Here is a 44763-nt window from a genome sequence, read left to right as displayed (position 1 = left end):
CACTCATATCGCCCCCTCTTGTTCGAGGGCCGTGAATCATGCGGGCCGCACAGCCGCAACCTGATTAATGGGTCCTGAGTCTAGATGATCTGGCCAGGTGCGGCAGGAAAATCTCTCCGAGCGTGATTCGACGACAGCGGCTCAGAAACTGCGCGCCACGCCCCTCGACACTAGTTGGGACCATGTTCCATTTCACGCGCCACACGCCGAATGCCACCGGAAAGAGGCACGGTTCCGAGCGGCCGCAGTGGACGGCCCGAGGAACGGAAGAATGGGTTGGGGGGCGCATTCATTTCTGCAATGAAAACTGACGCTTATGTGTCATGAAGCATCCCACGGGTTGCTTTGGTCGACGGTGGAGGCGTCGCTTGTGTGAATCACTACCCGTCCTGTCCGCGGGTCAATCTCAGACCGCGCAATCGGGATGCCGGCGTCGCGATACGCTTTCAGGTATCGAACCGATTTTGCTTGAGTAATGGCTGCGCGGCGGCTGGACGTTGATGCTTCTTTCTCGGTCCCGACGAGATTGCCCGTGCCGGGTTTCGCTCAGGTTTTGATCACGGGGCTTTTGACAGGCCGCTGTCGCCGGTTGGCGCAGAGTGGGGGGGCGTCCCACCATAGCGGCACAAACTGCACGGATCACCTCGCTGTTCTGCGAACTTCTCGGCCTTGCCGGAGAGCAGCCCGCCCATACCGCCAAGCGCCTGGCGCTTTCAGGTGCCGACAACCGTTTGATCCACGCCGTGCCTTGCCACCAGGTTGGCCAATGTCATCTCGCCTCGAAGGGGCCCTGAACCCGGCGCTGTGCTTCTGCCGTTTGCCACCCACGCTGTCCTCCTCGTCATCGTTGGCGCAAGCTTGGCAAGAGGACCGATCTCGGGGATAGCCTCACCTCTCCCAGCCCGAAAAATGCTCAGCGAGAAATCCCGGCCCCCGAGCGGTTCAGCACCTACGGGCAGAACATCGCGATCAAGCTACCGCCGCATCGTCCAGCCACGCGCGGGTCAGCCTTCTGGCCGTGGTAATGAAGCGGGTGTTGCGGGCGGCGGCCCCCGGCTCTTCGAGACGCGGAACGATCCAGCCTACGTAGCTTGCCGCGCGTAGAGCCATGAACATGTCCAGATGTTCCAGGTCCAGCGACCGCCGGGAATGATAACCGTCCAGTAGCGCGGCATGCAGGGCGTCGTAATGCGGTTCGCCCAGGTTCTTCAGCAAAGTCGTCACCAGTTCATAGAGGCGGAACCCGAACCCGGCATCGTCGAAGTCGATCAGTTGCAGGCGATCTCCGGAGATCATGAGGTTTTCGCGGACCAGGTCGGCATGGATCAGGCCGTAATCCAGATCATCCCCCTGCCCGGCCAGCACCGCCTCGGCGCGGTTGCGCAATCGGATGAACAAGTCACGGTCGTCTGGCGTCAGGGTGGGATTGTCCCAGAAGCGGCCCCAGAGCGGAGCGTCCCCCAGCAGCCCCGCACGGTCCCAGTGGCACCGGGTGAAACCGGCGGGCGGGGTCCACGCGTCAAGCGCCACGTGAAGGCGGGCGGTTTCGACCCCGATGCGCTGGAACAGGTCGCTGCCGTGCGCGGGGGCAAGAGGTTCGGTGGTGGTCCCGATCACCTCGCCTTCCAGCCACTCCAAAAGGTCGATCTGCGTTCCATCCACCACATGGAACAGCTCTTTCGCCGCCGAAGGAACCGGGTTTGGCACGTTCAGCCCCGCGCGCCCGGCGGCAGCCATCATCTGAAGTTCCGAAATCAGCTCGGCATCGCTGCGATAGCCCGGCCGGTGGAGACGGAGCGCATAACGCTGCCCGGCGTGGTGGATCTGGAACACGCGGTTTTCACGTTCCGCCACCAGTCGATAGGAGGCCCGGTCGAGCCCCCACAGGGCCAGCGCCGCCTCCACCACAGCCGCACTCACGGCTGTGGCACCTCGCGCAGAACGTCGTCCAGCGTGTCGATGAGGCTGTCCGCGTTCTCGATCGAGAAGACCAGCGGCGGCCGGATCTTGAGCGTGTTCTTGTGCCGCCCAAGCTTCGACAGGATGAAGCCGCGGTCCCGCATGGCGTTGACGACGCGTTCGGTGAAGGCGCTGGCAGGTTCCTTCGTGTCGCGGTCCACAACCATCTCGGCCCCGAAGATCAGCCCAGCCCCCCGGACGTCGCCGATACAGGCGTGTCGCATGGCCAGATCCTCCAGCCGCTTGCGCGCGTGCGCCCCCACGATGCGCGCGTTTTCGACCAGATCGCGGTCGTGGATCTCGTGCAGAACGGCGTGGGCGGCGGCGCAGCTGACCGGATTGCCGCCGAAGGTGTTGAAATAGCGATAGCCGTCGCGGAAGGTCCGCATCGTCTCGGCGCTCGTGACCAGGCCCCCGACCGGGTGGCCGTTGCCCATGGGTTTGCCAAGGGTCATCACGTCGGGCGTCACGCCCATCTTCTGGTGGGCCCACAGGTGGGTGCCCGTGCGGCCAAAGCCCGACTGGACCTCGTCGCAGATCAGGAATCCCCCGGCCTTCCGCACAACCTCGGCCGCGGGGCGCAGCCAGCCGTCGGCATGTTGAGGGAAGCCCTCGTTCAGGAAGTAGGGACAGACGACCAGCGCGGCAAAGCCGATGCCGGCAGCCTCGTGCGCGGCGATGTGCTTGGTCAGCGCGGCCGCGAAGGCGGTGCCGTCCGGGTCAGGGTTGCGGTAGCTGTCGGGCGCCTCGACGAAGCGAAAGAACTGCTCCAGTCCGAAACCGACCTTGGGCTCGTTGCTGCGGCTGAGCTGGCTGACCAGCGCGGTGTTGCCGTGATAGGTCGCGTCCGTGGCAATGATACCGCGCTTGCCCGTCACCGCTTCGGCCATCCTGAGCGCCACGTCATTCGCCTCGGACCCGGTGCAGGTCAGCAGCACCGTGTCGAGCCCATCGTCCACCGTTGCCGTCAGCGCCTCGGCGTAGTCGAGAATCCCGTCGTGCAGATACCGGGTGTGGGTGTTCAGCGTGCTGGCCTGGTCGTGGATCGCCTGAACCACGCGCGGGTTGCAGTGCCCCACCGTCGCCACGTTGTTGTAGCAGTCGAGATAGCGGCGCCCGTCAGCATCCCACAGCCAGACGCCCTCGCCCCGCACGATGTGGAGCGGTTCTTGGTAGAAGGTCGAGACGTTCGGCCCGAGGAGCCGTTTGCGGTCCGCGATCAGCTCTGCCGTGCTGCGTGTCATGGGCTGCCTCTTTCTGCGTCCATCCCAGGGTCGGGCATGGGGTAATCGGGCGGAACCGTGCCGCTCAGCGCCGCGGTTATCTCGGCGCATCCCGCGCGAAGATGCTGGATGATCGCGTCGCGCAGCGGGGCGGTCATGCGCGATTGCGGGACCGGTACGGCGACCGTCCCGGTTGCGACTTCATCCATCCCGAAAAACGGCATTCCGTAGGACAGGACCTCGTTGGTGAAGAACTGGTCGGCGAAGCTGAAGCCCCGCGCCCGTGTCACCCGCACGATCTCGCGCAGGTCGGAGGCTGCGATGACCGTATTTGCCGCGAAGGAGTCGCGCTGGGCGGACAAGGCATAGTCCATCGCCGCCTCTGGACCGAAGGCAAGCATTGCCAACCCCGAGGCGGTGGCGTGCAGCGGCAGCATCTCGGCCTCGTCGAAGATCACCTGGGTGCCGTGCCGCCGCGGATCGGCGTGATAGATCGGCGACATCCCGCCCCCTTGAAGGACCGAGGCGTGCACCAGCTCGCCCAGCGCTTCTGCCATCCGGTCGACGACGGGGGCGACCACGCTGCGAACGGGGAAGTTGCTTTCCCGCACGGCCGCCAGGCGCAGCACTGCGGGACCAAGCCGGTAGCTCCGCCGCTCCTCGTTCTGTTCAAGAAAACCGTTCGCCTGAAGTTCGACCAGGTATCGGCGCACAGTCGCCTTGTCGCCGCCGCTGAGGCGCACGAAGCTCGCAAGTCCGATCTCGGCCCGTGCGGACGAGAAATGGTTCAGCAGGGTCAGGGCGTTCGTGATCGTCCCCATCGGGTGTGGTCCTTCGCGATTGGGCGTGCGCCCTGCCTTAGCTCTCGCCGCTTTCCACACGTCGGTCAACGATTGATGACACGGCAGTGTCGAATAATGAAACCTCTTTACGAGGATCGACCTGTGGCGGATAGATCGAGATCGACGGCGAGCGCGACGATGCCGATCCTGGGACGGGGGGATCGAAATTCGGCTCCGGTCAGCCGGCGAAGCCGTCCCCGGTCCAAAACCGGCAGGCGGTTCCCCGGCTCGGGATCATGGCGAAGAGGGTCGATGCGGCATGCAGGCAAAGGCCCCCCCCAATCGACCGCGGGTGGGCCATCTCCATCGGCAAGCTCGCGTCAAGACGCTGCACATCGGTCGACCTAGAGCGGGCGACGCGCAGCCCCGTCTGGCGTGACGGCATCGGCGGTCCCTTTCGGGGATCGCACCAGCCCCGCCTCGCACCACCTGTCGAAGACTGCCAGCGCCGCCCGAGCAAAGCCTGCATCGTTGATGTGGCAGTCCAACCTGTGCAGGTCGGCATTCTGCGGGCACTGCACGGCGAACGTCCGGCAGAAGGCGGCGAGCCCTGCGGCGTCGTGCAGCGGTCCTCCGGGACGATCCCATTCGCCGCATCCGCCCTCGGGAAGAAGGACGACCGTTTCGCCCTTGGCTTGGGCAAGTCGATCGGCATGGGCCTTCGCCACGGCTTCACGCCCCTTCGTATCAAGGACGTAGGATGTGATCAGGCGATTATGCGCATGGCTGTCGAGCCCCTCGAACCGAGGGTCGGGAGGCTGCCAGCCCACCACATCCACCAAGTCATAGCAGCCGGGCGCGACGATCTGCGGCGTTCCCGACCGGCCCGCCCCTGTCAGGCGACTTGGCCCGGCGCTTACGGTCGAGCCGAAGAGATGGTTTCCCAGCTCTTGCGTGCAAAAATCGAAGACGCAAGCGAAGGCGCCTTCGCTCGCCATGCTCTCGAACGCGCGGCCACCCATGCCGGTGGCGTGGAAGACGGCGACTTCGAAGCCGCGCGCTTCGAGTTCCGGTTTCAAGCTGACCATGTACCTGAGCGCCGACTTGCCCAGGCTCGTCATCCCGATCAGCGGGCGGTCCTTCGACGGCGGCACCGCCGCGCGGGCCGCCCCCAGAACCGCCCCTGCCGCCTGCGCGAGGGATGCGCGGCAGACCGAGTTCAATCCGTACAGCCCGCCGGCCCACAGGATCATCTGGACATCCGCAGCCAGACGCTCGGGCGGCAAAAGCGGCGAGAATGCCACGGTCGAGACGATGTATTTCGGCACCCCAAGCGGCAGCGCGGCCGTCAGGTCCAGGGCCAGATCGGTGCCCATCGATCCGCCCAGAACGATGGCCCCGTCGATCCGGCCCTCGCGGCAGAGGTCGGCCGCCTTCGCCGCGGCACCGGCTGCCATGATCTGCATGGCGACATTCTCGTCGCCGCTGTTGATCGCGGTTTCGATGGTGCTGCCGCCGGCTTCGGCCACCTCGTGCTTGGTCACGTCCACCGGCACAGGCGGATCGCCCAGCACGCTGACATCCATCGTCAGCACCTGCCCCCCCTGCGCCGCGATGCAGGAGGCGATGAAGGTCAGCTCGTCCGACTTGGTGTCGAAGGTGCCCGCTACCAGGATGGTCTTGTCGCTCATGTCCGCCCCCCGCTCATAGCTTGATCCATGCCGTCTTCAGGTCGAGGAACTTGTCGAAGGCATGCAGGGATTTGTCATGCCCGTTCCCCGACTGCTTGATGCCTCCCAGCGGCACGGTGATATCGGCGCCGCCATAGGTATTCACATGAACCACGCCGGCCCTGACGGCGCGGATCATCCGGTGCGCCCGCCCCAGATTGGCGGTCCATACCCCGGCGGCGAGGCCGTACTCGGTCGCGTTGGCAAGCAGGACCGCCTCGGCCTCGTCCTCGAACGGAGTGACCGTCACCACGGGACCGAACACTTCGTCGTTGAAGATGCGCAGATCGGGGGTGACATCGCTGACCACGGTCGGAGCCATGTAGGTGCCGCCGGTCTCTTGCATGATGCGCGTGCCTCCGGTGGAGACGGTCGCCCCCTGCTCCTGCGCATGCCGCACATGTTCGAGGTTCTGGGCCAGCTGTCCTTCCGAGCTTACCGCCCCCGCCTGGGTACCCAGGTCGAGCGGGTCCCCCACGCGCATTTCGCTGGCGATCCTGGCCATCGCGTCGGTGAAGTCGCGCGCGATGCCCTTCTGGACCAGAAGCCGCGACCCGGCCACGCAGACCTGGCCCGAGTTGCGGAAGATGCCCGCCGCCGACACCTTGGCGGCCTCGGCCAGATCCTCGACATCGTCGAACACGATATTCGGAGACTTCCCGCCCAGCTCCAGGTAGACCCGCTTGAGGTTCGATTTGGCCGATGCCTCGAGCAACCGCCGCCCCGTCGGGCCCGAGCCGGTAAAGACGAGCGCGTCCACATCCATCGACATCGCCAGCGCCTGCCCACAGCGCGCGCCCCGCCCCGTGACCACGTTCAGAACGCCCTTTGGCAGGCCGGCTTCGAGCGCCAGCTCGGCGATCCGGATCAGGGTCAGCGATGCCGTCTCGGACGGCTTCAGCACGACCGAGTTACCCGCCGCCAAGGCGGGGGCCAGCTTCCACGTCCCGATCATCAGGGGGAAATTCCAGGGCACGATGGCTCCGATGACGCCCACGGGCTCTCGGTGGATCAGCCCGAGGGCGGCATCGGCCGTGGGTGCAATCTCGCCGTAGATCTTGTCGATCGCCTCGGCATACCAGCGGATCGCCCCCACGGCCGATCCGACCTCGGCCTTGCCGGCCATCGCGATCTCGGTGCCGTTGTCGCGCACGCCCAGCACCGCCAGATCGAGCCACTCACGCTCGATCAGGTCAGCCCATTCCAGGAGGACCTTCTTGCGCGCCGCGGGGGGCTGCCCCGCCCAGCGGCGATCCTCGAAGGCAGCGCGCGCGGCGTGCACGGCATCCTCGACGTCCTCGGAGGTCGCGTCCGCGATGGTGGTCAGACGCGCGCCGTTCAAGGGCGAGATCACGACCAGCGTCGCACCGTCACCCGCCTCGCGCCGGTCGCCGCCGATCAGAAGGCGGCCCGGCGTGACGGGCGCATCGCGCAGCGCATCGATGGCGGATTGGTCGAACATGGGTTACCTCGTTTGCGAGTCGTGAAGCTCGTGATCGGGATCTTCGCGCCGGTCCGCGATCTCGCGACCGACCGAGCGCACGTGCGAGACGATCACCAGCACGATGATCACGGCCAGCCCGGCCGCGATCGGGCGGCTGACGAAATCCAGCGGTCCGTCGATCCGTGCCATGGCCGACCGCAGGCGCGTCTCCATGATGGCGCCAAGGACCATTCCAAGGATGATCGGCACCACCGGCAGGTTCAGCCGCTTCAGGATCATTCCCAGCACCCCGAACCCCGCCGCCATGGCGCAATCGTTGACCGAGTTGCGCAAGGAGAAGACACCGACGAAGCTCAGGATCAGGACAAGGATACCCAGAAGCCGCGTGGGCACCTGGATGATCTTCACCAGAAGATTGGTCGAGATCAGCAGGAACGCCAGCACGATGACGTTGAGCAGCAACAGCGCCAGATACAGCGCCATGACGAAATCCATGTCGTTCTGGAACAGCCCCGGCCCCGGCACGACGTTGTGGACGTAGAACACCGACAGCATCATGGCCGTCAGCGCCTCGCCGGGGATGCCAAGCGCCAGAAGCGGGATCATCGCGGCCGCGGGGACCGCGTTGTTGGAGGCCTCGGACGCGATCAGCCCCTCGGGCGAGCCGTGCCCGAACGCCTCGGGCGTCTTCGAGGTGCGGCGGGCATAGGTATAGGACATGAACTGCGCGGTGAACTCTCCGACCCCCGGAATCATCCCCATCATCACGCCGAACCCCGAGGCCGCCGACGCCACCCTGGTATGCGCGAACAGCTCGCGCAGGCCCTGGAACATCGACCCCGTGACGGGCTGCGGCGCCGGGCGGCGGTCTTCCTCGACCAGCAGGACGAACGCCTGGCTCAGCGCGAAAAGACCCAGCACCACGACGATCAGGTCGATTCCGCTGGTCAGCCACCCCTGCCCGAAGGTGAAGCGCATCGTGTAGTTCGACGGCTCCATCCCCACCGTGGACAGCAGGATGCCGAAGGCCGCCAGCATCCCCGCCGCCATCGTCTGCCCGCGATGCGCCAGCACCACCAGGATGATGCCCAGAAGGGCCGCGAGGAAGATCTCGCGGCTGCCGAATTGCGGCGCGATCCAGGCCAGAAGCGGCGACAGGCAGATCAGGGCGAGTATCGACACCACCCCCCCGAAGAACGAGGCCGAGTAGGCCAGCGTCAGCGCCCGCTTGGCCTCGCCCCTTTCGGTCATCGGAAAGCCGTCATAGGTGGTCAGCGCGTTGACCGCCGTTCCGGGCGTGTTGATCAGGATCGCCGGCAGCGCACCCCCGAACATCGACGAGCCGTAGATGCCCAGAAGCATCGTCAGCCCCACCAGCGGTGGCAGGGCGAAGGTCGCCGGCAGCAGGATCGCGATGGCGACCGCGGGTCCGACCCCCGGAATCGCGCCGATGATGACGCCCCCGATCGACCCGACGACCAGCGCCAGCACGACGGACCAGTCCAGAAGAAGCAACGCGCCAGCGATGAGCGTGTCCATGAGCCCGCCTCTCAGAGGTATGACAGAAGGAAGGTGCGCACCGGCCCGGGCGGCAGAAGCCGATAGAGGTCGCCGCCGGGCACGTGCACGCCCAGCAGGCCCTTGAAGATCACGACGACTGCGACACCACCCAGCATCGCCGCCAAGACCGCGCTGCGGCGGTATCCGGCCCGCAGGGACAGGACGAACGCGAAGATCACCGTCGCGACGAGATATCCAGCCCGCGGCACGACCAGCACGTAAAGCATGAACCAGGCGGCATATTCAAAGCTGCGCACCCAGATCCAGACCTCGGCCCAGCGCCCGCTGATCCGGGGCGACGCCAGGGACCCGGCAAGGTGAAAGCCTGCGCAGACGACCATGGCCCCGACGGCCACCGTGGGCCAGAACGCGGGCTGGGCTGCCAGCTCGTTCCCCGCCACCCAGGCCACCTGGGTGCCGAGGCTCAGCAGCGCCACCAGCGAGAAGAGAAAGAAGACCGTTGCAAAGACAAGATCGCCGGGACGACGATACCGCTTGAACAGGTCCTTCAGCGTCTGGACATAGGCCATCTGTCCGTCTCCTCGATCGGTCGGCAGGTCCGATGAAATGCGGCCGGCGGATCAGTCCGGCCGCGCAGGAGTCACTCGCCCAACAGCGCGTTGATGCGGGCGGTGGTCTCCTTGTCCGCCTCGATCTGGTTTGCCGTGGCCTCGGCGTCTTCCCAGTAGACCAGCGCACCGGTGTCGTCGGCCAGCTGTTGCGCCCGGTCGGACTGGACCGTCTTCTTGGCGACCGCGACGATGGCGTCGCGCGCCTCCTGCGGGGTATCTTTATGGACATACAGGCCGTTCCAGAGCGAGATCGCCAGCTCTGGCACGATCTCGGCGACGGTCGGGGTGTCGGGCGTCATCCCGGTCCGCTTTTCCCCGATCGAGGCAAGGATCGTCAGATCGTCGAGGCAGGGCCGAACCTGCTGCAACGTCGTGTTGATGACATCGACATCGCCCGAGGCCAGCGAGTTGCAGTCCAGTGCGTCGAACGCCGCGTCCGAGCCGTAGGAAAAGCCCATCTCTTCGGCCAGCGCGAAGGTCACGCGAGTCGGCGCGAGCTCCGAGCCGAAATGACCCAGCACCACGTCGTGATCGGCCGCGTATGACGCCAGCTCTTCCATGGTCGCGAAGGGCGCGTCGCCGGCCGTGGCAATGACGAAGGGATAGGTCAAAAACCGGCCAAGCGGCTCGAACGGAAACGGGTTCAGGGGCGGGATGCCGATCTCGGGACCGATCACGGGCACGTCCGAGACGAAGGAGCCGACCGTATAGCCGTCGGTTCCGGCCATCGACGCCTCGACCGCGCCGGGAAAGGGACCGCCGCCGCCGCCGGGCTTGTTCACCACCGCGGCGGGCACGCCGTATTCGGCCTGGAAGTCCTCGGCGATCATGCGGGTCAGCACGTCTTCCAGATCGCCCGGCGGGAACGGCACGATGAATTCCACCGGGCCTTCGGGATAGTCCGCCGCGGCCATCCCTGGCAGCAGCGCGGCGCCGGCAAGCAATCCGGCGGCAAGGATCCTTACGTTTTTCATTCATCTCTCCTGTCGGTGTGTGGTTCATTATTCGAACCGTTGTTTCGAATAGTATTGATTTGGGGGTTTGCTTCTGTCAACTTTCCTTTGTCGCAGCGTCAGCATTTTGCGGCTGGGCTCCAGATCACCACCGGGCGGAACGCATGGGAACGACCACCAAGGCCTTGAAGCTTCTCGACGAATTTTCGATCGACCGGCCCGAGATCGGTTTGACCGACCTTCATCGCCGCGTCGGCCGGGACAAGGCCACGGTCCATCGCCACCTGAGCGAGCTCGAATCGCTCGGCTATGTAGAACAGAACCCCGCCACACGCGCCTACCGGCTGGGTCCGGCAGTTCTGCGGCTGGCCACGATCCGCGAGACCTGCTTTCCCCTGCGCACCGCCGTCGCTCCGATCATCGATGCCGCTGCGGCAGACCTGGGCGAGCTGGTCCATTTCTCGCTGTTGCAAGACGACGCGCTGGCGCCGATCCATCACGCCGACCCCCATGTCCACGGCACGGCTGTCTATTTCGACGCCGGCGGTCTGCTGCCGCTGCATGGCACGGCATCCGGCATCGCCGTTCTTGCCTTCGGCCCCGCGGCCCTGCGCGACAGGGTCCTGAACGGGCCACTCGACGCCTATACCGAAACGACCCCCACCGATGCCGAGACGCTGCGCGAAAGGATCGAGGCGGCGCGTGACAGGGGATATTCCATCTCCGAGCGGTTCTTTGACCCCGACGTCGTTTCGGTTGCCCTGCCGGTCTACGGCCTGCTCGACGATGCCTGCGGGGCCATTGCCGTCGCCGCCCCTGCAGCCCGGGCGGACGAGGCGCGCGCAGTTGCACGGCTGCGGGACCTGGCCCCCCTCGTCAGCAAGGCGCTCGGCGGGCGGGCACCCGAGGCGCAAGATGCCTGAGGCGCTGATCCTCGATTTCGGCGGCGTGATCTCGCGGACCCTGTTCGAGACCCATGACCTGAGCGAGCGCGCCCTTGGCCTGCCGCCCGGCACGCTGCAATGGCGCGGCCCCTTCGCGCCCGAGACCGACGCCCTCTGGCGCGCCATGCAGGCCGACGAGATCACCGAACGCGACTACTGGCACCGGCGCACGGAAGAGGTCGGCGCGCTGGTCGGGGCCAACTGGACCGAGATGTCCGACTTCGTGCGTGCCGCGCGCGGTGCGGCCCCGGCCCAGGTGATCCGCCCCGAGGCCCTGCAGACCTTTGACATCTGCTCTGCGAACGGCATTCGGCTGGCAATCCTGTCGAACGAGCTCGATCTCTTCTACGGGGCCGACTTCCGCGAGAAGCTGCCGTTTCTTGCGCAGTTCGATGTCGTCGTCGACGCCACCCATACCGGCATCCTCAAGCCCGATCCGCGCGCTTATGCCGAGGTGCTCGACCGGCTCGCCCTTCCCGCCGCGGAGTGCGTCTTCATCGACGACCAGCTGCGCAACATCCGCGGGGCCGATGCCCTGGGCCTCGGCACAATCCATTTCGACGTCCGCGCCCCGCGTGACAGCTACATCCGGGCCCTCGATGCGCTCGGCCTGACAGGGAGACTCTCATGAAGGACGACAATTTCCTCCGGGAAAACAACGCGCGCCATTTCTGGCAACCGATGGCTCATCCCGCCGACAGCATCGCCAAGCCGCCGGTGATCGTCACCGGAGGAAATGGCGTGCGCATCCGCGACGTCGACGGCCACGAGACCGTCGACGCCGTCGGCGGCTTGTGGAACGTCAATCTCGGGTTTTCGTGCCAGCCGGTGAAGGACGCCATCGCCGAACAGCTCGACCGGCTGCCGTATTATTCGACCTTCCGCGGCACGACCAACGATGTGGCCGTCGAACTGTCGTGGATGCTGCGCGAGTTCTTTGCCCCCGACGGCATGGCGCGCTGCTTCTACACCTCGGGCGGATCGGACTCGGTCGAAGTCGCGCTGCGCCTCGCCCGGCAGTACCACAAGATCCGTGGCGAGGCCGGTCGTACGAAGTACCTGAGCCTGAAGAAGGGCTACCACGGGACCCACACGCTGGGCGCGTCGGTCAACGGCAACGCCAATTTCCGCACCCAGTACGAGCCGCTGATGCCGGGCTGCTTTCACATCCCAGCGCCCTACACCTATCGCAACCCGTTCGATGAAACCGACCCCGAACGGCTGGCGCAGCTTTGCCTCGCCGCGCTCGAGGACGAGATCAAGTTCCAGGGCGCCGACACCATCGCCGCGTTCATCATGGAGCCGATCCTGGGCGCCGGCGGCGTCATCCCCCCGCACAAGAGCTTCATGCCCGGCGTCCGCGCGATTTGCGACAAGTACGGCATCCTTCTGATCGCGGACGAGGTCATCACCGCCTTTGGCCGCTCCGGCTCGTGGTCGGGGTCCCGCCACTGGGGCGTGCAGCCCGACATGATGTGCATCGCGAAGGCCATCACCAACGGCTATTTCCCCTTCGGCGCGGTGATGATCGGCGACGGCGTGGCCGGGACCTTCGAAGGCGACACCTCTGGCCGTGGCGCCATCGGATCGGGCTACACCTATTCGGGCCACCCGGTCGGCGCCGCCGCCGCCATCGCCTGCCTGAAGGAAACCGAGCGCCTGCAAGTCAAGGACAACGCCCGCGACCGTGGTGCCCAGCTTTTCGCCGGCCTCCTGGCGCTTCAGGAAAAGAACGCGATCATCGGCGATGTGCGCGGCGGTCACGGCCTGATGTGCGCGATCGAGCTGGTCTCGGATCGTGACACGAAGGCCCCGATCGACAAGGGCACGATCGGCAAGGTCTATCAGGCGACCTATGAGGCCGGCGTGATGGTCCGGGTCTCGGGCAACAACATGATCCTGTCCCCGCCGCTCATCATCGATGCGGGCGAAATCGACACGGTGCTCTGGGCGCTGTCGGAAGGCCTGGCCGCCGTGGCGTAAGACGCGAAACGCAGCAGAAGGAGAGAGATCCATGACAAGACCCGTCACGCTCATCTTGGGGGCATCGGCCTTCGCCCTTTCGACGCCGCAGCTTGCGGAGGCGGCCGACATGGTCTTTCGCGGCGGCACGGTCTACACCCCGCAAGGGTTCGAAACGGCGATGGCCGTCGAGAATGGCGTCATCGTCGCCTTCGGGGATGCCGCCGAAGCGATGTCCGAGGGTGCAGAGGTCGTCGAACTGGACGGCGCAACCGTTCTGCCGGGTCTGCATGACAGCCACGTCCACGCCGTTTCCGCCGGTCTCAAACAGACGCAGTGCCTGATCCCTCAGGGCTCGGACATGGAGACGCTGCTGGATATCGTCGCCGAGTGCGCGGCCGACGCCGCGCCGGGCGCATGGATTCAAGGCGGATCTTACGAGACCTCGACCCTTGGCGCACGCCCGACCGCCGCCGCGCTCGACGAGGTTGCCCCCGACAATCCGGTGGTGCTGACCGACGTCAGCCTGCACAGCCGTTGGGCGAACACGGCCGCTCTGGACGCCGCCGGCATCGACGCAGACACGCAGGCCCCCGAAAACGGGATCATCGAACGCGGCGACGACGGCGCGCCCACCGGCGTCCTGCACGAAAGCGCGACGGGTCTCGTGGAAAGCGCGATCCCCGCTCCATCCGCCGAGGAACTGGAAACCGCGCTGGCTCTTGCCCAGGACCAGATGCTGTCCCACGGCATCACCGCGATCATGGAGGCCTTGGCCGACGGCCCGACGATGCAAGCCTACGCCACCTTGGCCGAGGCCGGGGAGTTCAAGCAACGCGCGATCACCTGCATCACCGTCCGCGACCCCGAGGCCATCGAACAGCGGGGCAGCTTTGCCATCGATCCGGTCGAGCCGCGCTGCGTGAAGCTGTTCCTCGACGGCGTGCCCACCGACTCCAACACGGCGGCCATGCTGGCGCCCTACGAGCACGGCGCGTATGACGGCGAACCCGGCACCGGCATGCTGATGGTGCCGCAGGACGAGCTGAACGCCCAGGTCGCCAAGTTCGACGCGATGGGCATGATGACCAAGATCCACGCCGCCGGTGACGGCGCCGTCCGTGCCGCCATCAGGGCCATCGAGTATGCGCGCGAAGAGAACGGCCCCGTCGGCCCGACCCACAACATCGCCCACCTGAGCTTTGTCGCGCCCGAGGATTTCGAGCGGGCCCGCGCTGCCGGCGCTGTCATGGAGTTCTCGCCCTACATCTTCTTCGACCACCCCATCGTCCAGGGCATCCGCCATGCCGTCGGCGACGCGCGGATGGAGCGGTGGATCCCGGTGGCGGACGCGATTGATGCGGGCGTCCTCTCCGTGGCCGGCTCGGACTGGCCGGTCGTGCCGTTCGTCAATCCCTGGCCCGCCATCGAGACGCTGGTCACCCGCCAGGCCCCCGGCGGCAGCGAGACCGAGACGGGCGCCAGCCAGAAGATCACCGTCGTACAGGCGCTCGACCTCTTTACGCGCAACGCCGCGCAGCTTCACGGGCGGGCCCATCTGACCGGTACGCTCGAGCTTGGCAAGCTGGCCGATCTGGCGATCATCGACCGCAACATCTTCGAGATCGACCCGACCGAGATCCACGACACCACGGTCATCGCAACCTATATCGGCGGGGAAGAGGTCTACGCGGCCGACTGACCCCTGCGGCGCGGCGGTTCGCTGCCGCCGCGCCTGTTCATAGCAGCGCCAGGGACAGCCACGGCACGAAGATCAGCAGTGCGAGCCGCACCAGGTCTGCGATCCAGAACGGGAACACCCCGCGGAACACGGTCATCAATTCGATGTCGGGGATGACCGAGCGCATGACGAACACGTTCATCCCGACGGGCGGCGTGATCAGGCTGATCTCGGTCACGACGACCACCACGATTGCAAACCAGATCAGCACGTCGTCGGGATTGCCCAGCATCCCGCCGCCGAAATCGAGTTGCTGCACCACCGGGTAAAAGACCGGCACCGTCAGCAGGATCATCGACAGGCTCTCGAACACGCAGCCCATCACGAGGTAGATCAGCACCATGACGCCGATGACCAGCCAGGGCGACAGGTCCATCTCGTAGATCAGGTCCACCATCTCGGCCGGCAGCCCCGCAAAATTGATGAAGGTCGAGAAGATCTCGGCCCCGATGATGATCGCAAAGATCATCGCCGTCGCCAGCACCGTCTCGCGCACGGCCGTCCTGAACCCGGCCCAGTCGAGCCCCCGGATCGCCAGCGCCAGCACCAGCGCGAACAGCGCACCCATGCCGCCGGCCTCGATCGGGGTAAAGACGCCGCCATAGATGCCGCCCATGATGAAGACGAACAGCGCCAGCGTGCCCAGAACGCCGGTCGTGTCGCGACGGCTCATCGGAACGACCTCGCCGACCTCGGGCGCCTTCGACGGGTCCAGCCGGACGGTCACGATCACAGCCAGAAGGTACAGCAGGATGCCGAGCGCGCCCGGCAGCAGCCCCGCGATGAACAGGTCGCCGATATCGGTCTCGGTCAGAAGCCCATAGATGATCAGGATCACCGAGGGCGGGATCAGGATGCCCAGCGTGCCTCCCGCCGCGATCGATCCCGCCGCAAGCCGGTCGTCGTAGCCGAACTTGCGCATCGGCGGCAGGGCGACGCGGCTCATCGTGGCCGCCGTCGCCAACGACGAGCCGGAGACGGCCGAAAAGCCGCCGCAGCTCAGCACCGTGGCCAGGGCCAGTCCCCCGCGCATCCGTCCGAACAGCCGGTCCGCTCCGGCGAACAAGCCGTGGGCGATGCCCGATTGCGCCAGCACGTTGCCCATGAAAATGAACAGCGGCACGACCGACAGCGTGTAGCTCAGCCCGGTGTCGAAGACCGTGCTGCCGATCATCGCGCCCGCCGCGTCCATGCTGCGCATCAACGCGAAGCCGATGCCGCCGACCAGCGCCATGGCAAAGCCGATGGGCACGCGCAGGAAGACCAGCACCAGCAGGATTGCGATGCCGACAAGGGATTCCGTCATCGCCGAGCCACCCGAGCGAACCCGAAGACCGCCGCGACAAGGCAGGTTATCGCCCCGAAGATCGCGAACGGAGCAAAGGGGATATGCAGAGAGATCGACCGGGTCCCGGCCTCCGCCTGTTGCAGCCCCAGTTCGAGCAATCGCCACGCAAAGACCAGAAGAACGCCCGCCGCGACGACCGATGCCAGCCACAGAAGATACGTTCCGATCCGCTCGGGCAGGACCGTCGCCAGAAGATCGACCTCAACATGGCTGCCCGCGCGGCTGACCAGCGGCAGGGCGGCAAAGACCAGAGCGCCCAAAAGCAGCTCGGTCGTCTCGAAGGCGCCCGGAAGCGGCGCGTCGAACAGGTAGCGCCCGACCACGTCGATCCCCGTGACCAGCATCAGCGCGACGAGAAGCAGGCCCGAGAAGATCTCGAGCCCGCCCGTGATGATGCGCATCATCAGTTCGTCTGTGCGTTTGTGCCGGTCATCGACCGCAGCCGCTCCAGCGCGGCGGCGCCATCGCGTCCCTCGCCCAGACCCTCGGCCCAGTCCTGCTCGGCCTGTTCGGCGACCGCGCGGATCGCGGCGACGACCTCTTCATTCGCGGTGCTGGTTTCGATCCCGGCATCGGCGATCTCTTCCTCGGCGGCGGCATCGGCGTCGTTCCACGCCTTGCCCACCCGCTCGGCGAAGGCGAGGCCCGAGATCTCGCTGATCGCCTGCTGGTCCTCGGGGCTGATCTGCTGCCACTTGTCCTCGTCCATCACGAGGAACCACGTCGTGTTGTAGATCCCGCCCGGAACGGTCAGCGAGTATTCGATGTCGTCGGTCAGGTTGAACGCCGTCAGCGCCTCCTTGGTGAAGGTCGCGCCGTCGATCACCCCGCGCGAGAGCTGCTCGTAGACTTCGGTGGACGAGGTGAAGACGGGCGTGGCGCCAAGGCCCTCCATCAGCGTCGCGGTATAGCCGCCGGGAACGCGGATTTTCAGGCCGCTGAAGTCGGCGGGCGCCTCGATGGGGCGTTCCGCGTTGTGAAATGCGCCCGGGCCGTGGGTAAAGAGACCAAGGATATGCGTGCCTTCGTGATCTTCGGCCGCTCCCAGATCTTCGGTATAGACGGTGTAGAATGCCTTGGACACGTCGACCGCATCATCGCCCAGGAACGAGAACTGCCCGACCTGGCTGGCGTCGAACCGATCATCCTGGCTGAACGAGTGCAGGCCGTAGGTGATGTCCGCCACCCCGTCGCGGGCCATGTCGAAATGCGCGGGCGGCGCGCCCAGGGGCGAGGCCAGAACCCGGACGCTGACGCGCCCTTCGGTCACCTCCTCGACCTCCTCTGCCCACGGCTTCATCGCGTTGACCACGATGGGGTGCCGCGGGGGCAGCCAGCTCGACATCACCAGTTCCATGTCCTGCGCGACCGCGGGCCCCGCGACCGACAAGACTCCCACGGAAATCATACAAAGTTCACATAGTTTTCTCATGTGCTCCTCCCCGAGCGTTGGATCTGCTTGCGGCCTAGCTAAAGATTGCGAATGTAACCATCAATCGCTGTCGACGGAACTTGTCAATCCGGCAGCTCCTCGAACGCGGCAAGGCGTTGGAGACAGTCGATCAGAACGGCCCGTTCCCCCGTCGAGAAGTGCCGCATCAGCTCGGCATTGTGCTGTTCGGCGACCCGGACAAGGTCGTCATACGCGCGCCGCCCCTGCGGCAGGAGGGTCAGGATCTCGGCCCTGCGATCCTCGGCGCTTTCGCGCCCGGCCACGAACCTCTTGCCTTCAAGCGCCTGAACAGCGCGGCTTATCTTGGTCTTGTGCATCTTCGATAGCAGACCGATCCTGCTGGCCGTCATGTCGCCGTAGCGGCCCAGGTGGAACAGCACACGCCATTCGGTGCGAAGCATCCCGTAGCGGTCCTTGTAGACCTGCGAAAAACCAAGGCTGGTCTCTTCGGCCGCCTGGTTCAAAAGGTAGGGAAGGAAGTTCCGCAGGTCGAATTCGGCCATGTTACGCTCCTCATGATCCGCTCTTGTTGGTTACAAAAGTAACTTTTATCACATTCTGCGAAAGCTTGGAGGAGCGATCATGAACGACCAGACAAAGATCTCGGGACTGATGCAGGCAGCCATCCCCCAAGGCACCACGGCAGGCTACATGCCCGGATTCGGAAACGACTTCGAGACCGAGGCCCTGCCCGGCGCCCTTCCTCAAGGCATGAACTCGCCGCAGAAGGTGAACTACGGCCTGTACGGAGAGCAGCTTTCGGGCACCGCCTTCACCGCCCCCAGCCATCAGAACGAGCGAACGTGGTGTTATCGTATCCGTCCTTCGGTCAAGCACCAGGGCCGTTACGAGCGCATCGACCTGCCCTATTGGAAGACGGCGCCGCATGTGCCTGACAACGTGACCTCGTTGGGGCAGTATCGCTGGGATGCGGTTCCCCATAGCGAAGAGCGTCTGACCTGGCTCACCGGGATGCGCTCGATGACGACCGCGGGCGACGTGAACACCCAGACCGGCATGGCCGCCCACATCTACCTCGTCACCGCGTCGATGGAGGATGAGTATTTCTACTCCGCAGATGGCGAGCTGCTCGTCGTTCCGCAGGAGGGCAAGCTGCGCTTCGCCACCGAGCTCGGGATCATCGACGTCGAACCGCAGGAGATCGCCATCATCCCGCGCGGCCTCGTCTATCGGGTCGAGGTGCTTGAAGGCCCCGCCCGCGGCTTCGTCTGCGAGAATTACGGCCAGAAGTTCGACCTGCCGGGCCGCGGCCCCATCGGCGCGAACTGCATGGCAAACCGACGCGACTTCAAGACACCGGTCGCTGCCTTCGAAGACCGCGAGACGCCATCGGCCATGACGGTCAAGTGGTGCGGCCAGTTCCACCGGTCCGACATCCCGAATTCTCCTCTGGACGTGGTGGCGTGGCATGGCAACTACGCGCCGTGCAAGTACGACCTGAAGACCTACTGCCCCGTCGGTGCGATCCTGTTCGACCACCCCGACCCGTCCATCTTCACCGTTCTGACCGCCCCGTCGGGCGTGGAGGGCACCGCCAATATCGACTTCGTCCTGTTCCGCGAGCGCTGGATGGTGATGGAGGATACGTTCCGCCCCCCGTGGTACCACAAGAACGTCATGTCCGAGATGATGGGCAATATCTACGGCCAGTACGATGCCAAGCCGCAGGGTTTCGTTCCGGGCGGGATGAGCCTGCACAACTGCATGCTGCCCCACGGACCGGACCGGGAAGCGTTCGAAAAGGCGTCGAATGCCGATCTCGGGCCGGACAAGCTCGACAATACCATGTCGTTCATGTTCGAGACCCGCTTCCCGCAGCACCTGACCGAGTTCGCCGCGAACGAGGCGCCGCTCCAGGACGACTATGTCGATTGCTGGGACGGGCTCGAAAAGCACTTCGACGGGACGCCCGGCCGGAAGTGACCGCCATCGCCGATAACAAGCAAGGGAGGACGGCTTGCTCAAGCGAAGCTGGATCGACAGCGCCAACGACGCCGAGGGCGAATTTTCCCTCAACAACCTGCCCTACGGGGTCTTTTCGACGGCCGAGCTTTCGGCACGGTGCGGGGTCGCGATCGGGGACATGATCCTCGACGTGGCGCGCGCCGAGGCGATGGGGCTTACCGCCACCGAAGGTCTTTTGCAGGATGCGAAGTGGAACCCGCTGATGGCCGAAGGGCCGGCCGCGTGGGCGGCGTTCCGCGAGCGTCTGACGGATCTTCTTGCGGAAGGCGCGGCGGATCGTGCGGCGCTGGAGCCGCTTCTGGTCCCCATGGCGGCGGCGACGATGCACATGCCGCTGGAGGTCGCGGAGTACACGGATTTCTACGCTGGCAAGCAGCACGCACAGAACGTCGGCACCATGTTCCGCGGCCCCGAGAACGCGCTGCCGCCGAACTGGCTGCACATCCCCATCGGGTATAACGGTCGAGCTTCGACTGTCGTGGTTTCCGGCACCGACATCCGTCGTCCTGTCGGCCAGACCAAGGCCAAGGACGCCGAGATGCCCTCCTTCGGGCCGTGCAAGCGATTGGATATAGAACTCGAGGTTGGCGCAATCGTCGGCACGCCGTCGAAGATGGGCGAGCCGATCACCACCGACCGCGCGCAAGAGATGATCTTCGGCTATGTTCTGCTGAACGACTGGTCTGCACGCGACCTGCAGGCGTGGGAGTACCAGCCGTTGGGGCCGTTCCAAGCCAAGGCCTTCGCGACGTCCATCTCACCCTGGATCGTCACGCGCGAAGCTCTCGCTCCCTTTGCCGTCGAAACGCCGCCGCGTGAAAACGAGCTTCTGCCTTACCTGAAAGCAGACTTCCCCGGAAACTACGACGTGATGCTTTCGGTCGAAATGAACGGCCATGGCATCAGTACGACCAACATGCGCGAGCTTTACTACTCGGCCGCACAGCAGCTGACGCATCATGCCTCGTCAGGATGCGCCATGCGGACGGGTGACTTGCTGGGCTCCGGCACGATCTCGGGGCCTGAGCCGTCGAACTATGGTTCGCTGCTCGAGATGACGTGGGGCGGAGAGAACCCGCTTGACCTGGATGGCGACAGCCGAACCTTCATCGAAGACGGCGACACGCTCACTCTCAGGGGGCATGCGCAAGGGGACGGCTACCGGGTCGGCTTCGGCGCCTGCACCGGCCGCGTCCTTCCCGCCCCCGATTTTCCCTAAAGACGACAGGAGGCCTCATGGCCAAGGCATTCGCATCCGCCGGCGACATGGCGGACAAGAAGATCAGCTTCACCGAGGTGGGCGAGGGTCTGTGGGCCTTCACCGCCGAGGGCGACCCGAATTCGGGTGTCATCATCGGCGACGACAGCGTGATGATCGTCGAGGCGCAGGCCACGCCGCGTCTGGCAAACCTTGTGATCGAGAAGGTGCGCGAGGTCACGGACAAACCAATCACCCATCTTGCACTGACCCACTATCACGCGGTCCGCGTCCTCGGCGCATCGGCCTATGGCGCACGCGAAGTCATCATGTCCGATACCGCTCAAGCTATGGTCGCCGAACGCGGTCAGGAGGACTGGGACAGCGAGTTCGATCGTTTTCCGCGACTGTTTCAGGGCCATGAGAGCATCCCCGGCTTGACCTGGCCGACCACGACCTTCAGCGACAGGATGTCGGTCTACCTGGGCAGCCGCCGCGTCGATCTGATGAAGGTCGGCCGAGCCCATACCGCAGGCGACATCGTCATCCACGTGCCCGACCAGAACGTCATGTTCACCGGCGACATCGTCGAATACCACTCGGCCTGCTATTGCGGCGACGGCCACTATGCCGACTGGCCGCAGACGCTCGAGAGCATTCGCGCCTTCGACCTTGACGCGATCGCGCCCGGCCGGGGCGATGCTCTGGTTGGCCGCGAGAAGGTGAATGCGGCGCTCGACAACACCGCCGATTTCGTCGCCTCCACCTATGATGCGGTGAAGCGCGTGGCGGTCAAGGGTGGCTCGCTGCAGGACGCCATGGCGAACGTGCGCGCGGTCTGCGACCCCAAGTTCGGCGACTACGCCATCTACGAGCACTGCCTGCCCTTCAACGTTGCCCGCGCCTACGACGAGGCGCGCGGCATCGACACGCCCCGGATCTGGACCGCCGAGCGCGACAAGGAAATGTGGGCCGCCCTACAGGGCTGATCCGCGGCCCGGGCGGCCACCGCGCCCGCCCGGGTTCCGGCCAATTTGGGAGGAGAGGTCATGTTGGACGACCGTTATTCGCTGGCGCACCGTCTTTATCCATACGAGCGCTCCGCCGATCAGGATGCCGAGACCGCGGCGCATTATCCGGCCGTTGTGGTCGGGGGCGGTCCCATCGGGATGGCCACGGCACTGGACCTTGCGCTCAAGGGTATCCGGACGGTGGTTCTGGATGACCACGAGGGGGTCGGCGAGGGCTCTCGCGCGATCTGCTTCGCCAAGCGCACTCTCGAAATCTGCGACCGTCTGGGCTGCGGCGATGACATGGTCGAGAAAGGCGTCGTCTGGAACCTCGGGAAAGTCTTCCACGGGGAAGACATGGTCTTCGAATTCAATCTCCTGCCCGAGGGCGGCCATCGCCGCCCCGCCTTCATCAACCTCCAGCAGCCATATTTCGAGAAGTTCCTGGTCGAACGGATCCGGCAAGCACAGGCAGAAGGTGCGCCGATCGAGATCCGCGGCAAGAACCGGCTGGACCGGCTTGACACGCAGGACGACGGCGCGCGGCTCGACGTGTTGACGCCCGATGGCCCCTACACGATCACCGCAGATTGGGTTCTTGCCTGCGACGGGGCCAGCTCGCCCATCCGCAATGCGCTCGGCCTCGGCTTCGAGGGAAAGGCTTTCGAGGACAGCTTCCTGATCGCCGACGTCCGCATGAAGGCCGATCTGCCGGTCGAGCGCCGCTTCTGGTTCGAACCGCCGTTTCGGCAGGCCGGGGACTCGGCGCTTTTGCACAAGCAGCCCGACGACATCTGGCGGATCGACTTCCAGATCGGCTGGGACGTCGATCGCAAGGAAGAGATGAAAGAAGAGCGTGTCAGGGCTCGCATCGACCAGATGCTGCCAGACGCGGAATACGAGATCGTGTGGACCTCGATCTACACGTTCCAGTGCCGCCGCATGAATTCGTTCCGGCACGGGCGCGTGCTCTTCGTTGGCGACAGTGCGCATCAAGTCTCGCCCTTCGGAGCGAGAGGCGCGAACGGCGGTATGCAGGATGCCGACAACCTGGCCTGGAAACTGGCCATGGTGATGAAGGGAGACGCCCCGGAGACGCTCATCGACAGCTACGATGCAGAGCGGTGCCATGCCACGGATGAGAACATCCGGAACTCCACCCTCGCGACGGATTTCATCACGCCGAAGTCCGAGATCAGCCGGATCTTTCGCAACGCGGTCCTGCACCTGTCGCGGCGAAACGACTTCGCCCGTCCCTTCGTGAATTCGGGACGCCTCTCTGCCCCGAGCATCTACGACTGGTCTCCGCTGAATACACCGGACGAGCTTTCCGGGGGACCCGCAGCCGCCCGCCCCGGCGCCCCCTGTCCCGATGCACCGCTCGAGGATGACTTCCTGCTGGGCAAGCTGGGCAACGGCTTCACGTTGTTGGCCATCGGGCAGGATGCACCCGACATTGCAGGTGTCCGCGTGCTGAGGATTGACACGCCGCCGGCAGAGATCGTGGACCGCTACCTCGGCTCCGCCACTCGCGCCTTGTACTTGATCCGACCCGATCAGCATGTCGCCGCCCGATGGGAAACCGCGACCACGCCCCAGATCGAACAAGCCCTCGATCGCGCCACCGGAAAGGACAGTGCATGACCGCGCTCATCACCTCTCGCAATGTCGACCGGCCCGACGACGCCTACGATCTGTTGCTGTCAGCGCATGAGGGGCTGACGAAAGAGGAAAGTGACGCCCTCAACGCCCGCCTGATCCTGACGTTGTTCAACCATGTGGGCGACATCGAGGTCATCCGCGAGGCGATCGAGGTCGCCCGCGCGTGAATGTCGTTCTCTACGACTACTGGCGCTCGACCGCGAGCTACCGAGTTCGCATCGCGTTGAGCCTCGCCGGTATCGCCTACAGGTCGGTGCCGGTCGACCTCCTCGCCGGGGCTCAGAGCACGCCTGAGCATATCGCCCGCAATCCTCAGGGCTTTGTGCCCGTGCTGGAGATCGACGGCCTGCGCCTGACTCAGTCGCTCGCCATCATCGAATATCTGGACGAGACACGGAACGTTGGACTTCTGCCGGAACATCCTGCCGAACGCGTCCGGGTCCGCTGCCTGAGCCAAGTGCTTGCGGCGGACACGCACCCGATTTGCAATCCGTCGGTGGTCCGGCAGGCGCAACTCTACGTCGCACAGGACGCGCGCGACGAGATGAGGATCCGGTGGATGCAGCACTTCATCCGCCGGGGCCTTGCAGCTTTCGAGGCGATGCTCGACTCCCCCGCCACGGGCCAGTTCTGCCACGGAGATGCGCCGACCATCGCCGATCTCTGCCTTATCCCTCAGATCTATAATGCGGAACGCTGGGGAGCAGACTGGTCAGACCTGCCCCGCATCCGCGCGATCGCAGCCACGGCAGAAGAGATCGAAGCGTTCCAAGCCGCCAGACCCGAAGCCGTAAAGCCCGCCACTTGATCCTGGACCATCATGCTCTTGCGACTGCCGAGCCGGTCGGCTGCGACGATGGCGCGAGAAGCGCCTCCAGGAGAGACGGTCGCCAGCCTACAGCGCATCCAAGCCGGCCCGACAAACGACGCGGGCGAGCGGCTACAGCGGCTGGCTGCGAAATACCGGCGCCCCTAGGCGGAACCCTGCTGCAATTACAGCCTGTCGCTGCAATGCCATACAGTTCGGCGGGTACGTCGGCTGACGTGCTCGGCCTCCTATCGAAGCTAAGCGACTGGGCGGAGATCGTCGGAAAGCTCCGGCCGCGCGACCGCCGTGGTACGCGAGGACATGAGCGCCCCGGTGGCAGCCGCCCGCTGCGGCCCCATCCGGCCAACGGTACGACGACATCGCATCTTTCTGCTTTACCTGCGAGCGTTCCGCCAGAGAGATCAAGGCGCCTTGGTATGTGACGCCTTGCGGAGCCGAGGAGAACACGCAAATCAGATAACGTCGGGCTGTGTGTGACTCCTGCGGTGCAGTCAGCATCAACTGGTGCGGCCTCTCAGGGAGCACGAGCCAAAAAAGACTTCGGCCGATCCGGCGCTTCACGGGCCGATTGACCCAGTGCGACATTCGCCGCGCCACCACGGCAATATCCAGCTCTTCACGCGCCGAAGGTGCCTTTCGCAGGTCCTGGATCATCCCAGCAGTCGCGGCAGGAACAGGACGATGCCCGGGGCCGCGATGATGAGGGCGACAACCACGATGTCGGCCAGGATGAAGGGGATCACGCCCGCGAAGATCTGCGTCAGGCTGACGTATTTCGACGCGACGGATCGGATGATGAAGACGTTCATTCCCACGGGCGGCGTGATCATCCCGACCTCCAGCAGCTTCACCACCAGGACGCCGAACCAGACGAGGCTCGCACCCTGCGCCTCGACCACCGGCAAGAGCACCGGCAATGTGATGAAGAGCGCGCCGAACGGTTCCATGAAGGTGCCAAGCAACAGGTAGATCACGACGATCAGCACCATGAGCTGCCAGAAGGACAGGTCGGCCGAGGCGACGGTCTGCGAGATGAAGCCCGACAGCCCCGACAGGCCGAGGAACCGGGTGAACATCGCCGCGCCGACGCCGATCACGAACAGCGCGGCCGAAGCCATCAGCGTCTCGGTCAGCGACTGGGTGAGGACGTCCCACGTCAGGCGCCCCGAGACGGCCGCGATGACGATGGCCCCCGCCGCACCCACCGCGCCGGCCTCGGTCGCGGTGAAGAACCCGGCGAAGAGCCCGCCGAGCACCAGCGCAACCAGAGCGATGACCGGCGCCACGTCGATCAGGGCACGTCGGCCGTCGCCCCTCTCGCCGATCTCACCCTGACGGGGGATCACGTCGGGCCGCATGAAGCAGATCAACATGACGGTCAGCGCGTAGGCCACCGCCGTCAGTATCCCGACCGAGACCCCGCCCAGAAAGACCTGCGTGATCGAGGTTTCGGCGAAGACGCCGTAGATGATCATCAGGATCGACGGCGGAACCAGCGCACCGATGGTTCCGCCCGCAGCGATGCAGCCCGCCGCGATCGAGGGGCGGTAGCCGGCCGCGACCATCTCGGGGATGGCGATGCGACCCATCGCGGCCGCACAGGCAAGCGATGATCCCGACACGGCGGCAAACCCCGAACAGGCGAAGATCGACGATACGGCCAGCCCGCCCGGCACCCGCGCGAGCAAGAGCTTGGCGGCAGCGAAGAGCCCTCCGGTCAGGCCGGAATGGTAGGCCACGAAGCCCATCAGCAGGAACATCGGTACGGCCGACAGCGTCCAACTGGCCACGAAGTCGTAAGGCGTGCCGGACAGGATGCCGAGCGCAGGCGTCACACCCAGAAGTGCCACGATCCCGCCGAAGCTGACCGCGACCAGCGCCAGGGCGACGGGAACGCGCAGAAGCAGCAGAAGCAGAAGGATGCCGATGCCCCAGAAGCCGTAGGCGACGTTCATGCGCTGATCTCCACAGGTCGCAGAATTCGCGTCACGGTCTTCAGAAGCACCGCGACGGCGGCGAGGGTGAAGCCCGCCGGCAGGAGGAGGTAGCCCGGCCAGACCGGCACGCGGGCATTCAGGACGATGACGAAGCTGCGGCTGTTCAGCTCGGACATGGCCGCCTCGCCGCTGGTCCAGGCAAGGGCAAGATAGATGCCGAACGACAGGATGCCGACGATGGCATCCGAGAGGCGCAGCATCCCAGGACTCATCAGGCCCTCGATGAACTCGACCGAGATCATGCCGTTCTGACGCTCGACCCAGGCGAGCGGCAGGAACCCGACAATCAGCATGTAGTAGCGCGACACGATCTCGACCGTCGCGGGTAGCGGCCGGCCGGTCAGCGTCCTGAGGATCACGTCGCCGCAGATATGGACCATCATGATAAGCACACCCACGCCGGCCAGGATGGCAATCGCGCGAATGAGCCTGTCAGAGATGACGTTGAGCCGATCCATGTGAAGAACGCCCCGCATGAAGGGGTTGGGATTGGGGGCCGACCCAGCCGGCCCCCGCGTCGCGTCAGTCGCCGTAGGTGGCGAAATCGACCTCGTCCCAGACCTCCGTCTGGACGATGGCGGCGATCTCCTCCGGGGTCTCGACCCCTTGGAGCAGCCCTTCCCACTTGCCGATCAGCTCTTCGAACCGGGCAACCCGCTCGGCGGCGTCATCAAGGCCGAACCGCTCGGCGGCGAGGCTCGCCGCGGTGTCGGCATCGGCTTCGGCGAAGACGTTGCTGGCCTCGAGGAAGGCCGGATCGGGCTCGATGAAGTCGATGCCGGCCTCTTCGGCGGCTTGGCGAGCCTCCTTGGGCATCTCGACGGCCCAGCGGTTCGTGAACACCGCGTTCAGCCGGTTCGCCGCACGCGCCAGCGCAGCCCGCTCGTCAGGCGACAGCGAAGACCATGCACTGTCCGACACCGTGAAATCCGACGTGGCGTGGTAGGTGCCCAGCGGGATCATCGTGACCGCGTCGGCAAGCTCCACCAGGCGAAAGGACAGAAGATCGGCGATCGACGCGATCGAGCCGTCGATGACGCCCTGGCTCATGGATTCGAACTGGTCGTTCACGCTGATGCTGGCAGGCACGGCGCCGAAATTCTCGGCCCAGCGCGAGAAGGGCGCACCGCCCGACCGCAGGCGCATCCCCTTGAGGTCTTCTTGCGTCTTGACCGGCTTGTTGGTCAGCAGCGCGTAAACGTCGGACGAGCCCGAGCCGAGGTAGGCGACGCCGAACTCCGACAGCTCCTCCTGGCAGGTTTCGCAGGTCACCATGTACTCGGTCATCGCCGCGGCCATGACCTGCGGGTCGCGACCCTGAAGGGCAAGCTCGCCCGCAAGCGCCATGTTCGGCAGCTCGGCCGGGAAGTAGAGCGGCAGCATGTTCCCCACCTCGACGAGGTCGCTCTGCAGCGCGTCCTTCATCTGGCCCAGCGTGACGACCTCGGTCCCCAGCAGCGTCGCACCCAGCGCGCCGTCGGATTCCTCGGACAGGACTTCGTCCAGCATCGCGTAGAGGTGACTCTGCGATGGGTGCGCCGGCGGCGCCCCGGATGCGGCACGCAGGTCCCGGGCCTCGGCTCCGTAGGGCGTCGCAAGTGCCAGCACCATCGCGGTGGCGGCGGTGGTCAGTAGCGTCTTCATTGTTCTCTCTCCTCCCTTGGTTCGTGTGCGCGCACGCGCCGCGCAGTCAAATTTTCAGCAGACGGCGCGCGTTCTCCTTCAGCACCATCGGACGAACCTCGTCCTTGATGTCGATCTTTTCGAAATCGGACAGCCAGCGGTCGGGCGTGATCGCCGGCCAGTCCGACCCGAACAGCATCTTCTTCTTCAGAAGGCTGTTCGTGTACTTGACCAGGATTTCCGGGAAATACTTCGGCGACCAGCCGGACAGGTCGATATAGACGTTCGGCTTGTGTGTCGCGACGGCCAGCGCCTCTTCCTGCCACGGAAAGGCCGGGTGCGCGGCGATGATCGGCATGTCCGGGAAATCGGCGGCCACGTCGTCGAGGTAGATCGGGTTCGAGAACTTCAGCCGCATGTTCATGCCGCCCCGCATCCCCGCGCCGACGCCCGTCTGACCGGTGTGGAAGAGCGTGATCGCCCCCTCCTCGGCGATGGCCTCGTAAAGCGGATAGGCTTGGCGGTCGTTGGGATAGAAGCCCTGCATCGTGGGGTGGAACTTGAAGCCCTTGACCCCGAACTCGCGCACCAGCCGCCGGGCCTCGCGCGCGCCACGCTTGCCCTTGGCAGGGTCGATGGACGCAAAGGGGATCAGGATGTCCGAATTCTCGGCCGCAAGCTTGGCGACGTCCTCGTTGTCGTAACGGTGAAAGCCGGTCTCGCGCTCGGAATCGACCGGGAAGATCACCGCGCCGATCTTGCGCTCGCGGTAGTAGTTGGCCGTGTCCTGGACCGAGGGCAGCATGCCATCCGCCCCGGCCGGGTTCTTGAAGTACTTGGCCATCCCGGCCTGGAACTCGTCGTAGCCGTCCACGCGGGGGCTGCAGCAAGGCTCTTCGGCATGGGTGTGGATGTCGATGGCGACCAGATCGTCGACGTTCATGGCGTTCCTTCCAATCCGAGGAATTTGCGAAGAAGGCGGGTCAGCTCGTCCGCCTCTGCGGGCGTCAGGCGGTCCGTCTCCTGGTGGATATACCCAAGGAACACGCGCGCGTTCTCGGACACGAACCGCTCGCCCTCGTCGGTCAGGTGCAGGTGCACGGTGCGGCGGTTGTCCTCGGGGATGGTGCGCGCCACCAGCCCCCGCCCCTCGTAGAGGCGGATCAGCTTGGTCATGTGCGCGCGCTTGATCATCAGCCGTTCGGCCAGGGCGCCCTGCCGGACGCCGGGGTTGAGGTGGATGACATAGAGGATCGAGAACTCGCCCGGCTTCATGTCGTAGCGCGAGAGGGCGCGGTAGAACATCTCGAAGATTTCGATCTGGCTCAGCCGCAGGAGAAAGCCCAGCGACTGCCCGATCTGCCCGAGCTCGAGCGATCCCACCTCGTCGGGCACGCCGGCGGCCTGATCCTGGGTGGCTGTCGCGGTCATTGCCCGGGCCGCGCAACCTTGGCGGCGCGCTTGTCGAGGAAGGCGCGCAGGCGCTCTTCGGCTTCGGGCGAGGTGGCCGTCATGGCCGAGACGAAGCTCTCCACGAACAGGCCGTCGCCGCGCGCCATGTCGGCGATGCGCGGCAGGGCGTTCAGGATGGCATAGTTCGACATCTCGGCATTGCCGGCCGCCTTCTTCGCCAGCTCGACCGCCTTCGCGCGGGCCTCGCCCTCGGGCACGACGTACTGGCAGAGGTTCCACGCCTCGGCCTGCGCCGCGCCGACGGAGCGCCCGGTCAGCATCATGTCTGTCATTCGCGCAACACCCATCAGGCGGGCCACGCGCACCGAGCCGCCGCCGCCCACGAAGATGCCGCGCGTCCCCTCGGGCAGCGCGAAGAACGCGCTTTCATCGGCCACGCGCACATGAGTCGCCGCCGCAAGCTCTAGCCCGCCGCCGACGACCGCACCGTGAAGCGCGGAAAAGACCGGGATCGCACCATGCTCGAGCTTTTCAAAGACCGCGTGCCAGCGACGCGAGTGGTGCACGCCCTCGATCGGGCTGCGCTCGGCGTGCTCGGCCAGGTCGAGGCCGGCGCTGAAATGCTCGCCCGCACCGCAGATCACGACTGCCCGGCTGTTCCGCTGCGCAGCCTCGACGGCATCCGCCAGTGCTTCGATCAGCGTGTCGCTGAGCGCGTTGCGCTTCTGGGGACGGTTCAGGGTCAGGATCGCGACGTCGCCGTCGGTCTCGACCCGCAGCGGTGTCTCCGCGGTTTCGCCCATTCTCAGCCTCTCTCAATCTTCTCCGTTGATTTTGTATGAGCATACTGTTTTCGTGTAAACAGTTTATGCGGATCATGGGGAGGAGCCGGTGAACGATATGAAAGAGCGCGTGCGCGAGGTGAAGGTGTGGACGCCCGACCTCGAGTGGGAGGAGCGCGAAGACGGCAGTTGGCTGATCCACCGGCGCGATCCGCTGGGCGATTATCCCGACCGGCTGACCGACATGATCGACCGTTGGGCCGACCGTACCCCGGACCGTATCTGGATGGCCGAGCGCGACGGCGACGGCTGGCGGCGCGTCAGCTACGGCCAGATGCGCGACACCGTCCGTCGCATCGCGGCTTGGCTTCTGCGCAAGGACCTGTCGCCCGAGCGTCCTCTGGCGATCCTGTCCGGCAACTCGATCGAGCACGCACTGATCGCGCTTGCGGGGCAATACGTGGGCATCCCCACGGCCGCCGTCTCGCCCGCGTATTCGCTGATCGCGTCCGATTTCGGCAAGCTCCGCTCGATTGCCCGGCAGATCACGCCAGGCGCGGTCTTCGTCGACGACGCTGAAGCCTTCGCCCCGGCCATCGACGCGACCCTTGGCGAGGATGTCGCCGTGATCGCCCTGTCGGGCACCCTGTCCGGCCGCACCGTCCACACCTGGTCCGAGCTTTGCCAGGCCCACGTCACCCCGGACGTCGACCGCGCCCACGAAGCCGTCGGGCCGGATACCGTCGCCAAGTTCCTCTTCACCTCCGGCACCACCGGCAGCCCCAAGGCGGTGATCCAGACCAACCGGATGCTCTGTGCCAATCAGGCGATGGTCCTCGACTGCTATGCCTACATGACCGAGCAACCCCCGGTTCTGGTCGACTGGGCGCCGTGGAACCACACGGCGAGTGGGAACAAGGCGTTCAACATCGCCCTGTGGAACGGCGGCACCTACTATATCGATGGCGGCAAGCCCTCGCCCAAGGCCATCGGCGAAACGGTGCGCAACCTTCGCGAAATCTCTCCCACCTGGTATTTCAACGTCCCCGCTGGGTTCGAGGCGCTCGTCCAGGAGATGGAAAGCGACACCGTGCTCCGCGAGAGCTTCTTCCGCGATCTGAAGCTGATGATGTACGCGGGTGCCGGCATGGCCGCGCACACGTGGCGGCGGCTTGAAGAGATGGCGGTCGAGACGGTCGGCCATCGCATCCTGATGACGACCGGCCTCGGCTCGACCGAAACCGCGCCCTTCGCGCTTTACTGCACCGATCCGCAGGAAAGGCCGGGCAATGTCGGCATCCCGGCCGCCGGCGTGATCCTGAAGCTCGTTCCCCATGGAGAGAAGTTCGAGGCGCGGCTGAAAGGCCCGAACGTGACGCCGGGCTATTGGCGCGCGCCAAAGCTGTCCGAGGAGGCCTTCGACGAGGAAGGCTTCTACAAGCTGGGCGACGCCCTGCGCTTTGCCGAACCCGGCAACCCGGCCGCGGGCTTCTTCTTCGACGGGCGCATCGCCGAGAACTTCAAGCTGCGCACCGGCACCTGGGTCGCCGTCGGGCCGCTGCGGGCGCAGCTCATCGACCAGATGGCGGGCCTTGCCAAGGACGTGGTGATCGTGGGCGAGGACCAGGAGGCGCTCGCCGCCCTGCTGATCCCGAACCTCGACGCGATGCAGGCGCTGGCACCTGAGGCAGATCGCGACGGCCTGCCCCATCACCCGAAGGTGGTGGCGGCCTTGCGGCAGCGGCTGGCCGAGCACGGGGCGCAATCGACCGGATCAGCCACCCGCGTCACCCGCGCGATGGTCCTGACCGAACCGCTGAGCCTTGAGCGGGGCGAGGTCACCGACAAGGGCTCAGTCAACCAGCGGGCCGTCCTCGCCCAACGGGCGGATCTGGCGAAGGCAGTCTACGAGGATCGCGACGATGTGGTGACACCGCACCAGGGGGTTCTTGCATGAAGATCGAAGACGCAGGCGCATTGGTCACGGGCGGCGGGTCCGGACTTGGCGCAGCAACGGCGCGGATGCTTGCCGCTGCGGGCGCGCGGGTTGTGGTGTTCGACCGCGACGGCGACACCGCCCGCGCCGTGGCCGACGAGATCGGCGGTATTGCGGCTGTGGGCGACGTCTCGGTCGAGGCGGACGCGCAGGCGGCCGTCGACGCGGCCCGCAACCTGCGGATCTGCGTGAACTGCGCCGGGATCGGCCCGGCGGCGCGAATGGTCGGGCGCGACGGTCCGCAACCGCTTGAGGCGTTCGAGGCCGCGATCCGCGTGAACCTGATCGGCACCTTCAACGTCATGCGTCTCGCCGCGCACCGGATGCAGGCGAACGACCCGGACGACGATGCGCAGCGCGGGGTCATCGTGAACACCGCCTCGGTCGCCGCCTTCGATGGCCAGATCGGGCAGGCTGCCTATGCCGCGTCGAAAGGCGGCATCGTCGCCATGACCCTGCCCTTGGCCCGCGAGCTGGCCAGGACCGGCATCCGGGTGAACACGCTCGCGCCCGGCATCTTCCGCACGCCCCTTCTGGACGAATTGCCCGAAGAGGCGCGGCAGAGCCTCGGCGCACAGGTCCCCAACCCCTCGCGCCTCGGCGATCCGGCGGAATTCGCGCGCGCCGTCCGCTTCTGCATCGAGACCGGCTACCTCAACGCCGAAACGATCCGCCTTGACGGCGGCATCCGGATGCAGCCGCGCTGATGTCGGACGATCAGGTCAGGCGGACCCTCGCGCTGCTGGAGCGCACGCCGGGTGCCAAGGATGTGGACCCCGAGACTGCTGCGGCAATTCTCGAAGCCGCGCGTGCCTTGGCGGATGATGCCTTCGCCCCCTACGGCGCGCGGGCGGATCGCGAGGGGGCGCGGATGCAGGACGGGCGCGTGCGCCTGCCTCCGGGCAGCCGAGAGCTGTGGCGCGCCTATGCCGAGAGCGGCTGGCTGGGCCTCGACCTGCCCGAGCGCTACGGCGGATCGGAGCTGCCCCTTGTGCTACAGGCGGCGATGCTGCCGCTGTTCGAGCGCCACGCCACCGCGTTCATGATGGGCCCCGGCGCCGCACGGGCAGCGGCGCACCTTCTGGCCGCGCGTGCAGGTGCCGCGCTTTCGGACGAGTGGGTCCCGAAGCTCGTCGCCGGAGAGTGGGGCGCGACCATCTGCATCTCGGAACCCGGCGCGGGGTCGGATGTCGGCCGGCTCTGCACCCGGGCTCAGCAGCAGGGCGGGACGTGGCGCATCACGGGCGAGAAGATCTGGATCTCCTTCGGGGATCACGACGCCGTCGACCGGATCGGTCATTGCCTGCTGGCCCGGACCGAGGAAGTGCCCGGCACCCGCGGGCTGTCTCTGTTCCTGGTGCCCGACCGGATCGGGGCTGCCCGCAACGGCGTCACCGTCACGCGGATCGAGGACAAGCTGGGGATGCATGCCTCCCCCACCTGCGCGATGAGCTTCGAGGGCGCCCAAGGCTGGCTGATCGGCGAGCGCGGCCGCGGCCTGGCACAGCTGTTCCACATGATCGAGCTGATGCGCCTGCAGACCGGGTGCCAAGGATTGGGCCTTGCCACGATGGCGACGGAGTGCGCAGAGGCTTACGCCGCCGAGCGTCTGCAAGGGGGTCCGCCCGACGCGCCGCCGGTTCCTATTTCACATCATGCCGGGGTCGCCGCGCGCCTGGCTCGAATGCGCGCGCGGACCGAGATCCTCCGTGCCGCATCGCTCGAGATTGCCTGCGCGGTCGAGGCCGGCCGAGGCGGCGGTCGCGCGGCACAGGCATTCGGCGGCTGGATGCTGCCGATGTTCAAGAGCTTCGGCGGCGAGGCCGGATTCGAGGTAGCCGATGCAGCGATCCAGACCCTTGGGGGCGCAGGCTACACTCGCGACCGGCCGGTCGAGCGGGCGCTGCGGGACGCGCGCGTTCTTACGATCTACGAAGGGACGACAGACATCCAAGCGCTGACTCTGCTCACCCGGATGCTGTGGGCGGACCGCAGTGGGCTGGATGCGTTCCTCGCCCGCGTGGAAACCTGCGACGGCTTGCACGCGGACGTGGCGCGAACCGCGGCGCGAGAGCTGGCCGACCTATCGCACGCCCTGGCGGAGCGAAAGGGCGACACCGCGGCGCTGGCCTGCGCAGAGCCCTACATGCGGCAGGCTTGGTGCGCCGTCTCGGCCTGGCTCGCTGATCGGATCGATCCCGACGAGGCCGCGCCGTTCCTCGCGGATCTACCCGAGCGCATGGCCCTCAATCGAGCGCGCTGCATGGTGTGACAGCAAGGCCCTTTCGCTGGCAGCAAGGGCGAGGTCGCGTCGCGCGCGGTCCCGGGTGGCGCACCTGATCCGGGGCTAACTGCTAGCCGCCAGCGACCCGCTTGGGTGCCGTCTTCGGCAGGCCTCCTCGCTCTGCCGCCGTGTCAAAGGAGGAAGTCCCGCGGATATCCTGCGGGATCGAACGGATCTTCGTCGCGCTCCAAACCTGGTGATAGAAGCAGAGCCGCGGGCGTCGGCGGCGCCACAGGCTCGACAACTGCAAACCCTCGGCCTCAACCGCGCGATGGAGCTCGTCCCCTCGCGCTGCCTGACCGGATAAACTCGTTCTTTGTCGCTTGGACCCGAAAGCCCGGCGCCTTTGTCGCGGCCCGTCTCACACGCACCGACGCCAGCCTTGGCGCATCGACCACAGTCCTCAGCCCGGGACGCTTTCGACGCAATAGTGTGCTCCAGATCCACGGATCGAAGAAGATCAAAGACTGACTGCTGATCCTCACGCAAAAGACACGGCGCGCCTTGGTCAGTCGGGGAGTCAGCCGCCTCTGCGCGCAAAGGGGACGCGCCCTCGGCCTCAAACGAACTGCCGCTATGCGTGGACCAATCTCTTCCGAGCCGCCTGCCCTGCCCCGGGCGACCGGCGCCGCGCTCGTCGTGCCCTCCCGCCAAAACAGGTGCTACGAGCAACCACCTCGCCGCGATCGCCGGGCACCTTGCCTGGCGCAAGCCACCGTCGTCGCAGATCCACGCCGGCTGGCAGACTCGTCGTGCCCCCGCGAGCATCACCTGCTGGCGCCAACCCCCGCAGGAACCACCTCGCAGCCCGCGTCTTCGACAGCCACGACGTTTTCGGCATCGCCTGCTGAGTCGCGGGGGAATGCGCATATCGCACTCTCCGAGCTGCTCGCCTCAATCGCGTCCCGTGACGGGTTTAGGCGATTAGGCCCTCGCCTTGGCTGGTGCCGATCCACCGCGGACTTGAGACCCGCGCAGGCCAGATGTGCCGCCGGGGATCACGGTCCAGCATTGGAACACCCGCCGCTGGGCACGTTCTCGTCCGCCTTCATCTGAAGGGCTCGGGGAACTCGCGGATATCCGCAATGAACTCGAAGCGTCGTTTTCGAGGTTGAGGGGTAGCAAGACCCCCGACCCCAGCTGTCCTGCCCAGCTCGCCACCTTCTCAACCTAGGATCACCCGCGCGGTGTGCGGAAGGCGAACGCGCCTACCGCCGCGGCACCGAGGGCGACGGCAAAGCTGCCGAGTGCGAAGAGGCCAAAGGCCGTGACTGCACCGCCCGGCAGGCCGAGGGGCAGCGCGCCCGTCACCAGCCACAGCCCGATCGTTGCGGCAAAGATCGCCGCCATAGCCAAGGCAGCTCCGGCGATGCCCAGTCTCGCGCCCCGTACGCGGGCCTTCAGCGCGCGGCGCAGCGACGCCACCGACTGCCCGATGTCCCCCTGGATCGCAAGGAGCGCGGGGACGACCACCAGCACGAGAACCATTCCGAAGCCCAGGCCATAGACCAGCGTGATGACCGTCGGCTTGAGGAACTGCGCCTGGCTCGACCGTTCGTAGAGCAGCGGCGCGAGGCCGAGCACGGTGGTCAGCGTCGTCAGCAGGACCGGGCGCAGGCGGTCGCAGGCAGCGTCGATGATGGCCCGGCGCGGGGGGCGCGTTCCCGCATATTCGTCGCTCGTGGTCACGAGCACGATCGAGTCGTTGATGATGATGCCGGTCATGCCGATCAATCCCACGACCGAGAACATCGAGAGCGGCACGTCCCAGATGTAGTGGCCCCAGATCGCGCCGACGAGGCCGAAGGGGATCGTCGCCATGATGACCATCGGGCGGGTCCAGCTGGCGAAGATCCAGGCCAGCGTCAGGTAAATGCCCAGGAGGCAGAACATGAACCCGATCAGCGCGTCGTTCAGGAACTCGTTCTCCTGCTCGGAGAGACCCGAGAGCTCCCAGTTGACGCCGAACCGCTCCTGCACGTCGGGCAGGATGCGTTCTTGCATGATCGTCATGATCTCGGCCGCGCGGGCGGCGTCGTCGCTGTCGAGGTCGCCGGTCACGGTGACCTCGCGGACGCCGTTCTCGCGCCGGATGGTGGAGAACCCCTCGCGCACCTCGACCGTCACGATGTCGCGCAGCATGGCCCAGCCGCCGTCGGGCGTGGGCAGCACGACGCGGTCGAGGTAATCGGCGGTGAACTCTTCCTGCGGCAGCTCGACCCGGATCGCGGCCGAGCGGGTGCCGTCGGGATAGGTCGCGGCCTCGATCCCCTCGAGCCGGTCGCGCAGCGTCGCGCCGATCGCGCCGATGGTGAAGCCAAGCGCCTCGCCCTGCGGGGTCAGGTCGAGGACGAATTCCTGCGTGTCGTAGGCAAGGTTGTCTTCCAGCGCCGAGACTTCGCCAAAGCCCGCAAGTTCAGCCTTCAGGGCCTCGGCGGCATCTTTCAGCACCTGAGTCTCGGCGCCCGACAGGCGCACGTCGATGGCATCGCCGCCGGGGCCGGACCGCCAGCCGCGAAAGGACAACTCCTGCAGTTGGGGGTGGCGATCGACCGCGTCCTGCAGGGCAGCCACGAATTCAAACGAGGAATAGGAGCGCAGGTCCGGGTCGATCAGCTCGATCGAGATGGCGCCAAGCTGGTCGGCGTCGAGATTGTCGGTTCCTGAAAGCGCGCGCCCGGCATTGCCGCCGATCTCGGCCAAAGCGTAGGTGACGGGGTCGGCGCCGTATTCGTCGGCATATTGCGCGCGCAGGTCTTCGATCGAACCCTGGATCAGGGCGAGCTGCTCCATCGTGTCCGCGCGCGTGGCGCTGGCCTGCATCGCGAAGTTGCCGGTCACCGAGCCCTGCTCGGGCGAATCGAAGAAGCGCCATTGGACGGCGCCCGAGATGAACAGCACCGCCTGAAAGCACAAAAGCAGCACCGCCCCCGCCAGCACCGGATAGCGCGCCAGCACCACGAGGTGCATCATCGGGCGGAACAGCCGCTCGCGGACCCAGGTGAAGCCCCGGTTCACCACGCGCGACGGGGCGTCGTACCAATGCCGCTCGCCCGTATGCGCGAGGGCGTGCGACAGGTGGTTGGGCAGGATCAGGAAGCATTCGACCAGCGACGCCGCGAGCACCACGATCACGGTAAACGGGATGTCCGAGATCAGCGCCCCGAATACGCCGCCGATGGCGGTCAGCCCGAAGAAGGCGATCACGGTGGTGATCGTGGCCGAGAAGACCGGTGCGAACATGCGCTGCGCCGCGGTTTCCGCCGCGGTGACGGGCCCCTCGCCCAGCCGGCGGGCGCGGAAGTCGGCGTGCTCGCCCACGACGATGGCGTCGTCCACCACGATGCCCAGCGTGATGATGAGCGCGAAGAGCGACATCATGTTCAGCGTCAGCCCGGCGGCGTACATCAGCGCGATCGCGGCCGTCATCGCCACGGGGATGCCGGCCGCGACCCAGAAGGCGATGCGGGCGTTCAGGAACAGGAACAGCAGCGCCACGACGAGGGCGAGCCCGACCGCCCCGTTGTCGAGCAGCAGGTCGAGCCGCGCCGATATCTCCTCGGCCCGGCCACGGATCAGGTCGAAGCGGACGCCCTGCGGCAGGCTCGGGCTCATCTGCGCCACGACCTCTTCGACGCGCGCCTGGATGTCGAGCGCGTCGCCCTGTTCGCTGCGCTGGACCTGGATCGAGACAGCGGGATTTTCGCCCACGTAGTAGGCGCGCTCGCGATCCGGGCCTTCGACGACGATTCGGGCGACGTCGCCCACGGTCAGCGGCGCCCCGCCCGCGTTCGATCGCAGGACCACGTCGGCGATGTCGGCGGCACTGCGGCTTTCCTGCCCGGCGCGAACGCGGGCGGTGCCGGCGACCTCGCCCGCCGGCGAGGCGTCGGCCGCCGCCCCGATGGCGTCGGCGATCTCGGCCAGGGTCAGGTCGTACTGGACGAGGGCCATCGACGGCACCTCGACCAGTGTCTCGGGCGCGGCGATGCCTTGGGTGGTCGTGCGGGTGACGCCGGCGGCGAAAAGCTGGATGACGAAGTCGTCGGCGATGCGGCCAAGCTGGTCCACGCCCACGGGGCCGGTGATGACCACATCCGTCACCCGGTCGCGCCAGCCGCCCCACGACACCTCGGGGTCCTCGGCCGAGTCGGGCAGCGTCGAGATGCCGTCGACGGCCGCTTCGACGTCGTCGGCCGCGATGGCCATGTCGTAGCCCGGCTCGAACTCGATCTCGAACGAGGCGCGGCCTTCGGTGGAACGCGCCTCGATCCCGGCGACGCCCTCGACGCCGAGCAGGACGGGTTCGAGAACGCCGACGATGGCGGTGTCCACCGCCTCGGCCCCTGCCCCGGACCACGTTACGCTGACGTCGATCTCGTCCGAGATCACGTCGGGGAAGAACTGCGCCCGCATCCGCGGCACCGAGGCGAGGCCCAGCGCCAGCAGGATCACCAGAAGCAGGTTCGCGGCGGTGCGGTGGCGGGCGAAGTACCCGATCAGGCCCCCGATCATCCGTCCCGCGCCTCGCCGTTTTCAAGCCGCTCGATCATGCGGGCGGGCACCTGCGGCTGGTTCAGGGCCGCCAGCACGCGCTGCTTGGCGGCGTCTGGCATCCGGGCGTTGTCCTCGACCATCGCGATCAGGGCGGCGCGACGCTCTGGCGACAGGTCGATCATCTCTTCCCCGGCCTCTGCGGTGTCCTCGGGTTCCTCCTGGACCTGGCGCAGCGGACGGACCTTGATGCCGGTGCCCAGAAGGGGCGAGCGTTCGGCCACGACCTCGCGCCCTTCAAGGCCATCGGCCCTGACGAGGACGGTGTCGCCCTGCGCGCGAAGACGCTCGACCTCGGCCAGCTCCAGCCGGCTCTCGTCATCCAGGACGAGCACCGTGTCCGAGGCATCCACGGCGGCGGCAGGCAGGCGGGCGACGTTCCGCAGCTCGGGCTCGGTCACGCGGATGCGGGCGAAGTCGCCAGGACGGAAGCCGCGCGGTTGTTCGAGCTGCGCGAAGAGGCGGCGGCCGGTCTCGCCCTCGGCCACGGCGGCGGCCTCGCGGGTGATCGTCGCGGGCGAGGTCAGGGTGTAGCCGCCGACCTCGAGGCTGACGGTCGCCTGGTCGGTGGCAAGCTCGCCATCCTCGTTCAGAAGGCGCACGTAATCGGGGGTCGAGACGCGGAACGCGATTTCCAGGCGATCGGGATCGATCAGCGTGGCGAGCTGCTCGTTGCTGGATACCAGCCCGCCTTCGGTCACGGTCAGATCGGACAGGGTGCCGGCGAAAGCGGCGGTCACGCGCGTCTCCGAAAGAGTGCGCTGCGCTTCGTCCACCGCGATCTCGGCCCGCGACAGGGCGGTGCGGGCCTGCGCCACCCGCGCCTCGGCCGAGCGTTGCGAGGTGCGGGCCGACAGCACCTGCTGCGCGGCAGACGAGGCGCTGAGTTGCGCTTCTTCAAGCACCGCCTCGGTGACGACGCCGCGATCCACGAGGTCCTGCTGCCGCGCGAGTGCCCGGTTGCGCAGGTCGGCCTGCTGGCGCGCGGCGGCGACGTCGTCGCCCGCGATCTCGACCGCGGCCTCGGCATCCATCAACTCGGCTTCGGCATCGGCGAGATCGGCCTCGGCCAGCGACAGCGCGACCTCGGCATCGGTGGGATCGATCGCGAACAGGAGCTGCCCTTCGCGCACGTGACCGCCGTCTTCCACGCCCTCGCCCAGTTCGACCACGCGGCCGGCCGCCGGGGCGCGCAGGGCGAGCGTGCGACGCGCCTGGATCTCGCCGAAGCTGGTCAGTTCGGGCGCGACGGTTTCAAGCGCGACGGTCACGACGTTGGCGGCATAGACCTGCTCCTGCCCCGGTCGCTGGCCCGGTTCGCGCGCCGCACGCTCTTGCAACGCATTGCGCAGCGTCCCGCCCGCGACGGCCAGAAAGCCCACGGTCAGGGAAAGCAGGAAGAGCCCGGTGAGGGCTCGGGTGAAAAATCTCATGCGTCGTAGGCTCCCGATCCGTGCCCGTATAGACCGCCGCGAAGGCAGCACAAAGCGCACATCCGTCACTCTTACGGGAGCATGGCCGCCATTCCGTCGCTATCTTTCAGGAGTCGCGCGGCCTACTTGCGGCGCCGGTGCTCGTCCAGCCGGGGCAGGATCTCGATGAAGTTGCAGGGACGGTGGCGGTAGTCGAGCTGCCATTTCAGAATCTCGTCCCAAGCATCGTTGCAGGCCCCGGTCGAGCCGGGCAGCGCGAAGAGGTACGTGCCGTTCCTGACCCCGCCTGTCGCGCGGCTTTGCACGGCGGAGGTGCCGATTTTCTGCATCGAAACGTGAGTGAAGACGATCGAGAACGCCTCGATCTCTTTCTCGTAGACGTCGCGATGCGCCTCGACCGTCACGTCGCGCCCCGTCAACCCGGTGCCGCCGGTCGAGATCACCACGTCCACCGCGCCGCCGTCGCACCACTCGCGCAGCTTGGCGGCGATCATCTCGCGGTCGTCCGTCACGATTGCACGGGCCGCCAGGGCGTGCCCGGCCTCTTGCAGCCGCGCGACGAGGGTGTCGCCCGAGCGGTCGTCATCCGGCCCGCGCGTGTCGCTGACCGTGAGGATGGCGATGCGGGCGGGGATGAAGTCGCGGGTGTCGTCGATCCGGCTCATGAGGCCTCGGGAGTTGGGTCCGGGGTGCGCGCCCCCGGACCGGGTGTCACAGCGCGTCGAAGTCGGAGGCCGCGTGGCGTTCGCGCAGCAGGCCCTCGCCGTCGCGGTTCACGCGCTTGCCGCGCTGGACGGCGGGGCGGGCGTCGATTTCCTTCGCCCAGCGAATCACGTGGTCGTATTCGTGGACGCTGAGGAATTCGCCCGCGTCATAGGCCTCGCCGAAGACCATGCGGCCGTACCACGGGAAGGTGGCCATGTCGGCAATCGTGTAGTCGTCGCCGGCAAGGAACTGGTGGTCGGCCAGGTGGCGGTTCAGCACGTCGAGCTGGCGCTTGGCCTCCATCGCGAAGCGGTTGATGGGGTATTCCATCGGCTCGGGCGCGTAGGCGTAGAAGTGGCCGAACCCGCCGCCAAGGTAAGGCGCCGAACCCTGCAACCAGAACAGCCAAGACAGCATCTCGGGCCGGTTTGAGCCAAGGAAGGCGTCGTGACGCTCGGCCAGGTGCATCAGGATCGCGGCGGATTCGAAGACGCGGACGGGCGTGGCGCCGGTGTGGTCCATCAGAGCCGGGATCTTGGAGTTCGGGTTCACCTCCACGAAGCCCGACCCGAACTGGTCGCCCTTGGTAATGTCGATGAACCACGCATCGTATTCGGCTGGGAAACCGGCCTTGAGCAGTTCCTCGAAGAGGATCGTGACCTTCTGCCCGTTCGGCGTTCCCATGGAATAAAGCTGATACGGGTGGTCGCCCTTCGGCAGGTCCTTGTCATGGGTCGGGCCGGCGATGGGTCGGTTCAGGCTGGCCCACTTGCCGCCCGATTCCGCGTCCCAGGTCCAGACCTTGGGGGGCGTGTAATCGCTCATTCTCTGCCTCTCTGTGTCGGTCGCGCGAAGGGTAGCACGGCTCAGAGGTCGAACCAGACCGGATCGGGGCCAAGGTTGCGCCACCGGGTCGCCCCCAGCGTCCCTCCCTGCCCCCAGCAGTCGTGGATATGCCCGAACACGCAGAGCCGCGGCTTGATCCGCAGCATCGCCTCTTTCAAGGCGGGCGAGCCGAGATGTCCGAGGCCCTCGTGGTTGTCGCCGAGACCCGCGGGCGGGGAATGCAGGATCAGGATATCGGCGGCTTCCACACCGGCGAGGGCATCGCGTGCTTGGTCCTCGGTCAGGTCCCAGCTTTTCCAGGGCAAGGGCGGCAGGGGCGGGATGCCCCCACCGAGGCCCGCGATCATCAGCCCGCCGCGCATGGTGCTGGTGCCGTGCAGGATCTCGGCCTCGGTCGCGGCTTGCAAGGCGCGGAGGCTTTCATTGTTGCCGGGCACGCAGATCATCTTGTCCGCAATCGGGAAAAGGCGCGCCATGTAGGCCTCCAGCCCCTCGTGCTGGTTGGCGAAGTCACCGGCGGCGATCACGAGGTCCGCCGCCCCGGCGGCAGACAGCAGCGCGTCGGCCGCCGAGGTCGAAAGGTGCATGTCAGAGATGGCAAGGATCTTCATCTAGCGGTTCTCGTTCCTGCTTCAAAGGCGAGCCTTGAGGGACAGAAGGTCGGCCCAGGCGTCGCGCTTGGCGGCCGTGTTGCGCAGCAGGTAGGCCGGGTGCGTCATCGGCAAGGCCGGACGACCCAGCGCCTCGGACCAGATGCCGCGCATCCTGAGGATGCCGCGCCGGTTCAGAAGCGCCATGGCCGAGATGTTGCCCATCACCACGAGGAAATCGGGGTCGGCCAGCTCGATATGGCGGTGGAGGAACGGGCGCATCATCGCGATCTCCTCGTCCGAGGGGTCGCGGTTGCGCGGCGGCCGCCACGGCAGGACGTTGGTGATGTAAAGCGACCCGTCCTGCCGGGACAGGCCGATGGCGGCGAACATCCGGTCGAGAAACTGCCCGGCCCGGCCGACGAAAGGCTTGCCCTGCAGGTCCTCGTCGCGGCCCGGCGCTTCGCCCACGATCATCACGCGCGCGGACGGGTCGCCGTCGCAGAACACGAGGTTGCGCGCGCCCCGCTTCAGTTCGCACCTCTCGAAGGCGGCCATCGCGGCGCGCAGACCGTCGAGCGAACTGGCGGCGCGGGCGGCGGCTTCGGCCTCGGCCACGTGGTCGGGCTCGGGCACCGGCGGAGGACCGGGCCGGGGCAAGGGTGCGGTAGGTTCGGGGGCAGCCGCGCGCGCCTCGGCGGCGGCCTCGTAGCGGTTCACCGGCGCGTCGAGGATCGCCTCGTCCGCGCCAAGCTCTACCTGCCAGTCAAGCGCGGCGAGGGCCGCTTGATATTCGTCGAGGTCGAGCATGGGCCGACCCTAGCGAATTGCCGTCGTCAGGAGAAGCCGGCGCGGTTTTCGCCGCCTTTCACGTTGCGGCCGCTCCCGCGGAGGTTCTCGGCGCTTTCGTTCGTGCCGGCGTACTGGCCCGAGGGGCGGAACCGCCACAGGTAGTCCGGCAGCACCGCCTCGGTCGAGGTCGGGTGCATACCGAGGTCGGCGAAGGTCTTCACCCCCTCGCCCACGATGTTGTCCTGGCCGAGGTTCCGCACCTGGTCGAGCGTCAGCGGCGGCTTTACGAGGCCGAAGGTGATCGTGCTCAGACCGTCGAACCCGCTTCCCATGAGCTTGGCGATAGGCATGGGCATGTTCACGATCAGGGCGCGCCGCTTGATGATGGCCAGCATCTCGCGCATCCACCCGTCAAAGGTCGAGACGTCGGGGCCGCCAAGCTCGTAGATGCCCGGTTCGGCCTTGCCCAGCACCCCCATCTGGATCGCGGCCGCCACGTCGTCGACATAGACCGGCTGCAGCTTCGTCTTGCCTCCGACGAGGGGCAGGACCCGACCCATCCGGGCCATGCCGGCGAAACGATTGAAGAACTCGTCCTCGTGGCCGAAGATCAGCGAGGGGCGCACGATCATCGCGTCGGGGAAGGCGTCGAGAACGGCCTTCTCGCCCAGCGCCTTGGTGCGCGCATATTGCGACGGCGCGTTCTCATCCGCCCCGATGGCCGAGACCTGCACCAGCCGCTCGACGCCGGCTTCCTTCGCCAAGCGAGCGATTCGGGCGGCGCCTTCCTGCTGAAGCGCCTGGAAGGTCTGCTTGCCGCCTTCGGCGAGAATTCCGACGCAGTTCACCACCGCGTCAGAACCACGAACGGTGGCGCGCACGCTCTCGTCATCGCGGATGTTGCAGAACACGGGCTCGACCTGCCCCACAACGCCGTAGGTGCGCACGAAGGGCGAATCGTTCGGGCGGCGGCAGGCACAGCGAACGCGCCAGCCTTCCTTGGCCATGCGGCGGGCGACATAGCGGCCGACGAACCCCGTTCCGCCGAAGATGGTGACAAGCTTCATGGGACGATCTCCCGCGCGTTTCAGGTCGGCTCCGGGTGTAGGCCGGAGCCTCTGACGAGACAAGCGCCAAACCCTTAGAAAGGGTTCCGATTCCCGTTGACACCCCCGCGCGTCACCTTTAGATCGCCTCCTCACGACACCTGCCCAGGTGGCGGAATGGTAGACGCGCCAGCTTCAGGTGCTGGTGTCCGTATGGACGTGGAGGTTCGAGTCCTCTCCTGGGCACCACTACTTCTGTTAAGCCGTTGTTACGCCTCAGCTTTATCTCTGGATCAGGCGTCCACGCCCCCTTTTTTCGACCACATACTTGAGGCCGTCCGGTGTG

General features: G+C 66.5%; 38 protein-coding genes and 1 tRNA gene. 14 read left to right on the top strand and 25 right to left on the bottom strand.

What is annotated here, in order from left to right:
* Positions 1 to 969: 969 nt before the first annotated feature.
* From ACFDS3_RS08745 to ACFDS3_RS08710, 8 genes are all read right to left on the bottom strand, one after another.
* Complete coding sequence (locus ACFDS3_RS08745; protein ID WP_375261971.1) at positions 970 to 1920, bottom strand: phosphotransferase enzyme family protein; 951 nt, start codon at positions 1918 to 1920, stop codon at positions 970 to 972.
* Positions 1917 to 3203: an aspartate aminotransferase family protein gene (locus ACFDS3_RS08740; RefSeq protein WP_375261970.1), complete on the bottom strand. Its 1287-nt coding sequence runs from the start codon at positions 3201 to 3203 to the stop codon at positions 1917 to 1919. Before ACFDS3_RS08740 ends, ACFDS3_RS08745 begins: the two co-directional genes overlap by 4 nt.
* Positions 3200 to 4003, bottom strand: coding sequence for an IclR family transcriptional regulator (locus ACFDS3_RS08735; RefSeq protein WP_375261969.1), 804 nt, complete (start codon positions 4001 to 4003; stop codon positions 3200 to 3202). The genes ACFDS3_RS08740 and ACFDS3_RS08735 overlap by 4 nt, the downstream gene beginning before the upstream one ends.
* Before the next feature lie 365 nt (positions 4004 to 4368).
* Complete coding sequence (locus ACFDS3_RS08730; protein WP_375261968.1) at positions 4369 to 5655, bottom strand: Tm-1-like ATP-binding domain-containing protein; 1287 nt, start codon at positions 5653 to 5655, stop codon at positions 4369 to 4371.
* Positions 5656 to 5668: 13 nt separating this feature from the next.
* On the bottom strand, positions 5669 to 7156 hold the full coding sequence (locus ACFDS3_RS08725; RefSeq protein ID WP_375261967.1) for an aldehyde dehydrogenase: 1488 nt from the start codon (positions 7154 to 7156) through the stop codon (positions 5669 to 5671).
* Between the two features lie 3 nt (positions 7157 to 7159).
* Entirely contained in the window at positions 7160 to 8677 is a 1518-nt protein-coding gene (locus ACFDS3_RS08720) for a tripartite tricarboxylate transporter permease (RefSeq protein ID WP_375261966.1), read from the bottom strand.
* 11 nt (positions 8678 to 8688) lie between these two features.
* On the bottom strand, positions 8689 to 9228 hold the full coding sequence (locus ACFDS3_RS08715) for a tripartite tricarboxylate transporter TctB family protein (protein WP_375261965.1): 540 nt from the start codon (positions 9226 to 9228) through the stop codon (positions 8689 to 8691).
* Positions 9229 to 9299: 71 nt separating this feature from the next.
* Positions 9300 to 10244, bottom strand: coding sequence for a tripartite tricarboxylate transporter substrate-binding protein (locus tag ACFDS3_RS08710; RefSeq protein ID WP_375261964.1), 945 nt, complete (start codon positions 10242 to 10244; stop codon positions 9300 to 9302).
* A 143-nt stretch (positions 10245 to 10387) separates the two neighbouring features.
* On the opposite strand from ACFDS3_RS08710, the gene ACFDS3_RS08705 reads away from it, so the two are divergent.
* The 4 genes from ACFDS3_RS08705 to ACFDS3_RS08690 are packed head-to-tail and all read left to right on the top strand — an operon-like array spanning position 10388 to position 14831.
* Entirely contained in the window at positions 10388 to 11146 is a 759-nt protein-coding gene (locus tag ACFDS3_RS08705; RefSeq protein WP_375261963.1) for an IclR family transcriptional regulator, read from the top strand.
* Positions 11139 to 11798: an HAD-IA family hydrolase gene (locus tag ACFDS3_RS08700; protein WP_375261962.1), complete on the top strand. Its 660-nt coding sequence runs from the start codon at positions 11139 to 11141 to the stop codon at positions 11796 to 11798. The genes ACFDS3_RS08705 and ACFDS3_RS08700 overlap by 8 nt, the downstream gene beginning before the upstream one ends.
* On the top strand, positions 11795 to 13150 hold the full coding sequence (locus ACFDS3_RS08695) for an aspartate aminotransferase family protein (protein ID WP_375261961.1): 1356 nt from the start codon (positions 11795 to 11797) through the stop codon (positions 13148 to 13150). The genes ACFDS3_RS08700 and ACFDS3_RS08695 overlap by 4 nt, the downstream gene beginning before the upstream one ends.
* Positions 13151 to 13181: 31 nt before the next feature.
* Complete coding sequence (locus ACFDS3_RS08690) at positions 13182 to 14831, top strand: amidohydrolase (RefSeq protein WP_375261960.1); 1650 nt, start codon at positions 13182 to 13184, stop codon at positions 14829 to 14831.
* Between the two features lie 37 nt (positions 14832 to 14868).
* Here ACFDS3_RS08690 and ACFDS3_RS08685 read toward each other — a convergent pair whose 3' ends face one another.
* The 4 genes from ACFDS3_RS08685 to ACFDS3_RS08670 all read right to left on the bottom strand — a co-directional run bounded on the left by ACFDS3_RS08685 (position 14869) and on the right by ACFDS3_RS08670 (position 18174).
* Positions 14869 to 16176, bottom strand: coding sequence for a TRAP transporter large permease (locus ACFDS3_RS08685; RefSeq protein ID WP_375261959.1), 1308 nt, complete (start codon positions 16174 to 16176; stop codon positions 14869 to 14871).
* Complete coding sequence (locus ACFDS3_RS08680) at positions 16173 to 16622, bottom strand: TRAP transporter small permease (RefSeq protein WP_375261958.1); 450 nt, start codon at positions 16620 to 16622, stop codon at positions 16173 to 16175. Before ACFDS3_RS08680 ends, ACFDS3_RS08685 begins: the two co-directional genes overlap by 4 nt.
* Positions 16622 to 17626, bottom strand: coding sequence for a TRAP transporter substrate-binding protein (locus ACFDS3_RS08675; RefSeq protein ID WP_375261957.1), 1005 nt, complete (start codon positions 17624 to 17626; stop codon positions 16622 to 16624). The genes ACFDS3_RS08680 and ACFDS3_RS08675 overlap by 1 nt, the downstream gene beginning before the upstream one ends.
* Positions 17627 to 17733: 107 nt before the next feature.
* Positions 17734 to 18174 (bottom strand): MarR family winged helix-turn-helix transcriptional regulator, encoded by a 441-nt coding sequence (locus tag ACFDS3_RS08670; RefSeq protein ID WP_375261956.1) that lies wholly within the window; start codon positions 18172 to 18174, stop codon positions 17734 to 17736.
* 79 nt (positions 18175 to 18253) lie between these two features.
* Here ACFDS3_RS08670 and hmgA point away from each other — a divergent pair, with 79 nt between their 5' ends.
* The 6 genes from hmgA to maiA are packed head-to-tail and all read left to right on the top strand — an operon-like array spanning position 18254 to position 24335.
* Entirely contained in the window at positions 18254 to 19615 is a 1362-nt protein-coding gene (gene hmgA / locus ACFDS3_RS08665) for a homogentisate 1,2-dioxygenase (RefSeq protein WP_375261955.1), read from the top strand.
* 34 nt (positions 19616 to 19649) lie between these two features.
* Positions 19650 to 20876: a fumarylacetoacetase gene (fahA, locus tag ACFDS3_RS08660; protein WP_375261954.1), complete on the top strand. Its 1227-nt coding sequence runs from the start codon at positions 19650 to 19652 to the stop codon at positions 20874 to 20876.
* Between the two features lie 17 nt (positions 20877 to 20893).
* Positions 20894 to 21844, top strand: a complete 951-nt coding sequence (locus ACFDS3_RS08655) for an MBL fold metallo-hydrolase (RefSeq protein ID WP_375261953.1) — start codon at positions 20894 to 20896, stop codon at positions 21842 to 21844.
* 60 nt (positions 21845 to 21904) lie between these two features.
* On the top strand, positions 21905 to 23509 hold the full coding sequence (locus ACFDS3_RS08650) for an FAD-dependent oxidoreductase (RefSeq protein ID WP_375261952.1): 1605 nt from the start codon (positions 21905 to 21907) through the stop codon (positions 23507 to 23509).
* A complete protein-coding gene (locus ACFDS3_RS08645) occupies positions 23506 to 23694 on the top strand; it encodes a DUF2783 domain-containing protein (protein WP_375261951.1) in 189 nt (62 codons plus the stop codon). The genes ACFDS3_RS08650 and ACFDS3_RS08645 overlap by 4 nt, the downstream gene beginning before the upstream one ends.
* Positions 23691 to 24335 carry a maleylacetoacetate isomerase gene (maiA, locus tag ACFDS3_RS08640; protein ID WP_375261950.1) on the top strand — a complete coding sequence of 215 codons (645 nt, stop codon included), beginning with the start codon at positions 23691 to 23693 and terminating at the stop codon, positions 24333 to 24335. The genes ACFDS3_RS08645 and maiA overlap by 4 nt, the downstream gene beginning before the upstream one ends.
* A gap of 671 nt (positions 24336 to 25006) precedes the next feature.
* On the opposite strand, the gene ACFDS3_RS08635 is transcribed toward maiA, so the two are convergent.
* The 6 genes from ACFDS3_RS08635 to ACFDS3_RS08610 all read right to left on the bottom strand — a co-directional run bounded on the left by ACFDS3_RS08635 (position 25007) and on the right by ACFDS3_RS08610 (position 30192).
* Positions 25007 to 26311 (bottom strand): TRAP transporter large permease, encoded by a 1305-nt coding sequence (locus tag ACFDS3_RS08635; RefSeq protein WP_375261949.1) that lies wholly within the window; start codon positions 26309 to 26311, stop codon positions 25007 to 25009.
* Positions 26308 to 26811, bottom strand: coding sequence for a TRAP transporter small permease (locus ACFDS3_RS08630; RefSeq protein WP_375261948.1), 504 nt, complete (start codon positions 26809 to 26811; stop codon positions 26308 to 26310). Before ACFDS3_RS08630 ends, ACFDS3_RS08635 begins: the two co-directional genes overlap by 4 nt.
* Before the next feature lie 64 nt (positions 26812 to 26875).
* Positions 26876 to 27997 (bottom strand): TRAP transporter substrate-binding protein DctP, encoded by a 1122-nt coding sequence (gene dctP, locus ACFDS3_RS08625; RefSeq protein ID WP_375261947.1) that lies wholly within the window; start codon positions 27995 to 27997, stop codon positions 26876 to 26878.
* A gap of 46 nt (positions 27998 to 28043) precedes the next feature.
* Positions 28044 to 28919 (bottom strand): amidohydrolase family protein, encoded by an 876-nt coding sequence (locus ACFDS3_RS08620; protein ID WP_375261946.1) that lies wholly within the window; start codon positions 28917 to 28919, stop codon positions 28044 to 28046.
* Complete coding sequence (locus tag ACFDS3_RS08615) at positions 28916 to 29407, bottom strand: MarR family winged helix-turn-helix transcriptional regulator (RefSeq protein WP_375261945.1); 492 nt, start codon at positions 29405 to 29407, stop codon at positions 28916 to 28918. Before ACFDS3_RS08615 ends, ACFDS3_RS08620 begins: the two co-directional genes overlap by 4 nt.
* Positions 29404 to 30192, bottom strand: coding sequence for a crotonase/enoyl-CoA hydratase family protein (locus ACFDS3_RS08610; protein WP_375261944.1), 789 nt, complete (start codon positions 30190 to 30192; stop codon positions 29404 to 29406). The genes ACFDS3_RS08615 and ACFDS3_RS08610 overlap by 4 nt, the downstream gene beginning before the upstream one ends.
* Positions 30193 to 30289: 97 nt before the next feature.
* On the opposite strand from ACFDS3_RS08610, the gene ACFDS3_RS08605 reads away from it, so the two are divergent.
* Genes ACFDS3_RS08605 through ACFDS3_RS08595 form a run of 3 tightly spaced genes read left to right on the top strand, consistent with a single transcriptional unit; the run spans position 30290 to position 34439 of the window.
* Positions 30290 to 32128, top strand: a complete 1839-nt coding sequence (locus ACFDS3_RS08605; RefSeq protein ID WP_375261972.1) for a feruloyl-CoA synthase — start codon at positions 30290 to 30292, stop codon at positions 32126 to 32128.
* Positions 32125 to 32874 carry an SDR family NAD(P)-dependent oxidoreductase gene (locus ACFDS3_RS08600; protein WP_375261943.1) on the top strand — a complete coding sequence of 250 codons (750 nt, stop codon included), beginning with the start codon at positions 32125 to 32127 and terminating at the stop codon, positions 32872 to 32874. Before ACFDS3_RS08605 ends, ACFDS3_RS08600 begins: the two co-directional genes overlap by 4 nt.
* Complete coding sequence (locus ACFDS3_RS08595; protein WP_375261942.1) at positions 32874 to 34439, top strand: acyl-CoA dehydrogenase family protein; 1566 nt, start codon at positions 32874 to 32876, stop codon at positions 34437 to 34439. The genes ACFDS3_RS08600 and ACFDS3_RS08595 overlap by 1 nt, the downstream gene beginning before the upstream one ends.
* 1188 nt (positions 34440 to 35627) lie before the next feature.
* Here the strand turns inward: ACFDS3_RS08595 and ACFDS3_RS08590 are convergent.
* The 7 genes from ACFDS3_RS08590 to ACFDS3_RS08560 all read right to left on the bottom strand — a co-directional run bounded on the left by ACFDS3_RS08590 (position 35628) and on the right by ACFDS3_RS08560 (position 44438).
* On the bottom strand, positions 35628 to 38966 hold the full coding sequence (locus tag ACFDS3_RS08590; RefSeq protein ID WP_375261941.1) for an efflux RND transporter permease subunit: 3339 nt from the start codon (positions 38964 to 38966) through the stop codon (positions 35628 to 35630).
* Complete coding sequence (locus ACFDS3_RS08585; RefSeq protein WP_375261940.1) at positions 38963 to 40438, bottom strand: efflux RND transporter periplasmic adaptor subunit; 1476 nt, start codon at positions 40436 to 40438, stop codon at positions 38963 to 38965. The genes ACFDS3_RS08590 and ACFDS3_RS08585 overlap by 4 nt, the downstream gene beginning before the upstream one ends.
* Before the next feature lie 122 nt (positions 40439 to 40560).
* Positions 40561 to 41103 (bottom strand): molybdenum cofactor biosynthesis protein B, encoded by a 543-nt coding sequence (gene moaB / locus ACFDS3_RS08580; RefSeq protein ID WP_375261939.1) that lies wholly within the window; start codon positions 41101 to 41103, stop codon positions 40561 to 40563.
* A gap of 46 nt (positions 41104 to 41149) precedes the next feature.
* Complete coding sequence (gene yghU / locus ACFDS3_RS08575; protein ID WP_375261938.1) at positions 41150 to 41968, bottom strand: glutathione-dependent disulfide-bond oxidoreductase; 819 nt, start codon at positions 41966 to 41968, stop codon at positions 41150 to 41152.
* Between the two features lie 41 nt (positions 41969 to 42009).
* Positions 42010 to 42600 (bottom strand): metallophosphoesterase, encoded by a 591-nt coding sequence (locus ACFDS3_RS08570; protein ID WP_375261937.1) that lies wholly within the window; start codon positions 42598 to 42600, stop codon positions 42010 to 42012.
* A gap of 21 nt (positions 42601 to 42621) precedes the next feature.
* The gene (locus tag ACFDS3_RS08565; RefSeq protein ID WP_375261936.1) at positions 42622 to 43389 is read right to left on the bottom strand and encodes a uracil-DNA glycosylase family protein; all 768 of its coding nucleotides are present in this window, start codon (positions 43387 to 43389) and stop codon (positions 42622 to 42624) included.
* 26 nt (positions 43390 to 43415) lie between these two features.
* Entirely contained in the window at positions 43416 to 44438 is a 1023-nt protein-coding gene (locus tag ACFDS3_RS08560; protein WP_375261935.1) for a complex I NDUFA9 subunit family protein, read from the bottom strand.
* A 142-nt stretch (positions 44439 to 44580) separates the two neighbouring features.
* On the opposite strand from ACFDS3_RS08560, the gene ACFDS3_RS08555 reads away from it, so the two are divergent.
* Positions 44581 to 44666 (top strand) — tRNA-Leu (locus ACFDS3_RS08555).
* The last annotated feature ends 97 nt before the right edge of the window (positions 44667 to 44763 follow it).

Source organism: Palleronia sp. (genome assembly GCF_042089775.1).
Lineage (GTDB): Bacteria > Pseudomonadota > Alphaproteobacteria > Rhodobacterales > Rhodobacteraceae > Palleronia.
This window is presented reverse-complemented; position numbering and strand designations above follow the sequence as displayed.

Bases quoted from the DNA above. Each gene is read 5' to 3' on its own strand.
- ACFDS3_RS08740 (WP_375261970.1), bottom strand. From the start codon at position 3,203: ATGACACGCAGCACGGCAGAGCTGATCGCGGACCGCAAACGGCTCCTC.
- ACFDS3_RS08735 (WP_375261969.1), bottom strand. From the start codon at position 4,003: ATGGGGACGATCACGAACGCCCTGACCCTGCTGAACCATTTCTCGTCC.
- ACFDS3_RS08730 (WP_375261968.1), bottom strand. From the start codon at position 5,655: ATGAGCGACAAGACCATCCTGGTAGCGGGCACCTTCGACACCAAGTCG.
- ACFDS3_RS08725 (WP_375261967.1), bottom strand. From the start codon at position 7,156: ATGTTCGACCAATCCGCCATCGATGCGCTGCGCGATGCGCCCGTCACG.
- ACFDS3_RS08720 (WP_375261966.1), bottom strand. From the start codon at position 8,677: ATGGACACGCTCATCGCTGGCGCGTTGCTTCTTCTGGACTGGTCCGTC.
- ACFDS3_RS08715 (WP_375261965.1), bottom strand. From the start codon at position 9,228: ATGGCCTATGTCCAGACGCTGAAGGACCTGTTCAAGCGGTATCGTCGT.
- ACFDS3_RS08710 (WP_375261964.1), bottom strand. From the start codon at position 10,244: ATGAAAAACGTAAGGATCCTTGCCGCCGGATTGCTTGCCGGCGCCGCG.
- ACFDS3_RS08705 (WP_375261963.1), top strand. From the start codon at position 10,388: ATGGGAACGACCACCAAGGCCTTGAAGCTTCTCGACGAATTTTCGATC.
- ACFDS3_RS08700 (WP_375261962.1), top strand. From the start codon at position 11,139: ATGCCTGAGGCGCTGATCCTCGATTTCGGCGGCGTGATCTCGCGGACC.
- ACFDS3_RS08695 (WP_375261961.1), top strand. From the start codon at position 11,795: ATGAAGGACGACAATTTCCTCCGGGAAAACAACGCGCGCCATTTCTGG.
- ACFDS3_RS08690 (WP_375261960.1), top strand. From the start codon at position 13,182: ATGACAAGACCCGTCACGCTCATCTTGGGGGCATCGGCCTTCGCCCTT.
- ACFDS3_RS08685 (WP_375261959.1), bottom strand. From the start codon at position 16,176: ATGACGGAATCCCTTGTCGGCATCGCAATCCTGCTGGTGCTGGTCTTC.
- ACFDS3_RS08680 (WP_375261958.1), bottom strand. From the start codon at position 16,622: ATGATGCGCATCATCACGGGCGGGCTCGAGATCTTCTCGGGCCTGCTT.
- ACFDS3_RS08675 (WP_375261957.1), bottom strand. From the start codon at position 17,626: ATGATTTCCGTGGGAGTCTTGTCGGTCGCGGGGCCCGCGGTCGCGCAG.
- ACFDS3_RS08670 (WP_375261956.1), bottom strand. From the start codon at position 18,174: ATGGCCGAATTCGACCTGCGGAACTTCCTTCCCTACCTTTTGAACCAG.
- hmgA (WP_375261955.1), top strand. From the start codon at position 18,254: ATGAACGACCAGACAAAGATCTCGGGACTGATGCAGGCAGCCATCCCC.
- ACFDS3_RS08655 (WP_375261953.1), top strand. From the start codon at position 20,894: ATGGCCAAGGCATTCGCATCCGCCGGCGACATGGCGGACAAGAAGATC.
- ACFDS3_RS08650 (WP_375261952.1), top strand. From the start codon at position 21,905: ATGTTGGACGACCGTTATTCGCTGGCGCACCGTCTTTATCCATACGAG.
- ACFDS3_RS08645 (WP_375261951.1), top strand. From the start codon at position 23,506: ATGACCGCGCTCATCACCTCTCGCAATGTCGACCGGCCCGACGACGCC.
- ACFDS3_RS08635 (WP_375261949.1), bottom strand. From the start codon at position 26,311: ATGAACGTCGCCTACGGCTTCTGGGGCATCGGCATCCTTCTGCTTCTG.
- ACFDS3_RS08630 (WP_375261948.1), bottom strand. From the start codon at position 26,811: ATGGATCGGCTCAACGTCATCTCTGACAGGCTCATTCGCGCGATTGCC.
- dctP (WP_375261947.1), bottom strand. From the start codon at position 27,997: ATGAAGACGCTACTGACCACCGCCGCCACCGCGATGGTGCTGGCACTT.
- ACFDS3_RS08620 (WP_375261946.1), bottom strand. From the start codon at position 28,919: ATGAACGTCGACGATCTGGTCGCCATCGACATCCACACCCATGCCGAA.
- ACFDS3_RS08615 (WP_375261945.1), bottom strand. From the start codon at position 29,407: ATGACCGCGACAGCCACCCAGGATCAGGCCGCCGGCGTGCCCGACGAG.
- ACFDS3_RS08610 (WP_375261944.1), bottom strand. From the start codon at position 30,192: ATGGGCGAAACCGCGGAGACACCGCTGCGGGTCGAGACCGACGGCGAC.
- ACFDS3_RS08605 (WP_375261972.1), top strand. From the start codon at position 30,290: ATGAAAGAGCGCGTGCGCGAGGTGAAGGTGTGGACGCCCGACCTCGAG.
- ACFDS3_RS08600 (WP_375261943.1), top strand. From the start codon at position 32,125: ATGAAGATCGAAGACGCAGGCGCATTGGTCACGGGCGGCGGGTCCGGA.
- ACFDS3_RS08595 (WP_375261942.1), top strand. From the start codon at position 32,874: ATGTCGGACGATCAGGTCAGGCGGACCCTCGCGCTGCTGGAGCGCACG.
- ACFDS3_RS08590 (WP_375261941.1), bottom strand. From the start codon at position 38,966: ATGATCGGGGGCCTGATCGGGTACTTCGCCCGCCACCGCACCGCCGCG.
- ACFDS3_RS08585 (WP_375261940.1), bottom strand. From the start codon at position 40,438: ATGAGATTTTTCACCCGAGCCCTCACCGGGCTCTTCCTGCTTTCCCTG.
- moaB (WP_375261939.1), bottom strand. From the start codon at position 41,103: ATGAGCCGGATCGACGACACCCGCGACTTCATCCCCGCCCGCATCGCC.
- yghU (WP_375261938.1), bottom strand. From the start codon at position 41,968: ATGAGCGATTACACGCCCCCCAAGGTCTGGACCTGGGACGCGGAATCG.
- ACFDS3_RS08570 (WP_375261937.1), bottom strand. From the start codon at position 42,600: ATGAAGATCCTTGCCATCTCTGACATGCACCTTTCGACCTCGGCGGCC.
- ACFDS3_RS08565 (WP_375261936.1), bottom strand. From the start codon at position 43,389: ATGCTCGACCTCGACGAATATCAAGCGGCCCTCGCCGCGCTTGACTGG.
- ACFDS3_RS08560 (WP_375261935.1), bottom strand. From the start codon at position 44,438: ATGAAGCTTGTCACCATCTTCGGCGGAACGGGGTTCGTCGGCCGCTAT.